Annotated in this window: 39 protein-coding genes and 1 pseudogene; 32 read left to right on the top strand and 8 right to left on the bottom strand. The window is 54.5% G+C overall.

Going from position 1 to position 48,173, the window contains the following annotated elements; translation table 11 throughout:
* Both EJQ19_RS26570 and EJQ19_RS26565 read left to right on the top strand, forming a co-directional pair.
* On the top strand, window positions 1-766 hold a 766-nt coding region (locus EJQ19_RS26570), incomplete at its 5' end, for an AraC family transcriptional regulator (RefSeq protein WP_126144255.1).
* Window positions 767-911: 145 nt separating this feature from the next.
* On the top strand, window positions 912-2,180 hold the full coding sequence (locus tag EJQ19_RS26565; RefSeq protein WP_126144254.1) for an FAD-dependent oxidoreductase: 1,269 nt from the start codon (window positions 912-914) through the stop codon (window positions 2,178-2,180).
* 148 nt (window positions 2,181-2,328) lie between these two features.
* Here the strand turns inward: EJQ19_RS26565 and EJQ19_RS26560 are convergent, their stop codons facing one another.
* Window positions 2,329-3,171, bottom strand: coding sequence for an SDR family oxidoreductase (locus tag EJQ19_RS26560; RefSeq protein WP_126144253.1), 843 nt, complete (start codon window positions 3,169-3,171; stop codon window positions 2,329-2,331).
* A 185-nt stretch (window positions 3,172-3,356) separates the two neighbouring features.
* On the opposite strand from EJQ19_RS26560, the gene rbsK reads away from it, so the two are divergent.
* From rbsK to EJQ19_RS32010, 12 genes are all read left to right on the top strand, one after another.
* On the top strand, window positions 3,357-4,277 hold the full coding sequence (gene rbsK / locus EJQ19_RS26555; RefSeq protein WP_126144252.1) for a ribokinase: 921 nt from the start codon (window positions 3,357-3,359) through the stop codon (window positions 4,275-4,277).
* 217 nt (window positions 4,278-4,494) lie between these two features.
* Complete coding sequence (locus tag EJQ19_RS26550) at window positions 4,495-5,949, top strand: esterase-like activity of phytase family protein (RefSeq protein WP_126144251.1); 1,455 nt, start codon at window positions 4,495-4,497, stop codon at window positions 5,947-5,949.
* Window positions 5,950-6,058: 109 nt separating this feature from the next.
* Window positions 6,059-6,274: a hypothetical protein gene (locus tag EJQ19_RS26545; protein WP_126144250.1), complete on the top strand. Its 216-nt coding sequence runs from the start codon at window positions 6,059-6,061 to the stop codon at window positions 6,272-6,274.
* Window positions 6,275-6,475: 201 nt separating this feature from the next.
* Window positions 6,476-8,545, top strand: coding sequence for a bifunctional aldolase/short-chain dehydrogenase (locus EJQ19_RS26540; protein WP_126144249.1), 2,070 nt, complete (start codon window positions 6,476-6,478; stop codon window positions 8,543-8,545).
* A 70-nt stretch (window positions 8,546-8,615) separates the two neighbouring features.
* Window positions 8,616-9,836: an L-rhamnose isomerase gene (rhaI, locus tag EJQ19_RS26535; protein ID WP_126144248.1), complete on the top strand. Its 1,221-nt coding sequence runs from the start codon at window positions 8,616-8,618 to the stop codon at window positions 9,834-9,836.
* On the top strand, window positions 9,833-11,305 hold the full coding sequence (locus EJQ19_RS26530) for a rhamnulokinase (RefSeq protein WP_126144247.1): 1,473 nt from the start codon (window positions 9,833-9,835) through the stop codon (window positions 11,303-11,305). Before rhaI ends, EJQ19_RS26530 begins: the two co-directional genes overlap by 4 nt.
* Window positions 11,306-11,320: 15 nt before the next feature.
* Window positions 11,321-12,082, top strand: coding sequence for a DeoR/GlpR family DNA-binding transcription regulator (locus EJQ19_RS26525; protein WP_126144246.1), 762 nt, complete (start codon window positions 11,321-11,323; stop codon window positions 12,080-12,082).
* Between the two features lie 87 nt (window positions 12,083-12,169).
* Window positions 12,170-12,898, top strand: coding sequence for a (Fe-S)-binding protein (locus EJQ19_RS26520; RefSeq protein ID WP_126144245.1), 729 nt, complete (start codon window positions 12,170-12,172; stop codon window positions 12,896-12,898).
* Window positions 12,895-14,412, top strand: coding sequence for a LutB/LldF family L-lactate oxidation iron-sulfur protein (locus EJQ19_RS26515; protein WP_126144244.1), 1,518 nt, complete (start codon window positions 12,895-12,897; stop codon window positions 14,410-14,412). The genes EJQ19_RS26520 and EJQ19_RS26515 overlap by 4 nt, the downstream gene beginning before the upstream one ends.
* Entirely contained in the window at window positions 14,405-15,139 is a 735-nt protein-coding gene (locus tag EJQ19_RS26510) for a LutC/YkgG family protein (RefSeq protein ID WP_126144243.1), read from the top strand. Before EJQ19_RS26515 ends, EJQ19_RS26510 begins: the two co-directional genes overlap by 8 nt.
* A 15-nt stretch (window positions 15,140-15,154) precedes the next feature.
* Window positions 15,155-15,871: a FadR/GntR family transcriptional regulator gene (locus tag EJQ19_RS26505; RefSeq protein ID WP_126144242.1), complete on the top strand. Its 717-nt coding sequence runs from the start codon at window positions 15,155-15,157 to the stop codon at window positions 15,869-15,871.
* A gap of 70 nt (window positions 15,872-15,941) precedes the next feature.
* Window positions 15,942-16,088, top strand: coding sequence for a hypothetical protein (locus EJQ19_RS32010; protein ID WP_164716724.1), 147 nt, complete (start codon window positions 15,942-15,944; stop codon window positions 16,086-16,088).
* Between the two features lie 174 nt (window positions 16,089-16,262).
* Here the strand turns inward: EJQ19_RS32010 and EJQ19_RS26500 are convergent, their stop codons facing one another.
* Window positions 16,263-16,931, bottom strand: coding sequence for a DUF559 domain-containing protein (locus EJQ19_RS26500; protein WP_126144241.1), 669 nt, complete (start codon window positions 16,929-16,931; stop codon window positions 16,263-16,265).
* 196 nt (window positions 16,932-17,127) lie between these two features.
* Here EJQ19_RS26500 and EJQ19_RS26495 point away from each other — a divergent pair, with 196 nt between their 5' ends.
* The gene (locus EJQ19_RS26495) at window positions 17,128-17,793 is read left to right on the top strand and encodes an ABC transporter ATP-binding protein (RefSeq protein WP_126144240.1); all 666 of its coding nucleotides are present in this window, start codon (window positions 17,128-17,130) and stop codon (window positions 17,791-17,793) included.
* 115 nt (window positions 17,794-17,908) lie between these two features.
* On the opposite strand, the gene EJQ19_RS26490 is transcribed toward EJQ19_RS26495, so the two are convergent.
* Window positions 17,909-18,718 carry a phytanoyl-CoA dioxygenase family protein gene (locus EJQ19_RS26490; RefSeq protein ID WP_126144239.1) on the bottom strand — a complete coding sequence of 270 codons (810 nt, stop codon included), beginning with the start codon at window positions 18,716-18,718 and terminating at the stop codon, window positions 17,909-17,911.
* 145 nt (window positions 18,719-18,863) lie between these two features.
* Here EJQ19_RS26490 and EJQ19_RS26485 point away from each other — a divergent pair, with 145 nt between their 5' ends.
* Window positions 18,864-19,688: a helix-turn-helix domain-containing protein gene (locus EJQ19_RS26485; protein ID WP_126144238.1), complete on the top strand. Its 825-nt coding sequence runs from the start codon at window positions 18,864-18,866 to the stop codon at window positions 19,686-19,688.
* Between the two features lie 158 nt (window positions 19,689-19,846).
* Here EJQ19_RS26485 and EJQ19_RS26480 read toward each other — a convergent pair whose 3' ends face one another.
* Complete coding sequence (locus EJQ19_RS26480; RefSeq protein ID WP_126144237.1) at window positions 19,847-20,683, bottom strand: sugar phosphate isomerase/epimerase family protein; 837 nt, start codon at window positions 20,681-20,683, stop codon at window positions 19,847-19,849.
* A 119-nt stretch (window positions 20,684-20,802) separates the two neighbouring features.
* The gene (locus EJQ19_RS26475; RefSeq protein ID WP_126144236.1) at window positions 20,803-21,525 is read right to left on the bottom strand and encodes a FadR/GntR family transcriptional regulator; all 723 of its coding nucleotides are present in this window, start codon (window positions 21,523-21,525) and stop codon (window positions 20,803-20,805) included.
* A 116-nt stretch (window positions 21,526-21,641) separates the two neighbouring features.
* Between EJQ19_RS26475 and EJQ19_RS26470 the strand changes: the two genes are divergently transcribed.
* The 9 genes from EJQ19_RS26470 (at window position 21,642) to EJQ19_RS26430 (ending at window position 32,720) form a co-directional block, all read left to right on the top strand.
* On the top strand, window positions 21,642-23,057 hold the full coding sequence (locus tag EJQ19_RS26470) for an FAD-binding oxidoreductase (RefSeq protein ID WP_126144235.1): 1,416 nt from the start codon (window positions 21,642-21,644) through the stop codon (window positions 23,055-23,057).
* Window positions 23,050-24,381 (top strand): (Fe-S)-binding protein, encoded by a 1,332-nt coding sequence (locus tag EJQ19_RS26465; protein WP_126144234.1) that lies wholly within the window; start codon window positions 23,050-23,052, stop codon window positions 24,379-24,381. The genes EJQ19_RS26470 and EJQ19_RS26465 overlap by 8 nt, the downstream gene beginning before the upstream one ends.
* A 184-nt stretch (window positions 24,382-24,565) precedes the next feature.
* On the top strand, window positions 24,566-26,320 hold the full coding sequence (locus EJQ19_RS26460; RefSeq protein ID WP_126144233.1) for a sensor histidine kinase: 1,755 nt from the start codon (window positions 24,566-24,568) through the stop codon (window positions 26,318-26,320).
* Window positions 26,317-27,882 (top strand): response regulator transcription factor, encoded by a 1,566-nt coding sequence (locus EJQ19_RS26455; protein ID WP_126144232.1) that lies wholly within the window; start codon window positions 26,317-26,319, stop codon window positions 27,880-27,882. Before EJQ19_RS26460 ends, EJQ19_RS26455 begins: the two co-directional genes overlap by 4 nt.
* A 103-nt stretch (window positions 27,883-27,985) precedes the next feature.
* Window positions 27,986-29,308: an ABC transporter substrate-binding protein gene (locus tag EJQ19_RS26450; protein WP_126144231.1), complete on the top strand. Its 1,323-nt coding sequence runs from the start codon at window positions 27,986-27,988 to the stop codon at window positions 29,306-29,308.
* A 212-nt stretch (window positions 29,309-29,520) separates the two neighbouring features.
* Entirely contained in the window at window positions 29,521-30,423 is a 903-nt protein-coding gene (locus EJQ19_RS26445; RefSeq protein ID WP_126144230.1) for a carbohydrate ABC transporter permease, read from the top strand.
* Window position 30,424: 1 nt separating this feature from the next.
* The gene (locus EJQ19_RS26440) at window positions 30,425-31,267 is read left to right on the top strand and encodes a carbohydrate ABC transporter permease (RefSeq protein WP_126144229.1); all 843 of its coding nucleotides are present in this window, start codon (window positions 30,425-30,427) and stop codon (window positions 31,265-31,267) included.
* Between the two features lie 27 nt (window positions 31,268-31,294).
* Window positions 31,295-32,338 (top strand): glycoside hydrolase family 88/105 protein, encoded by a 1,044-nt coding sequence (locus tag EJQ19_RS26435; protein WP_126144228.1) that lies wholly within the window; start codon window positions 31,295-31,297, stop codon window positions 32,336-32,338.
* Window positions 32,339-32,447: 109 nt separating this feature from the next.
* Window positions 32,448-32,720: a hypothetical protein gene (locus EJQ19_RS26430; protein ID WP_126144227.1), complete on the top strand. Its 273-nt coding sequence runs from the start codon at window positions 32,448-32,450 to the stop codon at window positions 32,718-32,720.
* A gap of 349 nt (window positions 32,721-33,069) precedes the next feature.
* Here the strand turns inward: EJQ19_RS26430 and EJQ19_RS26420 are convergent, their stop codons facing one another.
* Entirely contained in the window at window positions 33,070-33,732 is a 663-nt protein-coding gene (locus tag EJQ19_RS26420; protein WP_126144226.1) for a DUF2306 domain-containing protein, read from the bottom strand.
* Between the two features lie 209 nt (window positions 33,733-33,941).
* Here EJQ19_RS26420 and EJQ19_RS26415 point away from each other — a divergent pair, with 209 nt between their 5' ends.
* Complete coding sequence (locus EJQ19_RS26415) at window positions 33,942-35,084, top strand: zinc-dependent alcohol dehydrogenase (protein ID WP_126144225.1); 1,143 nt, start codon at window positions 33,942-33,944, stop codon at window positions 35,082-35,084.
* On the opposite strand, the pseudogene EJQ19_RS26410 reads toward EJQ19_RS26415, so the two are convergent.
* Both EJQ19_RS26410 and EJQ19_RS26405 read right to left on the bottom strand, forming a co-directional pair.
* Window positions 35,068-35,874 (bottom strand): annotated as a pseudogene (locus EJQ19_RS26410) (DUF2935 domain-containing protein). The gene EJQ19_RS26415 and the pseudogene EJQ19_RS26410 sit on opposite strands and share 17 nt — an antisense overlap.
* Before the next feature lie 131 nt (window positions 35,875-36,005).
* A complete protein-coding gene (locus tag EJQ19_RS26405) occupies window positions 36,006-37,988 on the bottom strand; it encodes a beta-galactosidase (RefSeq protein ID WP_126144224.1) in 1,983 nt (660 codons plus the stop codon).
* Window positions 37,989-38,279: 291 nt separating this feature from the next.
* Between EJQ19_RS26405 and EJQ19_RS26400 the strand changes: the two genes are divergently transcribed.
* From EJQ19_RS26400 to EJQ19_RS26375, 6 genes are all read left to right on the top strand, one after another.
* Window positions 38,280-39,251 (top strand): ABC transporter permease, encoded by a 972-nt coding sequence (locus EJQ19_RS26400; protein ID WP_126144223.1) that lies wholly within the window; start codon window positions 38,280-38,282, stop codon window positions 39,249-39,251.
* A gap of 27 nt (window positions 39,252-39,278) precedes the next feature.
* On the top strand, window positions 39,279-40,163 hold the full coding sequence (locus tag EJQ19_RS26395; protein WP_126144222.1) for a carbohydrate ABC transporter permease: 885 nt from the start codon (window positions 39,279-39,281) through the stop codon (window positions 40,161-40,163).
* Between the two features lie 47 nt (window positions 40,164-40,210).
* The gene (locus tag EJQ19_RS26390; protein WP_126144221.1) at window positions 40,211-41,791 is read left to right on the top strand and encodes an extracellular solute-binding protein; all 1,581 of its coding nucleotides are present in this window, start codon (window positions 40,211-40,213) and stop codon (window positions 41,789-41,791) included.
* Between the two features lie 201 nt (window positions 41,792-41,992).
* The gene (locus EJQ19_RS26385; protein WP_126144220.1) at window positions 41,993-44,332 is read left to right on the top strand and encodes a helix-turn-helix domain-containing protein; all 2,340 of its coding nucleotides are present in this window, start codon (window positions 41,993-41,995) and stop codon (window positions 44,330-44,332) included.
* Between the two features lie 128 nt (window positions 44,333-44,460).
* Window positions 44,461-47,055, top strand: a complete 2,595-nt coding sequence (locus tag EJQ19_RS26380; RefSeq protein WP_126144219.1) for an exo-rhamnogalacturonan lyase family protein — start codon at window positions 44,461-44,463, stop codon at window positions 47,053-47,055.
* The coding region (locus tag EJQ19_RS26375) for an FG-GAP-like repeat-containing protein (protein ID WP_126144218.1) at window positions 47,052-48,173 on the top strand (1,122 nt) is incomplete at its 3' end. The genes EJQ19_RS26380 and EJQ19_RS26375, both read left to right, overlap by 4 nt.

Here is a 48,173-nt window from a genome sequence, read left to right as displayed (position 1 = left end):
TTATATGCTGCTGCACGTGTTGGAGGGTGAATTCAGGCTGCAGGTGGAAGGCGGCGTGCACCGGGTCGGGGCTGGGCAGTTCGGTTTTGTCGGGCCTGGCGTTCCTCATCAGCTCGCGTCGGATGGACATATTCTGTTTTTGGCGCTGCATATGGACTGGTTTCCCTCTGACACAGATCCGAATGCGAGCATGATTGTGCCGCTGGATAGCAGGGAAGACGCCCAAGCGCCGGGTATGCAGCCGAGTTTGCACAGCTTCACCGACATCGCGATTCCCTACGTCCTGGAGACGGCAGGCTCGGAGTGGCTGGCGGGCACGCTGCGGAAGATCGTCACCCATTGGCAGGAGAAAAATGCGATTGATCAACTCCAGGCGCAACTGCACACTGCGGAAATTGTGCTGCATCTGCTCAAAACGTATGCATCGCACAACACCTCGGAGAGCAAACGCTCCACCTCGCTCCACTGGGTGCCGGCCTATCTGCAATATCGGCTGTCGGAGCCGCTGTCTGTGGAGGAAATGGCCCATAAGGCGCTGATGTCGCGCTCCTATTTCTCTGAGCATTTTCGCCAGCAGTTCGGCATGCCGCCGCATCAATATTTGCTGAAGCTGCGGCTTGACTACGCGACAGAGCTGCTGCGGAGCACGGTATTGCCGCTTCAGGCAATTGCGGATAGCTGCGGCTTCTCCAGTGTGCATCACTTTTCCAAAATGTACAGACAACGTTTCGGATACGCCCCGAGCAAAGTCAGGAATCCTAATTAAAAAGACGTTTTGATCAATCCTGCCGACGTTTTGACAAAGCCAGGCCGTCAGTCTCCGCTTATAATGAAGCCATGAAAGCGCTATGGATTTCAGGCAGCGGGGGATTTTGGGTCATTGGCCGCGCCCAAACAGGAGGAGAATGAGCATGACGGAACAACGCACCTACGATTTTCAACGACAAATTAAGACATACGAAAGGGCCGATGTTGTCGTCATCGGTGGAGGACCGGCGGGCACGGCGGCTGCAATCGCGGCGGCTCGCTGCGGGCGGAAGGTGATTCTGCTTGAGAAATCCGGCCAACTCGGCGGCATGGGAACGCTCGGGAACGTTAGCATTTTTATGCCAATTGGGAATGTGACGGGCATTTATCGGGAATTGATCGGCGAAGTGCTTGCGTCCTACTTGCCGGACGATCATGACACCTCGATCGCTCCGCAATATTCGCCGTTCGTGCTGCGTCAATATTTGAACGAGAAGATGAAAAAAGAAGGCGTCGAAGTCATCTATCATACCGAATTTATCGGGGTGGTCAAAGAAGGCGATCAACTTCAGGCCGTGGTCGCATCCACGCGGGAAGGGCTGAGAGCTTTTGAAGCGGCGCAGTTCATCGACTGTACGGGGGATGCCCGCGTGGCGATCGACAGCGGCGTGCCGCACACCTCGGGCCGGGAGCAAGACGGGCTGACACAGCCGATGACGCTCATGTTCATGATGCAGAACACCGGCAAACCGGTCAAGCCATTCCTGCCGGAAGGCTGCTACTACTATGAGAAGGTGTCCGACCTTCCGCAAGGACGTCACCTGTATTGGGAGCGGGGCGAGGACGGACAACTGCTTGTGAACATGACGCGGGTCAAGGGCAACGGCGCCACGATCAAAGATACGAATTACGCCGAGACCGAAGCCTTGCGCCAAGTGTTCTCGATCGTGCACTACTTGCAGCGCAACGGCTTCGAGACGTACACGCTCTCGCATGTGGCGAATCAGGTCGGCGTCCGGGAGACAAACCAGATTCGCGGCTTGTATACGCTGACGGAGCAGGATGTGGTTAGCGGCCGCCGGTTCGCAGATGTCGTCGCCCAGACAAACTACGAGATCGACATCCACAGCCCGGACGGCAGCAAGACGACAGACGAACGCCACGTCAGCGGCTACGACATTCCTTACCGCTGCATGGTGCCGGCCGAGGTGACGAACCTGCTTGTCGCCGGTCGTTCCATCTCGGCGACGCATGTGGCGATGTCGTCGATGCGCGTGCAGCCGACGTGCTATGCGCTCGGGCAGGCCGCCGGCATCGCGGCGTCCATCGCCATCGAGGACGCGTGTGACGTGCGCAGCGTCGCAATCGAGAAGCTGCATGCGCGGCTTCAGGCGAGCGATGTACGCTTATATAAACCGGCAGCGTATGTGTAAGCGATGGTAGGAAAAGACGGATGCGGCGTGTGCCGCATCCGTCTTTTCGATCATATCCGCAACTATATCCTCGAAGCGCTCTAAGACATTCCTGTATGCCTGTCGTTGATTGGTGAAGCTCCAAAGTGTGGCTGAGCCTACACCTGGTCTACAGCCCCAAATGCAGCTTCCGTGTATGCAGCATGCCATCGAGCCCGGAGGGATCCTGACGAACTTTATACTGGACGAATGCTTCCGCTGTGTCCGAGGTGCGAAGACGAAGCGGCTTCGGCTGCATGTTCACGACGAGCTCTACCATCACGTCGGCCACGGACTCTGGAGTTTGCGGAACGCTGGTGCGTTGCGAAAAGCGGTCGATATATTGCGTAAGCAGCGGCTTATAGTCATCCTCAAGGATGCCGCCGGTTTGCTGAACATGCTCAAGCACAGTCTGGTTAAAATTTGTCGCGATTGCACCGGGCTCAAGCAACGTCACTTCAATATTAAATGCAGGCTTATAGTAAGTAGCCAGGCTTTCCAGCAAGCCTTCCACGGCGAATTTGCTCGCACAGTAGATTTCGTTGAACGGTTGCCCGACGAGCCCGCCCACGCTGGTCGTGGCGATCAGGTGGCCGGCAGCTGATTTCTTGAGCAGTTCGATCCCCGACCGTATCGTATGCATAACGCCGAATACGTTCGTTTCGAATACACCGCGGATGTCGTCCATCGAGGCTTGTCCAAGCGCGCGCAGGAAGCCATAGCCTGCATTGCAAAAGAGAACGTCCAAACGTCCATGTTGTTCCGCAATCAGGCGAAAAGCGTTGTCCAGCGAGGTGGGCTGCGTAACTTCCATTTCAATAAAATGCAGGTTGGCATGATGGCCGTACAAGCCTTGATCCCGTTCGACGTGGCGTGTCCCCGCATAGACGGTCCACCCTAAATCGGCGAATTTGAGAGCAGTGGCTAGGCCGATGCCGGAAGAAGCTCCGGTGATCGCGATAATGTTGTGCATGGACGTACCTCCTCGTATGGTTAGTTCACTTCCATCATAGCGCTGTTGTAGAGCGGGGGTCAAATGCGCAAGGAACGATCGTTCGTTCGAAAATAGCAATTGCTGAGGCAAATGTGTACCACTTATAATAGGTAGCATGACAAACAGGCTTACTCGCACACAATGATGGAGAAATCGGAGGCGTTATGGCGCATATTGCGGTTATCGGCAGTTTAAACATGGATGTAGTATCCGAGGTACATCAATTCCCCAAACCGGGCGAAACGATTAAAAGTAACGGTACGACGTACGGATGCGGGGGAAAAGGGGCAAATCAAGCACTCGCTGCGGCGAAAGCCGGCGCGCAGGTTTCCATGGTTGGCGCGGTTGGCGACGATGCCTTCGGCAGCGTTCTCATCCATTCGCTTGCGGCTTATGGCGTGAACACGCAGCATATCGCGGTGAAGCCGGGTTCTTCCGGGTTAGCGACAATTACTGTGAATGGCGAAGGGGAAAATACGATTGTCCTGACAGGAGGGGCAAACGACAAGGTTGCCATCGACGAGGTGCAGGCAAGCTTGGAGCAGCTTGGGCACATCGATATGATTTTGCTGCAAAATGAGGTGCCGTGGGCGATCAATCGCTTCACGATGGAGTGGGCTCGGACGCATGGCATTGCCGTCTGCTTTAATCCGGCCCCGGCGATGGTAGTGCCGGACGACATGTATGCCTATCTGAACGTGCTCGTCCTGAATCAGACGGAAGCGGAGTGCGCAACCGGCATTGAAGTCAGCGGCGTAGACGCCGCCGGGCTTGCGGCGGACAAGCTCATTGCGCAAGGCGTGGAGGCGGTCATCCTTACGCTGGGCGAGGCTGGCGCCTATTATCGCAGTCGAGACGGTGAAGCTGTACTGTCGCCGGCGTTCCGTGTCGATGTCGTGGACACGACCGCAGCGGGCGACACGTTCATCGGCGCCTGGTCGGCGGCGCGTACCGAAGGCAAGGACGTGGCGTCCGCCTTGCGTTTCGCTTCGGCGGCCGCGGCGCTGGCCGTTTCGCAGGAAGGGGCCCAGCAGTCGATCCCGGCGCGGGACGAGATTGAGCAGATGCTCGGCGCATCGCGATAGCTCCCTATACGTATGTAAACAAGAAGAAAGGCATGCTGCTGCGGCGGCATGTCTTTCTGTGCGCTTACAATTCATTTCGATTTTAAATCGACATCCACGGGCGGGGAGGGGGATTTACAAAATCTTATCATAATAAGGCGCTTCCATTAACATTCGTTTGGTATAAGTAAATTGTTACCAAATAATTCGTCCTAATCGAAGGGAGTTTGTTAGACAGATGAAAAAATGGATCGCAAACACGTCAATGCTGCTCGCGCTGAGCGTCGCTGTTACAGGAACGGCTTTCGCAGCAACGAAAAGCGGAGAAACTTCCGAGCAAATTACATATGCCAATAATGGCAAGGCAGTTGTGCCAAGCACGCCGGCCGTCAATATCGATGGAAGCCTATATCTGCCTGTTCGTGCGCTGGCGGAAGCTACTGGCAAATATGTGGACTGGGACGAGTTTCGCGACAGTGTCGCTTTGACGGACAAGCCATCCTTAACCGGCAAATATGAGTTGAAAGCCCCGAACCTGGCTGACGGCATCAAAATGGGCGTAGGTTCTTCCTTGACACACCTTCCAGGAGATCCTGACAATGTGTTCTATACGACAGCGGATCGCGGACCGAACGGACAAATCGACGTTAACGGCAAAACCGTGCGCACGTTCCCGCTCCCGAATTATACGCCGACGATTTATAAAATCGAAGCGAGCGGCGGCGAGATTAAAATTTTGGACAAATGGCCGCTCAAGCTGACCGGCAACGATCCTGTTACAGGAACGAGCTTCATCACAGGTCTGCCGAACATTAAAGGCCGCGACGAAGCGCCCTTTGATGCGAAAGGCGAGAAAGAATTGGCGTATGATCCATACGGTTTGGATATTGAAGGATTGGCTTACAATTCCAAAGACGATACGTTCTGGATCTCCGACGAGTACGGTCCCTCCATCGTTCACGTGAAGCGTGACGGCACGATCATCGAGCGCATTGTGCCGCAAGGCTGGTCGGCGCAAGCTGCGACCCCGCTCGTTCCTGCGCGTGAGACGCTGCCAGCCGTCTACAACAAGCTTCGCCAAAACCGCGGAGCCGAAGCAGTCGGCATTACGCCGGACGGCAAATACATGTTCATGGCGATGCAAAACGCATTGCGCAATCCGGACAAAGCGATGGACAACTCCCGTCAGGTCCGCATCCTGAAGTTCGATTTGGCGACGCTGAAGCCGGTGGCTGAGTTCACCTATCTGCTGGAAGATTCCAAGCAGTTCAAGGACTTGGTGCAAGGCGACATCGTGATTTCTGACCTGATCGCTGTGAACGAGAACACGCTGCTGATCGACGAGCGCGATAAATTCTCGGGAGACAAGGCCCAGCTGAAACGCATTTATCAAGTGGATTTGTCGACAGCGACGAACGTTCTTGGCAAGTACGACAGTGCGGATACGGCTGGCAAGACGTTGGAGCAAATGAGCGTGCAGGATCTGAAAACAAACGGCATTCTGCCTGTGAAAAAATGGACGGTGCTGGACGCGGTAGGTTTCAAGTTCCCGTATGAGAAAATCGAAGGCATTTCGCTTGTGAACGGCGATACGCTGGTGCTTACAAACGATAACGACTTCGGCATTGACAGCAAGACGCCTGAAAACGGGACGCTGCTGTGGACCTTCAAGCTCCCTTACAAAATTCAATAATTTGACGAGAAACCCGAAGCTGTTCTTTTGAACGGTTTTGGGTTTCTTTTTGCTTAAATGGGGAAAGTATAACGAGGGTAAAGATGTATAAGCAATGGAGGTTTCAAGTGTGAACTGGACAAAAAGAAGATGGATTGGATTGGCCGTCCTGTCGGCGCTGCTGGTGGTCAATGTGCCGCAAGTTGCCATGGCTTCCGGCAAGCCGGTAAGCGGCAGCGAAAGCAGCATCACGTCGCCTGGCGGAAGCAAGAGCGACAAACCTGTGCCTAACGGCAGTGACAGCCACCATTACGAAAGTGAAGAAGAAGAGGCTGAGGAAAACTAGAAGTGGGAGAGAGCATGCTGCTGTTGCGGCATGCTTTTGTTTTGTTTGGACTTCAAACCCTAATCGCGTCGGATACCTCCTTGAAATTCTGTAAATGTTTTTGTTTTTCTTTTTTTATATATACAAATCTGCGTTTGGATGCTAATATAAACACATAAAAATAAAAACAAAAATAAATGCAAATAAACGGAGGTTATTTTCATGGTACAAAGTTTGTGGGACAACCAAGAAGCGTCCAAGCTGCAAAGCGGTCTGGATCAACTCGTGTATCGTTCGAATATTATCGGCGCTGATCGTCGCGTGTGTAACTGGGGCGGTGGCAACACGTCCTCCAAAACGATCGTGAAAGACTTCCGCGGCCGCGATGTTGAAGTGATGTTCGTGAAAGGCAGCGGCTCCGACCTTGCAACGATGAAAGCGGGCAACTTTACGGGCCTGCGCATGGAGGATATTCGCCCTCTTTTCGAGAAAGAAGAAATGCCGGACGCGGAAATGGTTGCTTACCTTGCAAACTGCATGATCGACGCGAAGCACCCGCGCGCTTCCATTGAAACGCTGCTGCACGCGTTCCTGCCGTTCAAGCACGTCGATCACACGCATCCGGACGCGATCATCTCCCTCTGCTGCGCAGACAACGGCAAAGAGATCGCAAAAGAAATTTTTGGCGACCGTTTCGTTTGGGTACCTTATGTACGTCCTGGCTTCACGCTCTCCAAAATGATCGCGGAAGGCGTACTGGCTAACCCGAAAGCTGAGCTTGTTCTGATGGAGAAGCACGGCCTGGTCACTTGGGGCGAAACGTCCGATGCGTGCTATGCCCAAACCATCAAAATCATCTCCGAAGCAGAAGCTTACATCGAAGCTCGCGTAAACGAAGCCAAACTGTTCGGCGGGGCAAAATACGAAGCACTGGCACCTGAAGTTAGACGCGCCGTAGCGGCTGGGGTAATGCCGACGATCCGCGGCGCAGTCAGCGACGTGAAGAAAATGATCCTGACGTTCGACGACGAAGCGGACGTACTGGGCTTTGCAAGCTCCCAAGACGCAGCGACATTGTCCCAAGTCGGCGCCGCTTGCCCGGACCACCTCGTACACACGAAGGTCGTTCCACTTTATATCAACTGGGAGCCAAACGCAGATGACGTGGAAGGCCTGAAAGCGAAGCTGCAAGAAGGCATCGCGGCATATAAAGAGCAGTACCAAGCTTATTTTGAAAGAAACAAAAACGAAGGCGACGTCATGTTCGAAGCAGCGCCTCGCGTGATCCTGATCCCGGGTGTAGGGATGATCAACACAGGCAAGAACTGGGCAAATGCACAAGTTAGCGGCGCTTTGTACCACCGTGCTGTTGCCGTTATGCGCGGCGCAACAGCGCTGGGCAACTTCGTTTCCTTGAGCGAAAACGAGTCCTACAACGTGGAGTACTGGCCGCTTGAGCTGTACAAATTGAGCCTTGCGCCGGCAGAAGCGGAATTCTCCCGCAAAGTCGCGTTCATTACAGGCGGTGCCGGCGGGATCGGCAGCGAAACGGCACGCCGGCTCGTCTCCGAAGGCGCACACGTGGTGCTGGCTGATCTTAACCTGGAAGGCGCACAAAAGGTTGCTGCGGAAATCAACGAGAAGTGGGGCGAAAACCGCGCAATCGCGGTAAAAGTTGACGTCACCAGCGAAGAATTGGTTGCAGCGGCTTATGCAGAAACAGCGCTGGCTTACGGCGGTGTGGACATCATCGTGAACAACGCAGGTCTTGCGACGTCCAGTCCTTTTGATCAAACGTCTCTGAAAGAGTGGAACCTGAACATGAACGTTCTGGGTACAGGTTACTTCTTGGTTGCTCGCGAAGCGTTCAAATTGATGAAAACACAAGGCATCGGCGGCAACATGGTCTTCATCGGCTCCAAAAACTCCGTCTACGCCGGTAAAAACGCGACAGCCTACAGCGCGGCGAAAGCACTCGAAGCCCATCTTGCGCGTTGTATCGCAGCAGAAGGCGGCGAGTTCGGCATTCGTGTGAATACGATTCTGCCGGATGCGATTCTCCAAGGCTCCGCGATCTGGAACGGCTCCTGGAGAAACGAACGTGCGGCGGCATACGGCATCGAGCCGGATCAATTGGAAGAGTACTACCGTAAACGTACGACATTGCTCGTTAACATTTTCCCGAAAGATATTGCAGAGGGCATCGCGTTCTTCGCATCCTCCAAATCCGATAAAACAACAGGCTGCATGCTGACCATCGACGGCGGCGTACCTGCGGCATTTACACGATAAGACAACTTACAGGAGCGTCGGTTCAGTTCGGCGCTTCCTTTTATATCTACTATTGAAAGGGTGTTCATACATGACAGATCGTGCTTATTCATTATTTGAAGAACAACAAAAAGCAAGAGGCATCAACCTTGAGGAAGTAAAAGCGCAGCTGAAAGCGCTCAAAATCGAAACACCGTCCTGGGGCTACGGCGACTCCGGTACTCGTTTTAAAGTGTTCCAAAAAGAAGGCGTGCCGCGCAATCCGTTCGAAAAATTCGAGGATGCGGCGCAAGTGCACGGTTTGACAGGTCTTTGCCCGTCCGTTGCGATCCACATTCCATGGGATAAAGTCGAAGACTACGGCAAGCTTCGCAACCATGCGGAAGGTCTGGGTCTCAAAATCGGCGCGGTGAACCCGAACCTTTTCCAAGAAGACGATTACATGCTGGGCAGCGTAACGAATGCGGATGCGGCGATTCGCCGCAAAGCGATCAATCACCTGCTGGAGTGCGTGGACATTGCCAAAGAAACCGGTTCCCGCGATCTGAGCCTTTGGTTTGCTGACGGGACGAACTATCCGGGCCAAGGCGACATCCGCAAACGGAAAAACTGGATGCTGGAAGCGCTCGGTGAAATGTACAAAGCGATGACACCCGAAATGCGCATGTTGATCGAATACAAATGCTTCGAGCCTGCGTTCTACCACACCGACATTGCCGATTGGGGCATGGCGTTCAACTACGCGCTGAAGCTCGGTCCTCAAGCAGAAGTGTTGGTTGATACGGGACACCACTTGCCGGGTGCTAACATTGAGCACATCGTAGCTTACCTGCTGGATGAAAAACGTCTCGGCGGCTTCCACTTCAACTCCCGCAAATATGCGGACGATGATTTGATTGTCGGCACAACGAATCCGTATGAATTGTTCCTGATTTTCTATCAAATCTTGAATGCAGCGAAAGATCTAGATGCTGGCGTTCGCGACAACGTAGCCAACATTGCGTACATGATCGACCAATCGCACAACATCGAGAAAAAAATCCCTGCGATGCTTCGTTCCGTCCTGAACGTGCAAACGCAATTCGCCAAAGCGCTGCTGATCAACCACGCGGAGATCGAAGAAGCGCAAGTGAATGGCGACGTGCTGGGCGCGGAAGACGCGGTGCGCAGAGCGTTTGAATTCGACGTGACGCCGCTGCTGCACGCGATCCGCGAAGAGCAAGGCTTGCCGCTCGATCCGATGAAAGCGTACCTGTCCAGCGCGTATGGCAAGGATATTTTGGCGAGAGGCAAGGGCGGTGCTTCCTGGTGAGCATCCTTGCCTACGATTTAGGGGCGAGCAGCGGCAGAGCGCTGCTCGGCCGCTTGACCGATCGGCGCATCGTAACCGAGGAGCTGCACCGTTTTTCCAATGATCCGGTTTCCATAGGGGACCGGCTTCATTGGGATATTTTGCGCCTGTATCATGAGATCAAGGCGGGGCTGCTCAAGGCGAAGCAAGGCGGCCTCGATGTGCAAAGCATCGGCATCGACTCCTGGGCCGTCGACTTCGGCCTTATCGGCCAGAACGGTGAGCTGCTCGGCAACCCGTATCATTACCGCGATCCGCACACCGATGGCGTGATGGAGAAGCTGATGGCGGAGCTGACGCCGTCACACATTTTCGGGAAAACCGGCATTCAGTTTCTGCCGTTCAATACGATTTATCAGCTGGCGGCTTTGAAATCGGCGAACTCGCCGGTCTTGCAAGCCACAGATAAATTTTTGATGATTCCTGACTTGCTCCGGTATTTCTTAACTGGCGAGATGTTCAACGAGTTCTCGAATGCGACGACGACACAGTTCTATAATCCGCTCACGATGAGCTGGGACCGTGACTTGCTTGCTGCAATTGGCGTGCCGGAGTCGTTCTTCGGCACGGTTGTTCAGCCGGGGGCAAGCGTCGGCAAGATTCGCCTCGCGGTGCAGAGTGAGCTGGGCATCGGAGCCATTCCGGTGATCGCAGTCGCCGAGCACGATACAGGCTCAGCGGTGGCGGCGGTGCCGGCGCTTGAGAAATCTTTTGCGTACTTAAGCTGCGGCACTTGGTCCCTGATGGGCACGGAAGTGGATGCGCCGGTGATCAACGAAATTTCCCAGAGGCTGAACTTCACGAACGAAGGCGGCGTAGGCGGGACGTTCCGACTGCTGAAGAACATTATGGGCCTCTGGATTCTCCAGGAGACCAAACGTGAATGGGATCGCGCCGGGCAGAACTATTCCTTCCCTGAGCTCGTGCAGCTTGCCGAGCAGGCGCCGAATTTCGGGTCTTGGATCGATCCGGACGATGTGCTGTTCCTGCATGCGGGGGATATGACGCCGCGCATCCGCCAGTACTGTCAGCAAACCGGTCAGCGTGTGCCGGAGAGCCCTGGTGAAGTTGTCCGTTGTATCCTGGAGAGTCTCGCGTTAAAATATCGGTATGTGTTTGGAATGACGGAAGAAGTTTCCGCTCAGCGTTTTAACGGCCTTCATATGGTAGGTGGCGGCATCAATAATGAATTGCTCTGCCAGTGGACGTCGAATGCCATCGGCAAACCGGTATGGGCAGGACCTGCGGAAGGCAGCGCTATCGGCAACTTGGCGGTTCAATGGATCGCTCGCGGTGAGTTCGCGGATATTTGGGAAGCGCGCAAGGTGATTCGAGAGTCGTTCCCTGTGAAGGTGTATGAGCCGGCGCAGCGGGACGCTTGGGAGGACGCTTACGGGCGTTTCGTGAAAGTAACAGGGATTAGGGCGTAGAAAAGAGGGTTACGTATGTTGGTAGCAGAGCGATATGAGAAAATTGTGCAGGTGGTGAACGAACGCGGCAGCATTCGGGTGTCTGAGCTTAGTGAACTGTGCCAGGTAACTGAGGAGACGATCCGCCGTGACTTGGACCGGTTGGAGCAGGACGGCCGTCTGCGCAGATCCCACGGGGGCGCGGTGTCCATTAAGGAGAATCAGACGAGCGAGATCCCGTTTCTTGAAAGAGAAACGATGTTCTCCGAAGAAAAGAAGCGGATTGCCAGGGAAGCGATTCAGTTGATACAGCCGCATGACCGCATCATTCTGGATGCCTCGACAACCGCTTGGTATATGGCGTCCCTTCTGCCGGACATCCCGCTCACCGTGCTCACCAACTCGATCAAAGTCGCGATGGAGCTGGCCGGCAAGGAGAAAGTGAAAGTCATTTCCACCGGCGGCCAGCTCGCCAAGCGCTCACTATCATACGTCGGCCCTTTGGCGGAGCGGTCGCTCGATCATTATCACGTTGACAAGTTGTTTCTTTCCTGCAAAGGTGTGCATGCGACGCGCGGCATCAGCGAATCCGACGAGCTCCAGGCCGGCGTGAAGCAGAAAATGATCGAGCTGGCCGATCAAGTCATTCTCATCGCGGATGCGAGCAAAATCGGCGTACGCGCCTTTACGCAGGTCGGCGTGTTGACGGACGTTGACGTCCTCATTACGGACGACAGGGTGACGGACGACCTGCGGGAACAAATTGAGGAGATTGGCATTTCAGTCAAAATCGTTTAATATAAAGAGAACCTGATTGTAAGGGTTCTTCTTTTTACATCAACTTGTCTGACAACCTGACAATCTTACACTTATTGAGGTGGAACTATGAAAGTGTCCTTATTTATCACATGTTTATCGGACGCGATTTACCCCCGAGTCGGGGAGGCGATGGTGCGGATTTTAGCCAAGTATGGGGTGAAACTTGATTTTCCTCCCATTCAAACGTGCTGCGGCCAGCCGGCTTACAATAGCGGATATTGGGACGAAGCGCGCGCTACGGCAAAAACGATTGTGGAAGCGTTTGAAGACAGCGATTTTGTCATTGCGCCTTCCGGTTCTTGCACGTACATGATTCATCACTACGGCCATTTGTTCAAGGATGACCCCGTCATGCTGGCCAAGGCGGAGAGGCTGCAGCAGAAGACGTATGAATTCACGCAGTTTTTGGTGCAGGTGCTGAATGTGACCGATTTGGGCGCGAAATTCCCGCATAAAGTGACGTATCATCCTTCCTGCCACGGCAGCCGACTGCTGGGCGTGAAAGACGAACCGATGGAGCTGCTGGAGAACGTGAAGGGCTTGGAGTTCGTGCCGCTGCCTTTTGCGGAGGATTGCTGTGGTTTCGGGGGAACCTTTGCGGTGAAAATGGCGGATATTTCAGGCGCGATGGTGACGGAAAAGGTAGACCACGTGAAAGAGACAGAAGCCGAGGTGCTCGTTGGTCTCGATATGGCTTGCCTTATGAATATTGCCGGCAATTTGCGCTACCGCAATGAGCCGGTAAGAGTCATGCATTTGGCGGAACTGCTGTACGAAGGGGTGAAACAGGCATGAGTGGACACAACGGAACGCCTGGAACGGTAAAAGAACGCGCGGAACTGGCGCTGAACGACGAATTTCTGCGCAACGCGGTGAAATTTACGACCGAACGTCTGCGCGGCGGCAAGAAGAAGGCGTCTGCGGAGCACGGCAACTGGGATGAATGGCGCGAAAGAGGGCGTCAAATCCGGCTGCATACGATTGCGCATCTCGACTATTATTTGAACCTGTTCGCGGATAACGCGCGCGCCAACGGCGTGAACGTGCATTTCGCCGAAACGTCTGCGGATGCGGTGAAGATTGCGCTGGAAATTGCGCAGCGTAAGCAAGCGAAAACCGTCGTCAAATCCAAGTCGATGGTAACGGAAGAACTGCATCTCAACCATGCGCTGGAAGAGATCGGCGTCGAGGCGATCGAGACGGATCTCGGCGAGTACATTATTCAACTGGCGGGCGAGACGCCTTCGCATATCATCATTCCGGCAATTCACAAAAACCGCTATCAAATCGCAGATTTGCTCTCCAAGGATGCCGGCGAGACGCTGGCGCCGGATACATCGATTCTCGCAAGCTTCGTCCGCAAAAAGCTGAGGGAGAAGTTCCTGGAAGCGGACATCGGCATGACCGGCTGTAATTTTGCCATTGCCGAGACAGGGTCGATGGTGTTGTTTGAAAATGAAGGCAACGCCCGCATGGTCACGACCGTGCCCAAAACGCAAATTACGCTCATGGGCATGGAGCGCATCATCCCGTCCTGGACGGACCTTGAGGTCATGGCGACCTTGCTGCCGCGTTCCGCAACCGGCCAGAAGCTGACCGTGTATATGTCCGGCATCACAGGCCCGCGTCGCGATGTCGACGGCGACGGCCCGGAAGAGATGCACATTATCATTGTGGATAATGGGCGTTCCTTGCAGCTCGGCGATCCGGAGTTCCAGGAGCTGCTCAACTGCATCCGCTGCGGCGCGTGTCTCAACGCCTGCCCGGTGTACCGCCATATCGGCGGCCACGCTTACGGCGGCACGTACAGCGGCCCGATCGGCGCGGTGCTGACGCCGGCGCTGCAGAAGAACGTCGCGGAGTGGGACGACATTGCGAATGCGTCAAGCCTGTGCGGCGCCTGCTATGAAGCCTGCCCGGTCAAAATCCCGCTGCACGACATGCTCGTCTCGCTGCGCCGCCGCAAGGTGGAGAGCGGCCACGGAAATGCCATCGAAGCGATCGGAATGAAGGGATTCGCTGCGGTGATGGGCGGTTCCGGGCGCATGAAAGGGATTTTGAAGCTCGGCAAGCTTGGGCAGAAGCTCGTCGTCCGCGGCGGCGAAATCCGAACGAAGCTCGGCCCGCTTAAGGGCTGGAACTCGTATCGTGTGACGCCGAGTCTGCCGAAACAGACGTTCCGGGAGGGCTGGAAGACGCTGGAAGAGGAGCTGCGGCATGGTATTCAGGAGCTTGACCCTGCAGTCCAGCAGCGAATGGAAGCGATTGTGAAGGCGAGAAAAAACGGAGGAGGACATGGTCATGGCTGATACACAGGACGCGCATAAGGCGTGGTTAAAGCAGATGGAGGAGGCGTCCCGCGCGAAGCAGGCGTCGTTCATGAACGGCATCGCAGCGAAGCTCGGGCGCGCGCGCGTCACGGAGAAGCCGGCTCATCCTTTCCGGGGGGCGCCGGACTTCTGGCAGGCGTTTGAGTGGCCGGTGGAGGAGCGCGTGGAGCGCTTTACGGAGAATTTTAAGGCCGCTGGGGGCCATGTGGTGCGCGTTGCGTCCATGGAGGAGGCGAAAGGCTTCATCGTCGGCAAAGCCGGTGAGATGAAGGCAAAGTACCTGATTCGCCAAAATCAGGCGGAGCTGGACGCGCTAGGGCTGGAGGCAGAGCTGCCAGAGGCGAAGGTTAGCGTGTGGAACAGCGATCCCGAGGAGAATTGGAAAGCCCGCGCCGCCGAGGCGGATTTTGGCGTCGTGATCGCCGATTATGCGGCGGCGTACACGGGCTCGATGACGGTGCTGTCGTCGAAGGACAAGGGCCGTTCGGTGTCGCTGCTGCCGACGGTGCTCATGGCGATCATCCCGATCGAGCGAATGAAAACTCGCCTGGGCGAAGCGCTGGTGAACTTCGATCTGGCGGGCAGAGAGAACTTGCCGGCAGGGATTCATTTTATCTCAGGTCCGAGCCGCTCTGCGGATATTGAGAACGATTTGACGATCGGGGTACATGGTCCCGGCATCGTGCATGCAATTATTGTTGGCTAAGAGGAATGGTGCCAAGTGGACGTAACGAAATTGACGAAGCGCAATCACTATGAGGAAATTACCGAGCAGCTCAAGGGGCTGATCCTGCAGGGGCAGCTCAAAGTCGGCGATAAGCTCCCTTCGACGAAGGAGCTGTCCGAGAAGTTCGGCGTCGGCCGCTCGACGACGCGCGAGGCGCTGAGCGCTCTGCGCGCGATGGGACTCATCGAGATTCGCCAGGGCGGGGGCTGCACGGTGATCTCGGCTGCGCCTGCTGAGCTCGACATGCCGAACTTGCCGGAGCTGGAGTCGCTGCGTGTCAACCGGACGAAGCTGTTCGAGCTGCTGGAAGCGCGGCATGCGCTGGAGGTGTCGAATGCGTCCATCGCCGCCGAGAAGCGGACCGAGGAGGATCTGGCACAGCTCGGCAGCCTCATGCAGGAGATGAAGGCGTCCATCGGCCGCGAGGCGGAGGGGGAGCGGACGGATCTGCTCTTTCATTTGTCGTTGGCGAAAGCGACGCACAACACCATCATGGTGCACCTTTTCGAGTCGATCATGACGCCGATTGAGGCGGCCATTCGCGAGACGCGGCGCGTGGAGATTTATGCCAACAGCCAGGTCGCAGAGCAGCTGTATGAGGAGCACTTTCAGATCGTGCAGGCGGTGGCAGAGCAGGATAAGCAGCTGGCCGCTGCGAAGATGCGTGCCCATCTGGAGCACGTAGAGAGCATTATTAAGCGGTACGTGTAAGGCAGGCAGGCGGGCGGTAGGTAGTTGGGCGGGCAGGCAGCAGGCATGGTTGGGCCCCACGGGGGCCATCGTGGCGACCGCGAAAGAGATGAACTGGAGAGCCTCCAGTTCATGGAGAGGCGGTGCCGCTGCCGGTGGCCCGGGTAGCGCGCGGGTGGATGATGAACTGGAAATCCTCCAGTTCATTTTTGCTTTTTCCGCCGAATCGGGCGTGTGAACTGGAATTCCTCCAGTTCGGGAGCGCCAATCGGCGCCTAAAACCCGGAACCTCCCGAAATGAGCGGGAGGTTTTCCAGTCCAGCGGCAGCAAAGCCGCTCTTTTGGTGAAATGGACTGGAGGTTTTCCAGTTCATGGAGAGGTGCTGCTGCCTTTCTGCGCAAGAGCAAGCGATCACAAACTTCGCAGCGCCTCCTGCGTCAAGATGTACTGCATAATGCGACTTGTTTTGCCGCGCTCTTTGGGCAGTAGAAGTCCCTTGGCGCTTAGTTTCTTCAACATGCCGACCGCCGTCCTGTGATCGATGCCAAAATGGCGCGAAACATCAACGGGCCGAATGCAAGAAGCTTGTTGAACCGCTAAGCGGAGCAGTTCTTTCTCCGCCATAACGGGTCGGCTGGTAGCTGAACTGTTGGGCTGATAGCGGCTGAGCACCATACGCAGCAAAGATTGGCATAGCTCCGGCCGCTGCTCGACGTCGTCGTAGGCGAAAGAAATGACGGGATAGCCCATGGCATGCAAAAAAGTTTCCCGATTCAGCTCATGGCAATATTTGCTTCGGTCCATGTCTCGTACGTGGGCTGCATAACCCTTAATTTCGATGATGAGCTGAGCGCCTGGCGGTTTCCACATGAAATCGGCAAAATAGGATCTGCCCCGCCAATCCATCACTTCATACTCCGGATGCAGATCTTCCAAATGTCCGCAAACCGGCCACCACACATCACGTAAAAACGCCGTTTCTCCATGGAGATGGCCTCTTTCCAGCCTTCCACGTCGCTCACCGGATCTGCTGGTTTTATGGCGAGTTAACCAAGCTTCATGATCGTTTCTAAAAGACATAAGCACACACTCCTTTTCATCGGCAAAAAAGCAAAACGTCCCGTCGCATGCATGCGCATGAAACGGGACGTTCTTCGTCTTAGCACCAGTATAAGCCGATTGCCGCTTTTCTGACAAGCTTCGAACATTTTCAGCTTACCTCCTGCGGGGCGGGAATAGACTGTATAAAGTCATTCTTACAGGAGGGCGACGCCGGATGACGATCATTCATATTGACAAGGTAAGCAAGTTCTACAAAATGGGCGGAGAAATCATTACAGCGCTTGATCAAGTCTCGCTTGACATTGAGCAAGGAGAGTTTGTCGCGATTATGGGGCCGTCAGGCTCTGGTAAATCTACGTTCATGAACATTGTCGGCTGCCTGGATATGGCGGATCAGGGCCTCTACGCGCTCGACGGCACAGCGATTCATCGCCTGAAGGATGCACAGCTTGCTGAAATTCGCAACAAGAAAATCGGGTTCGTGTTTCAAAACTTTAATTTGCTGCCCAGGCTTACGGCTTATGAAAATGTAGAGCTTCCCTTGATTTACCGCAATATCCCGCGAAAAGAGCGCGAGCCGATGGTGCGGCAGGCGCTGGCTTCCGTTGACATGCTGGACCGCCAGGAGCACTGGCCGGCCATGCTGTCCGGCGGTCAGCAGCAGCGGGTGGCGATTGCACGGTCGTTGGCAGGCGATCCTGCCATCCTGTTGGCGGATGAGCCGACAGGAGCGCTGGACTCGAAGACGGGCAAAGAGATTTTGGATATTTTCAAAAGATTACATGAACACGGTCGCACGGTCGTCCTGATTACGCATGACGAATGGGTGGGGGCGCAGGCGAAACGGATCATCCGCTTTAAGGATGGTCGGTTGCTATGAACAGCACAACGGAGCTCTTCAGCTGAGAGCTCCGTTTTTTCATGCAGAGATAACGCGGTTGTGGGGCGGTCACCTGCTTTTTATATGCAGTCGTGTGTGGCTGTGTTGGCTCAAATTAATGGTACGTAAACTCGCCGATTTCGATTCCGCACGGCCCGCCGTCCGGGTTCGCTTCCAGCACGATTGCCGTACCGTCCGCTTTGTATAGCGGATTGTAGTGGTGGTTAATGCTCATGGCGGATGCGTTCGCGTAGTGGCAAATGAAAGCTCGCCGGAATTGATCTTTCGTTTTATTGCGGTAAGAGCCGTGGATCAGATTGCCGCCAAAAAAAAGCACATCGCCTTTGTTCATACGGACCGGGATCACGACACCGTCTTTTGGCGGTTTGACGTAGTGCGTCGTGAAGGATTCGTTCGCATCCGCTTGGTCGGGGCATACGATCTCATGCTCCTGCGTCTTCGGCACGACAAGCAGGCAGCCGTTCTCCTCATCCGTCGCATCGACGGCTGTCCAGGCGGCAATGCAGTTGCCAGGAGCTACTTTTAGATAAAAGTTGTCTTGGTGCAGCGCTTGCCCCTTGGAGCCCGGCGGCTTGTAATAAAACATGCTTTGAGCCGCATACGCCTCTTCGCCGTACAGATCGCCGAGCACTTCGAGTACGGGCTGGTGCAGCATGTAAGCTTTGGCGGTCTCGTTAAAACGGTGCGGGTGCATGACACGTGGATACCGCTTGAGCGGGTCTTCCGAATGGCCGTCGAGTTTTGGCTCGAAATGGCCGGGAATCGTTTGCGTACTGATGGCTTCGAAGGTTGTCTCGATATCAGAGAGATGTTCGGGTGAAAATAAACCTGGGATAATCAGATACCCTTCAGTATCAAAATGGGCTTTTTGCTCCGGGGTCAATCGTTGCAGGGTGACTGTCATGGATGGTTCCTCCTTGGCATTTGGTATTGAACTTGTAGCTTTAGTGTATCGTACGGGGAGGATAGACTGAAGTAAGAAAGTAGCTGAAAACTATATCAATCCTGCTATAATATAAAAAAACGATGACGCTCATGAGGGGATGCCGATGAAACCAACGAAGCAGGATGTGCCTTCGATTATTCGGGAAAAAGGAGAAATCTCGGTCATTGCAGGGCATTATCACGAGGATGAGAGCTACTCCACGCGCAGACTTCAGGGGATGAGCGATTGGTTGATGACTTTTACACTTGAGGGCAGCGGCTATTTTCTCATTGGCGGAGAGGAACGATTCTGTCATGCCGGCGATGTCACGCTGATGCGGCCCGGTGTCTCGCACGAATATGGGACGAGGAAGAATGGGGGGAGCGGGGAGTGGCATTTTTTGTGGGTGCATTTTACCGATCGGGTGGCCGAAACGAGCTTGCTGCCAGAGACGGAGCTGCTGATTCATGCGGTGGAGCATGCCTCCTTGCGGGCGCGCATCCAGCGAGCGTTCACGAGCATTGTCTCCGATTCCGTGGAGCGGGCGCCTTATTGGCAGGAACTCTGCGAAAATGCGCTGCGTGAAGTCATTTTGCTGCTGGCTCAGGGAATTACGACGCAGAGCGACCCGCGTATTGAAGAAGTGAAGCATCTGCTGGCTTTGCGGATGCGGGAGCAGATCAGCGTGGAGGAGCTTGCGCGGGCCGTCGGTTTATCCGCTTCCCGACTAGCGCATGTGTACAAGGCGTCGACGGGTATGTCCATCATCGATTCGCTGAACGAGATGCGGATTCGGCAGGCGGCAATCCTGCTCGCACATACAGACCGGCTGGCCTCGGAAGTTGCCGTGGATGTCGGGTTTCAGAACTACAATCATTTTGCGGCGCAGTTTAAAAGGCGGTACGGGATTTCTCCAAGGGCGTATAAGGATTCGGGCGCTCCAAATTAGAAAAAGCCTGCACGTTGGCAGGCTTTGATTGGATCCCCGCTAGTAAGCGGGAGCGATGGAGTATGGTTTGCGATGCCGGAGGGCATCCCGAAGGCATAGCTCCGCGCTGAAGCCACTCCGAGCCAGACGCCACACGCGGGATCCTCGCGTAGCGACGCTTACGCCTCGGCCCAGGCCTGCTCGCCGAGCCGCTTTAACACCAAGGCCTGCTTCCAGCGGTCGCTGGCCTCTTCGAGGCTCACGCCGTGTGTGATGGCATAGGCCGGAGGCCCAAGCTCGCACACGAACGGGAACACGTCGCCCGCTGTCGCCGTGCGGCGCCAGTTCGCCATGCCGCTCCGCCACCAGCGGAGGAACGGCTGTACAGCCGGATGGCTCGCGTCTTCGCCGACATCCACTTGCACCTGATGCCCGTTGGAGATCCGGGCATGGATGGACGACGCTCGCATGAGCAGCGTCTGCAGATAGCCCTCGGCCGTCTCGTCCGCGACGGCCCGGTCCATGCCTTCTCCAACAACGTAGTGGGAGAAGTCGATGGTGAGGCGCAGCTGCGGCAGCGCCTCGACGAGCTGCGCGGTGCGCCGCAGATCCTGCGTGATGCGCCCGCGGTGCGTCTCCACAAAGAACGGCAGGCCGGCTTCTGCGGCTTGCCGAATAAAGCCGGCGACGAAGTCGGCCGCCGGTTGACCTTCCAGATACGGATGCAGGATCTGCGCATTCACGTACTGGACGCCAAACGCCTTCGCTCGCGCGAAGTAAGGCGTAAGGTCGTCGCCAAGCTTCGGAAACGGAAATGCTTGCACGCCAAATGAAAAGCCATAGTCGTCCAGCAGACGGCGCCATGTATCCGCTTCCGCAGGCGCGGGAAGCTGCCCTAAAATGCCGGAAAAACCAGCTTCTGCGATGTTTTCGAATTTTTCCTTCAGCGTCCATTCTCTGCTGCCATTGCCAAGTCCCGTCATAGCCCACCAGGATTGATGAATTTCAAGCTTCATATTCCTGCCCCCAATCGTTGCGGCAACGTGCCGGATGGTCGTCTAACCGTTAACGTCAATCATTATAAAGCAATCTTGCATGGACTGAAAGCGTTTAATTCGAGGGACTCTAGCACCGCCTACAGGTCTGCACCCTCCTCCGCCAGCGTCCGGATGACGCGGTCGACCTTCTGGATATGCTGCGCCATCGCCATCGCCGCGCCGGCCTCGTCACGCACGGCGATGGCGTCGACGATCGCGCGGTGCTCTGCGAGCAGCCCTTCGGCGGACGCCCGCTCGGCGAAAAACCACAAGCGGCGCGACGACTTCATGCCGCTCTGCAGGCGCTCCGTCAGTGATTCCATCATGCCGATGAGCAGGGAGTTGTGCGACGCTTGCGCGATCGCTTGATGGAAACGGATGTCCGCAAGCTCGCTCGCTTCCTCATCGCCGAGGGCGGCTTCCATCTCGCCCAGGATGCGCCGCAGCGCAGCGACCTCCGTCTCACTCGCCCTCGCCGCCGCAAGCGAGACGCAGCCGGTCTCGATGAAGCGCCGCACCTCCTGCAGCTCGCGGAGCGAACGGCTCTGCTCAAACGAAAAGCCGCTGTCCGCAGGCTGCTCATTCGGCAGCGTCATGCGGACGTACGTGCCGCCGCCGTGGCGAATGTCGACCCAGCCCATCGCCTTAAGCCCGCTTAGCGCTTCCCGAATCGTGGAGCGCCCGACCTGAAAAGCGGCGGCAAGGTCGACAACGGTCGGCAGTTTGGTGCCTTTCGGATAAAAGCCGGATTCGATGCGGCCGCGCAATTGCTCTAACACGATGTCCGATCCTTTTTGCGGTTTTACTTGCTGAAATTCCATGCGACATCCCCCGTAAAATGATCTTTACCTGCATTGTATAATACGCTACAATAAGTGAAAAGTCATCAGATCACATGATGAATTTACGTGAATCATAGATTGGGGGAGCGAGTCGCATGCTCGATACACAGATCATTCAGAAGCTGCAGGCCATTGTGGGCCCGGCTTATTTTAAAACGGACCAGGAAACGCTGGTCACGCATTCCTACGACGGCACGCCGATGCTGCAAAGCTTGCCAGACGGCGTCATTTATCCGGCGACGACGGCGGAAGTGTCAGCCATTATGAAAGTGCTCTCGGAGTACCGTATTCCGCTCGTGAGCCGCGGCTCCGGAACGAACCTGTGCGGGGGAACCGTTCCGCTGCAAGGTGGCATCGTCATGGTTATGCACCGCATGAACCAGATTCTTGAAATCGACCGCCAGAACTTGACGGCGACGGTTCAGCCTGGGCTGATTACGAAGCAATTCATCGAGCAAATTGAAGCGATCGGCTTATTTTATCCGCCGGACCCGAGCTCTATGGCGATTTCGACCATCGGCGGCAACATTGCCGAATGCTCGGGCGGCTTGCGCGGTCTCAAATACGGCACGACCAAAGATTACGTCATCGGGCTGGAGGCGGTACTGGCGAACGGCGAAATCTTGCGCACGGGCGGCAAGCTGATGAAGGACGTGGCCGGCTACGACTTGACGAAGCTGCTGATCGGCTCGGAGGGTACGCTTGCGGTCATTACAGAGGCTACGCTTAAGCTGATTCCGCCTCCGGTTTATAAGAAGACGATGCTGGCGATGTACAAGGACATCCAAGGCGCAGCAAGCACCGTGTCCAAAATCATTGAAAACCGCATTATCCCCGCAACGCTGGAAATTATGGACAATCCGACGATTCGCGTCGTGAACGACTTTGCGAAGCTGGGACTGCCGCTCGATATGGCGGCGATCCTTCTGATCGAGCAGGACGGCGATCAGGAAGCCGTCGAGCGCGACATTGCGCGCATCAGCGATATTTGCGAATCGGAAGGCGCAGCGTCCGTTTCCATCGCGAGCACACAGGAAGAAGCGCTCAAGCTGCTTACAGCGCGACGCAGCGCGCTGACTGCGCTCGCGCGGCTGCGTCCGACGACGATTCTGGAAGACGCGACAGTGCCGCGCTCTCGCATCGCGGATATGGTCATGGCCATCAACCGCATTGCGGAGAAGTACAACGTCACAATCTGCACGTTCGGCCATGCCGGAGACGGCAATTTGCATCCGACTGCGACGACGGATGCGCGCGATCACGAAGAAATCGAACGGGTCGAGAAGGCGTTCGAGGAAATTTTTGAAGCGGCGATCTCTTTTGGCGGCACGATTACCGGGGAGCATGGAGTCGGCGTTGTGAAAGCGCCGTTCCTGGAGTGGAAAGTCGGATCCGCAGGCATCCAGCTGATGAAAGGCATCAAGGATGCGTTCGATCCGCATCATATCTTGAACCCAGGCAAGCTGTTCGCCAAAGAATCCAGACGCAGGGTGGTGGTTCAACATGGCTAGTGCAGCACAACTGCAAGAATCCTTGCGGCTCAAGCTGGATTACGAAGAGCTGACGAACTGTATGCGCTGCGGTTTCTGTCTACCGCACTGTCCGACGTTCAAGGAGACCGGCGTGGAAGCCGAGTCTCCGCGGGGTCGTCTTGCGCTGATGAAAGCGGCGGTGGACGGCGTCCTTGAGCCGGGGGCAGGCTTTGAAGACCAGATGTACCACTGTCTCGGCTGCCGCGCCTGTGAGCCTGCTTGTCCAGCGGACGTCAAATACGGACATCTCATCGAACAGACGCGGGACGCGATCGAGGAGCATACGACGCAGCACCGCTGGTGGATCAAGCCGATCCGCAGCCTCGTCTTCAAGCAGTTGTTCCCATCGCAGAAGCGTATGAAGCTACTGGGCTACAGTCTGCGCTTTTACCAGCAATCCGGCTTGCAAAAGCTGGCGCAAGGAACAGGCCTCATGAAAATGTTCCCAGCCCATATGGCCGAGATGGAAGCGATTTTGCCGGAAGCTTCAGGCAAAGGTGTCATTGAGCGCCTGGGCTCGTTTGTACCGGCAAAAGGCGCGAAAGTCGGCACCGTCGGCATGTTTCGCGGTTGCCTGATGGATGTTTTGTTCACGCAGACGAACGTGCACACGGTGGAACTGCTCTCCGAAGCCGGCTTTGATGTCGTCATTCCGGAGGCGCAAAATTGCTGCGGCGCACTGCACGCGCACAGCGGCGAGACGTCGCAGGCGAAAGAACTCGCGAAGCGCAACATCGAGGCGTTCCAAGCGGCGGGCGTCGATTACATCGTCTCGAACGCCGGCGGTTGCGGCGCGATTCTGATGGAGTACGATCATCTGCTGCATGATGAACCAGCATGGAAAGAATCATCCGCTTGGTTCGCGAAGCGGGTCAAAGATTTAAGCGCGATCCTCGTGGAGCGCGGTCATAAGCTTCCATTTGCCGAAGCTGGTTCGCAGCCGGAAGTCAGCGTCACGTACCAGGATTCCTGCCATCTGCGCAACGTTATGAAGGGGGGCTCGGCACCGCGGCAGCTCCTCAACTCGGCAAGCTCTTGCTCCTTCATCGAAATGAAAGACGCGGGCTCCTGCTGCGGCTCGGCGGGCATTTACAACCTCACGCAGCCGGAAATGGCCGGTCAACTGCTCGAGAAGAAAATGACGAATGCCAATGCCACGAACGCCCGTTATCTCGTAACGAGCAACCCGGGCTGCCTGCTGCAAATGAAGCTGGGCATCGCCAAGCACGGGCAGCAGGGCAAGATGGAAGCCGTGCACATCGCGGATTTCCTGCATGAACGGTTGGCCCAGAGCACACACTAAACTGCGTAGAATCTTCCAAGCCTCGCGAGTACATGCGCGAGGCTCTTTCTTGTGTTGATGCAGAGGCCTCCCAATGAAAAGACGTTGACCGCCGACCGCGGCGGGTGCATAATAGTGAATCAAAACAATTGCACCGACTGACAGATCGGGGCCACACCTATCGATAGCAGGGAGAGCGCGCACGATGAGGCTACGAACTCTTTTTCAGACATTTCTTCACATGAGAATTCGGACAAAGCTTTCTATTTTGATCACGTTGATTATCGCCGTTTCGCTGTCCTTTACGATTGCGCTCCAGCAATATGCGTTCTCGATCTATGACGGACAAATTTATGACAAATCGTCCCGCGTCTTGAATTTGTCCTCCAAGGCGATTGAAACGGAGCTAAAGCGCATTCAGCAATTGTCTTTCCGACTGATGAGCGAAGATCAAGTACAGAATTGGCTTAACGCGCTCAAGGCAAATCCATCCGATTACGACAAGCATTTGCTTAGTCAATTGTTGACCGACAAGTTGATTTCTTACGCGGGTGAAGAGCCGCATCTCTACTCGATCCAACTGATTGATGCCTTTGGCAGCGAGTACGCCGGCGGCAATATGATCAGCCAAGACCCGAATAAACGCAAGAGCATTCTTGACAAGGCGGCGGAGGGAACGGGCGAAAGCAGATGGATGTTTCCGGACGCCGTGGACGCTGCGCTCATTTTGACGCGAGAAATTCGGTCTTTCCACAGCTCGAACTTTGATCTTTCTTATCTGGGGACACTGGAAATCCGTATCAATATCGAGAAAATTATTCAGGACCTCGCTCCTGCGGAGGGCGATCTGATCATCGCGTCGGGCAACAGCATCATTTTCCCGCGTGCCCAGCCTTTCTCCCTTAGCGAGATTGAAGCTGCGTTTACCGACGGAAAAGGATACACCAATAAGGAAATAAACGGCGAAGAATATTTTATTACCCGCATTCAATCGGCGAACAGCGGATGGACGTACATTAACGTCACGCCGTTCAAGCAAATTTTTGATCGCATTCTGTTTATAAAAGAATTAGTCGTTTTTGTGTTTATCGGCATTTTCATCGTCGTATTTGCGATTGGCATCCGCTTCTCTTACAGTCTCACGAAGCCGATCGAAGAGCTGATGGCCCGCATGAAGCTGGCGGAAAAAGGGAACTTCGAGGAAGCGAATCTGCTTGCGTCCGGCGGGCAGGTCAGCATGAATGAAATCGGACTGCTGCAGCGCAGCTTCCGTTTTATGATTGAGCGCATCAACACGCTGATTCAGGAGAACTACACTAATCGCCTGTTGATCAAAGAAACGGAATTCAAGGCGCTGCAATCGCAGATTAATCCACATTTTCTGTATAACACGCTGGAATCGATCAACTGGATGGCGAAAGTGAACAAGCAGTCGGAAATTTCCGCTATGGTGGAAGCGCTTGCTCATCTGCTCCGCAATTCTATTGATCTGAAAGAACCGATTATTCCGCTGCGCGAAGAGCTGGACATCGTCCAAAGCTACGTGACGATTCAGAAAATGCGTTTCGAGGACCGCTTGCAGTTTGAGCTGGAGGTGCCCGAGGCAATGCTCGCTTGCCCGATTCCCAAATTGACGCTGCAGCCGCTGATGGAAAATGCAATTCATTATGCGTTGGAGACGATTATCGATCCTTGCCGGATTACGATTCGCGGCTGGAGGACGGAAGGGAATGTGTTCCTCTCGGTGGAGGATACGGGGCCGGGGATGCCGCCGGGCATTCTGGATAGGCTGCGCAACGGCGAGATTCGCACCAAAGGCAAAGGAATCGGTCTGCTCAATATCGATGACCGCATCAAGCTCGCTTTTGGCGATATGTACGGCATACAGATAGACGACAATAGAACGGAAGGCGCAATCATCGTTTTGCGACTGCCTGGTGAAGGGGAGGCAATTTCATGATTAAAGTGATGCTGGTAGACGACGAGCGCATTATTTTGGACGGCATTTCACGGTTGGTCGATTGGGCAGCGCTGGGGACGGAATTGGTCGGAACGGCACGCAACGGCGTGGAAGCTTACGAGAAGATCCAGGAGTTGGCGCCGCACATTGTGATCAGCGACATTCGCATGCCGGGGATGGACGGGCTGGAACTGGTTGCCCGCGTGAGCGGGTCGCATCCGCATATTCGTTTTGTGCTGCTGTCGGGCTTCGGGGAGTTCGATTACGCAAGCAAGGCGATGCAGTACGGCGTCCGTCATTACTTGCTGAAACCGACGAATGAAGCCAAGATTGAGGAAGCGCTCCGCGAGATTATGGAGGAGCTGGCGCAGACGGCGAAGGAAGAATCGTTTGTGCAAAATATGAAAGCGGAGTTGGCCAAAGTCATGCCGCATGTGAAGGAGCAGTTCCTCAAAGAATTCGTGACGAACAAAACGTATGGCGAGCAGGACTGGGAATATTTTCGCAGCCTGTTCCGGTTGGACCCGGATTACCGCATTCGGCTGCTGCTGTTTCAACTCGAGGGCAAATACGAGTATGAGCATTTATTCGCGATTCGAAACATTGCCCAGGAAATGCTCGACAATCCGCTGCTCGGCACAACGATCGGCAATCACGTGCTGATTGTGCTGGAAGATACAGGGCAGCCCGAGGAACTGCAGGAGCGCATCTATGCGACACGGGACATTTTTCAAAAATATTACAAAATGGACGCCACGATCTCGTTAAGTGAGCCCGGGCATATTACGAAAGCGAGAACGCTGTATAAAGAAGCGCTGCAGTTGCTGAACTATCGCTTTTATTTGGGCGAAGGCAGCTTGATTACCCGCAAGGACACGGATCTGTCACTGGTTGGCGGGCAGGTGAAGGAGCTTGTGTTCGACGAGGAACGGCTCAATATGAGCGTTAAATCCGGGAATCGCGAGCAGGCGGAGGAAGCTTTAGCCGATCTGATCTGCTCTCTGAAGGAGGCGCAGCTCACGATCGAGGTGTCCAAGTCGTACGTCATTCAGCAATACGTGTCGCTGGTGCGGCAGTGTGCGCCGGATGAGATGAACCACTACGTGGCCAAAATTCCGCTTATCGTCGAAATGAACTCGCTGCAGGCAATCCAGTCATTCCTCGAAACGGTCGTCCATGCGATGGTTGAAAAGTCTTATGCGCAAAATAAAGTCAAAATCAGCGCGATTGTCCGCAAAGTCATCGATATTATTCACGATCAACTGGGCAATTCCGAGCTCTCCCTGAACTGGGTGGCAGGCGAGATGCTGTACATGAACGCCGATTACCTGGGGAAATTATTTAAAAAAGAAACAGGCGAGAAGTTTTCCAATTACGTTATGAAAGCGCGAATCGACAAGGCAACGGAACTCATCATGCAAGAAGACGACATCAAAATATTCGAGCTGGCGGAGCGGCTCGGCTTCGGGGATAATCCGCAGTACTTTAGTCAAGTATTTAAAAAATATCGCGGTTCAACCCCGTCCGAATTCATGAAATCTTCAGATACCTCTGGAAATTAAACAATCACGTCTGTATTTTGGATTCTCCTTTTGTCCTTTCCCCGCGATAATAAGGATAAGCAAGACAACAGCAGATGATCACCATTAAGGGGAGGATACACAGATGAAAAAAGCGATGTTCACTGTTCTATCGGCTGCACTACTGTTAGCGGGATGTTCTTCAGGAGGAAATAAAGACACGGGTTCCACGACTGCGCCAAGCGCGTCCGCGGCAGCTACGGCTGCAGCGTCCAATAAACCGGTAACCCTGCGAGTCGCATGGTGGGGCGGACAAGCACGTCACGATTACACCTTGAAATTGATCGAGCTGTACCAACAAAAAAATCCGAATGTGAAAATCGAATCCGAGTATGCGGCGTTTGACGACTACTGGAAAAAGCTCGCTCCGCAAGCTGCGGCGAACGGACTGCCTGACGTGTTCCAGATGGATATTTCTTATTTGACACAATACGGCTCTAAAGGTCAACTGGAAGATTTGACACCGTTTACAACAAGCGGCGTACTGAATGTGAAAGATATTTCCGAGAACAGTCTGTCCGGTGGTAAAGTAGACGGCAAACTCGTTGCGATGAACGCAGGCTCCAATGCTTTGGCGGCAACGGTTGACCCGCAAATGTTGAAAGATGCTGGCATTACGCCTAAGCAAGATTGGACATTTGCAGATTGGGATGCGATTGGCGCGACGCTGAAATCCAAAGGCAAGATGCTGACAGGCAGTCTTCGAGATGATGTATACTTCCCATTCTATCTGAGAGGCGTCGGTCAGAAGTTCTACGCAGCGGACGGCACACAACTGGGTTACTCTGATGACAAGCCGTTTATCGACTACTACACGATGTACAAAAAATGGTATGATGCGGGCTATTTGCTGCCGCTGGACAAAGCGGCTCAGAAGAAAGGCACCCCGGAAGACGACGATACGGTGCTCGGCGCTGCAATGTCCACCAACGGTTGGTCCAACCAGTTCATTGCATTAAATGCTGCAGCTAAACGTTCGCTTGACCTTCTTCCAGTTCCTAACTGGAGCCAAAACAAAGCGTTGTTCCTGAAACCAAGTATGTTCTGGTCTGTGTCCAAGAACTCCAAAAACAAAGAAGAAGCAGCAAAATTCGTGAACTTCTTGATCAACGACATCGACGCCAACAAAATCATCATGGGCGAGCGCGGCGTACCGGTCTCCTCCAAAGTCAAAGAAGCTTTGATGCCGCTGCTCACTCCTGAACAAAAGAAAGTATTTGAGTACGTGGCATGGGCTGAGAAAAACGCTTCCCCAATGGATCCTCCGAGCCCAATCGGTTCCGTGGAAGTAGAGAAATTGCTCAAAGATACGGTTGAGCAAATTCTGTACAAAAAGCTGACGGTTGAAGAAGCAGCGGCTAAATTCCGCAAAGATGCGAATGCTATTTTGGCTAAAAACAAAAAATAAGTGAAGTTGGAGCCCTCGCGACATTTCGTTGCGGGGGCTTTTTCATGCGAAAAAACCGCGCTGCAGTGGCGTTTCAGACCTCTGTTATTTATACAAACACAACGGTTTTTTTCCTTCTGGCCGCTAGGCAACTCTTTTATAATAAAAACATAGAGAAGAGAGGAAGCGCAGCTTCGTCCTTCAGACATTCCATTGTAAGGGGTTGAGCACCAATGAACAAGCTGCGTTATAACGACAACCTGGTGGGGTACGTATTTGCTTCCCCTTTCATTCTGGGTTTTCTGATTTTTACGCTGTATCCCATTATTTCATCGCTCTTCTATTCGTTTACGGACTACAACCTGTTTGATGCTCCGAATTTTATCGGCTTTGACAACTATCACAAAATGTTTACCGGGGACGATAAGTACTGGAAATCCGTTAGTGTCACGTTCACCTATGTATTTGCCAGCGTGCCGCTCAGACTTGCTTTCGCGCTGATGGTTGCGATGCTGCTGAATAAAGCTGTTTCCGGCATTGGCGTCTATCGCTCCTCGTTTTACCTGCCTTCCCTCATCGGGGGGAGCGTAGCGGTTTCCATCATGTGGACGCAAGTGTTCGGCGACAAAGGCTTGCTGAACTCCGCGCTCGCAGTCATCGGGATTCACACCGATACGTCCTGGATCGGCAACCCGTCGACGGCGCTTTGGACGCTCATCGCGTTGTCTGTTTGGCAGTTCGGTTCTTCGATGCTTATTTTCCTGGCGGGTCTGAAAAACATTCCAGCTTCGTACTATGAAGCCGCAAGCGTTGACGGCGCAGGTAAGGTTCGCCAGTTCTTCAAAATTACGCTTCCACTGCTCAGCCCAATTATCCTGTTCAACTTGATCATGCAAACGATCTCCGCGTTCATGACTTTTACGCCAGCGTACATCATTTCTCGCGGCGAGGGCGGACCGCTGGATAATACATTGCTCTACTCACTTTACCTGTACCGCAGAGCGTTCCAATTCTACGAAATGGGTTATGCTTCCGCGATGGCGTGGGTGATGCTCATTATGGTCGGCGTGATCGCACTGGTTATTTTCCAAACGTCGAAATACTGGGTTTACTACGAAAATAAAGGAGAGAAATAACATGGCCTACTCCAATAACTACAAACGCTTTGGTTATCATCTCCTTTTAATCGTGCTATCGATTGTGATGATGTATCCGATTATTTGGCTCCTTGTCAGCTCGCTCAAGCCGAATAATGAGATCTTTTCAACGGCGTACAGCTTGATTCCAAGCCGGATTGCGTGGGAGAATTTTCAAACGGGCTGGAGAGGCTTCGCTGGCAATTCGTTCGGCAAATTCTTTCTGAACTCCTTCTACATTGTGATCCTGTCCACGATCGGTGCCGTCACCAGTTCGGCTCTCGTCGCTTATGCGTTCGGGCGCATCCCGTTTTTCGGAAGCAAATTCTGGTTTGGCTGCATGATGCTCACGATGATGCTGCCGCATGATGTCACGATTATTCCGCAATACGTCCTGTTCACCAAGTTGGGCTGGGTAGGTTCATTTCTACCGATTATCGTGCCACAGTTTTTCTCGATTCCGTTCTTTATCTTCCTCATTATGCAGTTTATTCGGACGATCCCGATTGAACTGGATGAAGCGGCGAAGATGGACGGCTGCAGCAAGTACAGCATTTTTTTCCGGATCCTGGTTCCGCTGATCGTACCGGCGCTCATTACTTCAACGATTTTCTCCTTCTACTGGAGATGGGAAGACTTTATTAACCCGCTGCTTTACTTGAATAAACCGAGTCTGTACCCTGTATCGCTGGCGTTGAAATTGTTCCTCGACGGCGAGTCCGTGAACAACTGGGGCGGCATGTTCGCCATGGCATCTGCATCGCTTGTTCCGATCGTTGTCGTGTTCTTCATTTTCCAACGGTATATCGTGGAAGGTATCAGCACAAGCGGCTTGAAAGGATAAGGTAACATGGAGGAGGAAAACGAAGATATGCCAAAGTTAGTATTTGATGAAAACAATTTGCGCGCGGTGATCGACCGTGTTGTTGAACGCACGTTTCAAATGGATTTCAGCTGGGACTGGCCGGGCGGCGTTGCGTTCTACGGTGTGTGTGAGGCGTACGCTGCTACAGGCAACATGGAATATTTAACGAAGCTGCAAGCGTGGGTGGATGAAAACATTGAGGACGGCTTGCCGAAATTGTCCGTCAATGCGGTGTCCATCGGGCATGCGTTGATTACGCTCTATGAAGTGACGAAGGACGAGAAGTACCTGAGCATCGTGAAGGAGATGGCTGAGTTTCTGACTCATGAAGCAGAGCGCTTCGGAGATGGCATTCTCCAGCATACCGTCAATTCCGAATCTTACAACTTCCCGGAGCAGGCATGGGTAGACACGATGTTTATGGCTGGCTACTTCCTGCTCCGTGTCGGCAAACTGACAGGCAATGATGCGTATTTCGCAGACGGCTTAAGGCAATACCACGGTCATGAAAATGTGCTGCAAAATCCGGTGACCAATCTATACTATCATGGTTGGGATAACATCAAAGGACACAACATGTCCTCGATCTACTGGGCTCGCGGCAACTCGTGGGCAGCGCTCACGATGGCGAGAGCGCTTGTGCTCATCCCGGTGACGCACCCGTCCTTTATGATCATCGACGGATCGCTCCGCGATCAACTGAGCACACTCGTCCGCTTGCAGGACGAGTCCGGCCTGTGGCACACGGTGCTGGACGATCCATCCGCTCCGCTGGAAACGTCAGGCTCCGCCGGTATCGCCGCGGCGCTGCTCACCAGAGGACGCCTGTACAACAAGTACACGCAAAAAGCGATCGACGGTATCCTGGCGAAGATCACGCCGGAAGGTTTTGTGACCGGCGTATCGGCCGGCACAGCGGTCATGGACGACGCCGCCGGCTACAAAGGCGTGCCGGACAAGCGCATCCAGGGCTGGGGCCAAGGGCTGGCGCTCACGTTCTTGGCAGAAGTGCTGAACTCGCGGAAAAACCTGTTCGGCAACGGTTGTTAAATAGAAGCTCCACTCGGATTTCGGCTGAGTGGGGCTTCTTTTTTGTTTGGCGAGTCGAGGGGAGAAGTGGTGCACAGCGGCATGGTTGGCTGCGGAGGTACTTGCCGAAGTGATCAGGAAATTTCAGGATCTTTCCTGCAAAAAGGCAGGCTTTTTCCACGAAAATGGCGTTTATCGCCAAATGCCTGCAAAAAGACAGTTTTTTCGGCCAAACTGGCTCAACAACGGGGGGCTCATCCGAAATGCCTGCGCTTTTGCAGGAATTTCAGCGAAACAGGGAGGGAAAGGGGATAATTCCTGCTTTTTTGCAGGCTTGATGCTTCGTCCGAAGATTTTGGCGATTCCGTATCAATATCTTCAACAGCTGCAGGTGTATATTTGATCTTATTCTTTTGCGGCATTAATCTTCCTCCGCATTCTCTCCATGACTTGATCATGGTCAAGTAATTCGGCACCTTCAGCAATCTGTTTTTCTGCGACTAGAAGTTTAGATTGCAGTTTGACGCGAGCCTCCATTCGTCGGTACGCCTCATAACTCATAACTCATAACGACCAAATCAGCTTCCCCGTTTCGAGTTAGAACCACTGGCTCATCAAGCTCATGGAAAAATTTTGAAAAGCCATTGTAATCCTGGCGTATTGTTGTAGAGGGTCTAATATGCATACTGTACAACCCCTTTCTAAATGACATTATTCTAACCATATTATATCATTATGACTAACAGAAGTGACTACTTCCCGTCTGACTTCCTATCGTAGATATCCCCGGATCGATGCACGAACCCCCACTCCACAATAATCACGTTAATCAACAGCCCCAGCCAGATATTCACGTTTAAAATCTCCGCAACCATGCGCTCTCTTCCGCCTTCCGGCAAGTGGAAGCCGTGGAAGATCAGGTAGAACAAGATACACAACGGTACGACTAGCCGTGCGGTGATCGCGACGAGCGTTATCGCGTAGCTGCGCACCATCCAACGGCGATGCTGTACGAGATTGCCCCGCACCGCGTAGCGGTAGCCTTGCCAGGTTGTCCACAGCCACAGCAGGCTGAGTGCCAGAAAGGCGAGCGCCTTGGTATAGGTTTCGGCATAAAAGGCGAGTACCAATCCGAGCAATCCGCTGATGAAAATGCTGATGACATAGACACGGCCCAGCACGCGATGCCGCTTCGGGTATTTGGCACGATAGTGCGCACTTAATTGCACTAATCCGCTTAGCAGCGCCAGAAGCGCTGTCGCAATATGAAGCACTAGCAGGGGATAATGCAGGGGGAAGTTCGGCGTGAGCGAAGTCCGGCTGCTGTCGGGATTCAGCGACAAATAAGGAAAGATGGCGACAGCTGCGACGGCGAGGATGATACAGACAGCGGTAAGGGTAAGTTTTCTATTCATAGAGCCTCCGTCAATTTGAGCGTAGAGGAGCAGCAAGCGGCGTGACACTTCGTTCCTCTGTCAGCAATAGCTAACATTGCCATTGTACATGCCGATTCTCAACGGGATCTCAACGATTTCTTAAATCTTTCTAAAATCGCGCAAGCCAGAATAGGCGGCAGGGGCGTAGGACAAATTAGACATGCTAGCCAGATTAGGAGTGTGAAGATATGAAAGCCGTTACTTACCAAGGCATCCGAAATGTAAAAGTCAAGGATATGCCGGACGCCCGAATTGAAAAGCCCGATGATATTGTTATTCGAGTGACAAGCACGACGATCTGCGGTTCTGATTTGCACCTGTTCAATGGAGAAATTCCTAACATGCCGGATAATTTTATTATCGGCCATGAACCGATGGGCATTGTCGAGGAGGTCGGCAAAGACGTAACCAAGGTGAAAAAAGGAGATCGTGTCATTGTCCCCTTCAATGTCGCCTGCGGCCAATGCTGGTACTGTGCGCATCAATTAGAGAGCCAATGCGACAATGCGAACGACTATCTGCATGGCGATACCGGAGGTTATTTAGGCTACTCCGAAACGTACGGCGGTTACGCCGGCGGGCAGGCCGAACTGCTGCGCGTGCCGTATGGCAACTTTGTTCCTTTCAAGGTGCCGGAGGATGCGGAGCTGGAGGATGAGAAGATCCTGTTTTTGTCTGATATTGTACCGACCGCATACTGGAGCATCGATAATGCCGGGGTGAAAGCCGGCGACACGGTGATCATCCTCGGATGTGGGCCAGTCGGTCTACTCGCGCAAAAATTTGCCTGGCTCAAGGGTGCCAAGCGCGTCATCGCCATCGATCATATCGAGTACCGTTTGGAGCATGCGAAGCGGACGAACAAGGTGGAGACGTTCAATTTTAAAAAGCAGGACGATCTCTTGGGGCATCTTGCCGAACTGACCGGCGGCGGGGCGGATGTTGTGATTGACGCGGTGGGGCTGGATTCGGAGAAAACGCTGTTGGAAAAAGTAGAGACGATGCTCAAGCTGCAGGGCGGCGGTCTCGGGGCGTTCCGCATGGCGACGAAGCTCGTGCGCAAAGGCGGCACGATCCAAGTAACCGGGGTGTATGGCATGAATTATAACGCCTTCCCGTTCGGCGATTTATTTGCACGGAATATTACCGTGAAGCTGGGCCAAGCGCCGGTCATCCATTATATGCCGGACTTGTACCGCCAGATCAAGGAAGGCGTCTTCGACCCGACGGACATCATTTCGCACCGCGTTCGCTTGGACGAGGCGGAGCATGCCTATCAGATTTTCAATAAAAAGGAAGACGATGCGCTCAAAATCATTTTGAAGCCGTAGTGCTGCCGGTCAGGCTGGCCTCAAACATATCAATCAGGCACAGGAAGCGTTCCGCCTCCCGGAAAACATGGTCCGCCAGCAGCGGATGAATGATGCTTTTGATCTTGCACGCTTCGATGAGGTCGCGGGCAGTTTTTTTAAAATCCCGCAGCGAAGCGACGGATACCCGGTTCTGGTCGAGGAATTGATCGAGCAGCGGCCCAGTTTGGGATTGCGGGCGCATGCTGCTCAAATCGAGCGCTTGATACAGCAATTGATCGAAATCATGGCTGAAATTGCGCGCTTGCTCCACTAATTGCCGCTCCGAAGGATCAAGCAAATGGCCGATGAATTTGGCGTGGTCCGCCATAATGCGCAGGAAAAACACGTTCTCATCGATGATCGCATCGTGCAGCGGCTCCAGCTTCCCGGCATTCAATTCTTCCAGCCTGTTGCGGAAGTAGTTGGCCTCACGGCTCGTATGGTCGACCAGCAGCGGAAAGTTGTTGGCGCCTGGCAGTTGGCAAGAGATGATGAGACCGAGCACCTTGCGTTTGAAAGCCCATATGTGTACCGCCGCATGGTGGGCTTCGATATTCATTCTGCGGATGGTTTCAGGATCCGTTGCTTGCGTATAGGCTTATGCCCGTGCCTCGATCCCTTCGAATATATGGTAGTACTGATTCGCCTCCTGAATGAGCTGGGTATCCTCGCAGCGAAAACCCAGCTTTAGAAACAGGGAATGCTCTTTCATAATTCGCGACCAGAATCGCACCTCATCCAAAGACCGCGCAACAAATTCAGTTGTCAAGGCAGACACACTCCTCACCCAGATATCGTTCGTAATCAGTATAATAAGTCGGGTGACGATATATGTTAGCAAGCGCGGCCTTAATGCAGAAAAAACAATAAAAGGGTGTCCTTCACAGGACACCCTTCGTCTTATTTCTCAAAGCGAATCACTTTGTATGCATATCGTGCCACTTTCAGCACGCCCGCGGCTACCGCTTCGCCAGTCACCGCGTCGCGCCCGGCTGCGGGCAAGGTCACACGGCCGCCGGCGCCGTCCATGTTGACGACGACCCACACGTCGCCGTCCTCACCCGTGCGCGGCGCGACGATTGTGCCCTTCGTGACGTCCGTGCGGACCGTCACGCCCGCCTCATCGGCATAGTGCACGATGAGGGCTGACAAAAGCTGCTCGCCCGCCGGCATGGCGCCGAGCAGCACGATTTTGCCTTGACCGTGTGTCTTCTCGGTCAAGAACGCCAACCCCGGCGTCAGCCCGCCCTCGACGGTGCCGACCGCCACGGCGCCGTCCTGCGGCGCGAAGACGGCGCTCCACAGCGAGAGCGGCTCCGCTGCGCCGAAGGCGCGGCCGATCGAGCCCGTTCCGTCCATCGGGAACGTGTACACGGTCTCGGCGCCTGCGAGCTGCTCCAGGCGGCCGAGGGCCGCATCCGTGTGCAGCGTATGCTCTTCCGTGCGGCCGCCGGACAGCGGGCCCACGACCCATACGCCGCCGCGTTCGACGAAGGCGATGGCCCGCTCCAGAAATTCCGCGGAAATGTGCGGAAGGAACGGGGTGAGCAGCAGCTTGTAGCCGTCAAGCGATGAGCCTTCCGGGAGCACATCGCGGTGTAGGCCGGTGTGCAGGATACGCTCGTAGAAATCGGTCACCAACGCGCGGTGATTAAGCTTCTGGTGCGGCTCCGTCTTGAGGAACGCCTTCGCGCGATCCGAGTACGTCATCGCCACTTCGGCCTGCCGCGGGCGCGTGGACAGCATGGCAGGCTCGATGGCCGCCCGGGCTTCGGCCACTTCCAGCACGTTCGCGAAGCCGACCGTCGGCTTGCCCCACGTAGAGAGCACGGAGCCGTGCGGCTGCTCGCAACCGGCGCGCTGCTGGCGCCACAGCCAGTAGCAGAACGCTTCTGCGCCAAGCGCGTAGGCGGCGACAGCTTCGGCGCGCAGATAGCCGTTCGGATGCGGCTTGGCGTAGCTTTCCAGCGAAGCGGCATGAGAAGGGCTTGTCTCCATAATCCAGAAGTCGCGGCCTTGTTTGAAATTCCGCCACAGGTCGTTATTTAATAGGTAGTTCGGATAGTTATCCCACGTGGCATACGTATCGAACGAGGCGAAGTCGAGATCGCGGAACAAGCGCTCGTTATCCACATGAAACGCGACAGAGCTATTGTGGGTAATTGGCGCATCGGAATATTTACGGATAATCTTCGCCTGCTCGTCGCAGAACTCGGCGATTTTCTCATAAGAGAACAACTGATACATCGTGCTGAGCGACGAATTGTGCAGGAACGGCGCCGGATTCGGCTGCGGCACCTGGTCAAAGCTGAGGTAGCGCTCACTCCAAATGTCTGCGCCCCACGCTTCATTGAGCTTGTCCACTGTGCCATAGCGCTCTGCCAGCCATTCATGCCAGAGATGCAGACACGTCTGACAGCGGCATTCCGCAACATGGGCCTTGAACTCGTTGTCGATCTGCCAGCCGATGACGCTCGCCAAAGGCCCGATCGCTTTAGCGATCGCTTCGGTGATGATCGCCGCTTTCTCGCGAAACACCGCATTGTTCGTGCAGGCATGCTGCCTGGAGCCGTGACCCATTACTTGCATCTGTTCGTTCACATACATCCGCTCCGGATGGCCGTGCGTGAACCAGATCGGCGGCGTCGGGGTCGGCGTGCACATGACGGTTTCGATACCGCTCGCGCTCAATTGCTGAATCACGTTAACAAAAAAGTCCAAAGAAATAGCGCCTTCCGTCGGCTCCATCGCCGACCAGGCGAATTCGCCGATACGGACAACGTTGATGCCCGCTTGCTTCATCTGTTCAATATCCTGCTCCAGTACGGCTGGTTCCCAAAGTTCAGGATACCAGGCCGCGCCATGGTAAAGCTTGTTTCCCATTGTAGTCACTCACTTTTCTTCAATTTATAAAGGAATTGTCTATATGTTTTCTACTATAGGAGTATTTGCTCCCCGGGACAATAATACTTTTTTGCCGCAGAATGAAGGCGGTTTCAACTCTTTTAGCGAGTTTGCACTTTTTTGAAAAGCTTGTCCGACCTCGATTTGGAAGGGGTTTCAAAAATGTCTGATAGGCGGCAAATTGCTGTCCGTGCATAATAAGGCTATACCCGCTCCCTCAAGAGCGAATGCTATACGAAAATGCTATAAGAAAAGGTGGAGGTGACACGCATGAAAGAGGCAGCGGCTTCTCGTAAAGGGGAATTCATTCAGACGTCACGGGCACAAGGCGCACGCAAATCCGCCATCTGGGGCAGGCTGAGAAAAGACAAATGGCTTTATGTACTTTTGACGCCGGGGCTTCTGTACTTCCTTATCTTCAAATATGTGCCCATGTGGGGGGTGCTGCTGGCCTTTAAGAACTATCAGCCCTTTCTAGGCTTTTGGAAAAGCGATTGGGTCGGCTTCGAGCACTTTCGTGTGTTTTTTGACAATCCCGAATTTTTCATGCTGCTGCGCAATACGCTTTTGCTTTCGTTCTACAATCTGATCTTTTATTTTCCGGCGCCGATCCTTCTCGCGCTGCTGCTCAATGAAATTCGGGTTAGCTTCTATAAAAGAACGATTCAAACGCTCATCTATGTGCCGCATTTTATCTCGCTTGTCATCGTGGCCAGCTTGACGTATGTCTTCCTGACGACCGAAGGCGGGCTGATCAACGAGATGCTTCAAAAGTACATCGGCCATAAAATCGATTTTCTGGCCAGTCCCGACTGGTTCCGCCCGATGATTATTCTGCAGACGATGTGGAAAGAGTGCGGCTTCGGCACGATCATCTTCCTGGCGGCGCTGGCCGGCGTCGATTCTCAGCAGTATGAGGCGGCCATTATGGACGGAGCGAATCGCTTTCGCCAGCTCTGGCACATTACGCTGCCTTCTATTCGCAGCACGATTATCATTTTGCTTATTTTACGCATGGGCGACGTGCTGGATAACGGATTCGAACAAATCTTCCTCATGCGCAATCCGCTGAATCGCGAGGTCGCCGAAGTTTTCGACACTTACGTTTATATGATGGGGATTACACAAGGGGCGTTCAGTTACAGTACGGCAGTCGGGCTATTCAAAGCCGTTGTCGGCGTTATTCTCGTGCTCGGTGCCAACTGGACGGCCAAACGCTTCGGACAATCAGGGATCTATTAATTTCAACAAGGAGAGGAGGCGAGGCACATGGGGAGGCACTATCGAACAATCCCTGGTACGATTTTTGATATCTTGAATTATCTCATCTTGGGTATTATCGGCGTGGTAGCGGTTTTGCCGTTTATCTACGTGGTGGCAGGCTCCTTCGCCTCGGATGCGGAGCTGACGCAGCGGGCGGTGTTTTTAATCCCGGAGACGTTTACCTTAGCCGCGTATAAATTTATTTTTTCGACGGATACGATTATCCATAGTATCGGCGTATCGCTGTACGTGATGATTGTCGGCACGCTCGTCAACTTGTTTTTTACGGTTACGATGGCGTATGCGTTGTCCAAACGTACCCTGATGGGGCGCAATACGGTGCTGAATCTGATTATTTTCTCCATGCTGTTCGGCGGCGGTCTGATTCCGACCTATCTGGTCATTCGTTCGCTTCATATGCTGGACACGTACTGGGCGCTCATGATTCCAGGCGCAATTTCAGCTTTCAATCTGATCATTGTGAAGAACTTTTTCCAGGAACTCCCACCGGAGCTGGAGGAAGCGGCCAAAATGGACGGCTGTACGGAGCTCGGTCTTTTGTGGCGTATCGTACTTCCGCTATCTATGCCGGTGCTCGCGACATTCACCTTATTTTACGCAGTCGGTCATTGGAACAACTTCTTCTCTGCGCTTCTCTACATTAACGATCCTTCGAAATGGCCGCTGCAAGTGCTGCTCAGGCAGATTGTCCTGCTCTCGCAATCCGCAGCGGGCGACATCAATTCGATGGACCCGAACTTCGTTCAGCCGCCGGAGCAGTCGATTAAAATGGCCGTGATCGTGGTCGGCACCATTCCGATTTTGCTGGTCTATCCGTTCCTGCAAAAGCATTTTGCCAAAGGGGTTTTGATCGGTTCCGTGAAAGGCTGACGGTTTCTGATAAAGCGTAGTATATTTTACTGGGGAGGCATGAACATATGAAAAAGAATTCGAAAAAATGGGTAGCCGCAGCAGCCGTAGGCACGGTCGTCCTTACTACCGTAACGGGGTGCGGGAGCGACAAAGAATCATCCGCTTCGCCTGGCGCAGCGGCAACCGGCCAAGCGACGGCGACGGCCGCAGCGCAGAACCTGGCACCGCTTGATCTCAGCATCATGCTGCCGATTTTCAAAACGAACTATCCGAAAGACGACGGCCCTGTCACCACCGAAATCGATAAAAAGACAAATACGAAAATTCATCTGGAATGGGTGCCGAACTCTTCCTACACCGATAAATTCAATATTACGCTGGCTTCCGGCAAGCTGCCATCCATCATCTACGTCGGCGACGTGAAAAATCCGAGCTTTGTCAATGCCGCCAAATCCGGTGCGTTCTGGGAAGTAGGTCCGTACCTCAAGGACTATCCGAACCTGAGCAAAGCGAACCCGGTTATCATGAACAACTCCTCCATCGACGGCAAAAACTATGGGGTATACCGCGGCCGTGCACTCGGCCGGAACGGCATCAACTACCGCAAAGATTGGCTGGATGCGGTCGGCATGCAGCCGCCGAAAACGATCGACGATTTCTACAACATGTTGAAAGCGTTTAAAGAGAAAGATCCGGACAAAAACGGTAAAGACGATACGTATGGTATGGTATTGGTCAAATGGACAGGGCAATGGGCGAGCGGCTTCGACATTATCAAGCTGTGGTTCGGCGCACCGAACAAATGGGGCGTAGTTGACGGCAAGCTGGTGCCGGAACATCAAACAGCCGAGTACATGGAAGCGCTCAAGTTCATGAAGAAACTGTATGACGAGAAACTGATTAACCAGGACTTCGCCGTATTCGACTCCGCCAAATGGAACGATCCGGTCGTTAACAACCAGGCTGGCGTGATCGTAGACGTTACGGATAATGCAGCTCGACTGGATGACAAGATTCATGCTGCGCTCGCCAAAGACGGCAAAGATAATCCCAACATACACTATGTGGATAACTTAATCGGGGTTACGGGCAAAAACGGCATGAAAGCACTGCCGACTTCGGGCTTCGCTGGTATTTTGGCAATTTCCAAGTCCACCGTGAAAACGGAAGCCGAGCTGAAGCGCGTCCTTAAGTTCCTGGATCAAATGAATGAGCCCGATCTGACGACGCTTGCCGGCTACGGTATTGAAGGCAAGCACTACACGAAAGATGGCGACGCCGTTGTGCCAAGCAAAGACACCGCGCTGCTGGAGTCCGAAGTGGAAGGGCTGAACCAAATGCTGCCTTTCATTCCGGAAGATACAGGCCTTAAAGTCAAACAAACGCCATTGCGTCTGCAAACGACGAAAATCCAGAAAGAAGCGGAGCAATATGTTGTGGCAAATCCGGCTGAGCCATTCATTTCCACGGTTTATTCGCAAAAAGGCCAACAACTGGATAACATTATCAACGATGCCCGCATTAAATTCATTGTCGGTCAAACGGATGAAGCCGGCTTGAAAGCCGCCTTCGACACATGGAAAAAATCCGGTGGCGACGACCTGGTGAAAGAAATGAACGACCTGTATGCTGCAGTTAAAAAGTAATCAACGTAGAGCCGCGCCCTGATCGCGGCTCTTTTCCTCATCCGGCGCGGGAAAAGTCGGAAAAGTAGCAGAAATGCTCGGTATATTCACTTCACGCCAGGGATGATCCGGTATACGCTCAAAGGTGAGGGGATGTCTGAATGCTCCGGACACGCCCTAGGGGCTACGCTTGTACAATATTTTCGAATGGTTGGTGAGCGCATGCTGAATGCAGTAAGACAAGGACTTGTCAAACGATTGGGCCGATTGATCGGAGCACAGGGCCGCTTTTATCGCAAAAGCTTAATCACGATTTTTATCGTTTCCGGGATTCCGGGGCTGATCATGGGCGCTACGGTATATTGGATCGCCGGTGGACGTGTGGAAAGCGAGCTGCTGCAGCTGCATAATCGTCAAATCGAGCAGCGCTCCGAACAAGTCGACGATCAATTGGGCAATCTGGAGCTGCTGCTTTCGCATTGGGCGTTTGACACCAAGTTTGATTACAGTTTGGGCAGTCTTGATTTTATTAGAAATTTTGAACGCACGCAGGATATTACGCGCACGCTGATCGCCATGCAAGGCTCCAACGCGATGGTTAAGCGAGCAGAACTGTATGTCGGCGGAACGCAGTCGGTACTGTTCAATCCGGAATTCAACTCGATCGATGCCAAGCTCGCGACAGCCCTGTATGAGCCGCTCATTCGGGATAAAAATACGACCTACTGGACGCAGTGGTCTTTCGACACTGCGCATCCGGAAAATAAGGAATTGGCACTCGTTCACCAGGTACCTGGCGGCAGCTTGAAACCGTTCGGCGTGCTGGTGTTTCGATTTGACAGCCAGAAGGTGGCCAGCCTGCTGAGTATGCTGACACCTTACGATGAAGGGGAAACGTTCCTCATCCAAGGGAACGGCGAATTGTTTGTCTCGTCCAGCGGCAATGCGCTGAATTCACCGTTTGTCCATGCGCTGCGGGAGAAGCTTGCTTCGCTGCACAAGCCGAAAGCTTCGTTTGTTATCGAATGGAAAAATGTGACGTACACGGTATCGTACGGCAGTCTGTCGCGGATTGCCGAAGATTGGACCTACGTCTCCGCTTCCCCGATTTCGAATATTACGTCGCCGGTCGTGTTTATTTCGAAATTGATTATTACGATTTCCCTGATTATTCTGCTTCTTGCCGCAGCGCTGGCCTGGCTGGCATCCCGACGCATTTACTTGCCTGTAAAACGGCTTGTCAATCTGCTCGGCGGCCCTGCGGTGGTCAGTGGTCAAGGCGACGAGTTCTCCTTGATCGAAACGCAATGGCGACATCTGCATAACGAAAGCCTCGAGCTCAATACGAAGCTGATCGAGCAGCTGCCGCATGTGAAGGAAAGCTTCCTGCATCAGCTGATGCTGGGCTACTTGAATTCCTACTCCGAAGAGGATCTGCACCGGCGGATGGAGCAATTCAAATGGGAGGTCAAAGAAAAACAGTTCGTCGTCATTTATGTGCAGCTTATCGGGATTGCCAGCGAGGAAGTGAATTTTCGCAGCGGCGAAGAAGGGCTCGTCACGTTCGCAGCGGTGAATATGATCGGGGAGCTGGCTTCTCAATACTTTGAGCAGAGTGACATTTTGAACTTTCATGATTTGACCGCGGCTGTTTTGCTGGTATTGCCCCAGCAGCAATCGGTTCAGGAGGCTTGTCAGGCGTTTAGCGAAGAGGTGAAGCAATCGATCAACTCGATTCTGAAACTGCGGGTGACGATGGCGATTTCCCGTCCTGCGACGCGCATCGGCGAGATTCCGCTCGCGTTTGAGCGGGCGAAGCAGGCGGTGTCGTACCGCAATTTTGAAAATAGCAATCAAATTATCGATTTGGAAACGGATCTTGCCCAGGGCGAAGATGCAGGCGAGTTTCAATACCCTTTTGCCATTGAAAGAGAATTGATTCAGGCTTTGCGAACCGGAAGGGAGGGCGAAGCGAGTGCGTCGTTGCTTGCTTTCCTCGATGCCTTATCGTGCCATGGCGCCAAAGAGATTGACGTGCAGCAAGGGATGCTGCAGCTGTTAGGCAACGTTCAGCAAGCGATTATGGTGTCGGGCATCAACCCGAGCCGCTTGTTTAAAGGAGCGAACCTGTACGAGCAGCTTTCCCAGATCAGAGAGGGGACGAGAATGGTGAGCTGGTTTCAGCAGAAGGTCGTGACGCCGTTTTTGACAGAGCTATCCGGGCGTTCGGACGCGCATGTGAAGCGCATTATTGAACAGACGATGATCTACTTGCAGCAAAATTACAGAACCGATATATCGCTGGATAATTGCGCGGATCATACGGGCACGTCGCCGTTTTTCCTCAGCAAAGCGTTCAAGCAGGTGACGGGCAAAAACTTTATCGATTATTTGACGGAGCTGCGCATGGATAAGGCGAAGGAGCTGTTGCGCGAATCCGAAATGAAAATTAACGATGTCGCGGATCATGTGGGTTATCAGCATACGTATTTTAATCGCATTTTTAAAAAACTGGAGGGCATGACGCCGTCCCGTTACCGTGAGCTAAGCCGGACGAACTGATTTCGGAAAAGTATAAATGGGGCTAAAAAGTGCAAATGCCGCCAGCGGCGCGCGCAAGAATGTCCCCTTGCCGGTAAAGCGGCGACTCCCTACAATGAGGCTAAACTTTGCAGGGAGATGATGGCTGAATGCGGGGAACAGATGTGCAACTGCGTTGGTTGAATGAAAAGGCGGCACGGCCCGTAGGTCTTACTTGGGGCGTACCTTGGCGCGAAGGGGAAGTCATGCGTGAGGAGACATTTCGTTTGACAGGTGGTCCGGCTGGGATGGAGGACATCCCGGTGCAAAGCTGGCCGACGGCCTTTTGGCCGGACGGCAGTGTAAAATGGTCCGCGCATGCGGCGGTTGTGCCGCAGGGACCGGATGGTTTGACGCTGGCGGCAGGAGGCGCAACGGGCAGCACGGATGGTATTGCCGTGCAAGAATCCGAGGATGCGATTACACTCGATACCGGGGCTATTATGCTCGTCATTGGCAAGCGGGGCAAACAAGTGATCCGCGCGGTGATGCGTAATGGCGTAGACATGTGCAGCGGCGGCGAGCTCGTTTGCCTGCAAGAGGAGGCCAGCGAAGCGTTCGGCGTTCGGATGGTGAGGGAAGCGGCTTATGAAAGCCGCATTGTGCGAGCGGTCGTTGAACAGCGCGGACCGGTGCGGGCGACGGTTAAAGTCGACGGCCGGCTGCGGGCTGTGAGCAGCTCGCGGGAATGGCTTCCTTTTACGCTGCGGCTGTATGTGTATGCAGGTCTGGATACGATTCGTCTGGTGCACACCTTCTTCTATGACGGTAATCCGCATACGGATTTTATTCGCGGGCTGGGGCTACGCTTCACGGTGCCGATGCGCGGGCCGCACTTCAATCGCCACGTCCGTTTTGCCGGGGACGAAGGCATGTTCAGCGAATCGCCGAAGACGCTGCATACACGCCGGACGAAAGGGAAGTATCGCGAGTTGTTTGAGCGGCAGACGCAGGGTGAGGGTGTGGCGTTTGATCCTACGGAAGATGCCTACTTCCTGTCCTTGCTGGATGATTCGGCGACGTGGGACAGCTTCAAACTGGTGCAAGGCTCCTCCGAGCACTATCTGGTGCAAAAGCGCACCAAACCCGGCTGTTCCTGGGTCAAAGCGGCGGAAGGCCGTCGTGCAGGGGGGCTCGGCTATGTTGGCGGCGAAGGCGGGGGACTAGCCGTCGGTCTGCGTAATTTCTGGCAGAAGCATCCTGCAGGCTTCGAGGTGCACGGCACGTCGAGTCCGGAGGCGTCGTTCACGGTGTGGCTGTGGTCGCCGGACGGCGCGCCGATGGACTTGCGGCATTACGATACGGAGACGCACGTGGAGTCTTCCTATGAAGGCGCCGAGGAGCTGCGCGCGACGCCTTACGGCATCGGCAACACCTCCGAGCTGTTGCTGTGGGCGACGGATTGTACGCCGGACAGTGAGGCGCTAAGGCATATGTGCGCGGAGACGGAGTCCCCATCGCTGCTCGTATGCGAGCCGTCCTATTATCATGATGCCGGCGCGTTCGGCATCTGGAGCTTGCCGGATCGCAGCACGCCGGCAAAGGCGCTGCTGGAGGAGCGGCTCGACGGCATCATCGGTTTTTATTTGGCGGAGGTCGAGCAGCGGCGTTGGTACGGCTTCTGGGATTATGGCGATTTCATGCACAGCTACGATCCCGTGCGGCATGTGTGGAACTATGATCTGGGAGGCTGCGCTTGGCAGAATACGGAATTGGCGCCGAACATGTGGTTATGGGTGATGTTCCTGCGCTCGGGGCGCGGCGATATCTTCCGTTTGGCGGAAGCGATGACGCGGCATACGAGTGAAGTGGATGTCTACCACTTCGGCGAATACGCGGGGCTCGGATCCCGCCACAACGTCATGCATTGGGGCTGCGGCTGCAAGGAAGCGCGCATCGGCATGGCGGGGCTTCATCGGTATTTTTACTATTTAACGGCGGATGAGCGAATCGGCGATATAATGGACGAAGTAAAGGATTCCGATTATGCGACGGTCAATCTCGATCCGATGCGCGCCTACTTTCCGAAGGATGAGCATCCGACGCATATTCGGGTGGGTCCGGACTGGGCGGCGTTCTCCTCCAACTGGATGACGCGCTGGGAGCGCTACGAGGATACGCAGTATCGGGATAAAATCCTAACCGGCCTCGCCTGCATCAAAGGGGCGAATTTTCGTTTAATTTCCGGGCCGACGTACGGCTACGATCCGAAGACCGGTGTACTGACGCCGATGGGCGACGATAACTGGGGCCGCCATCTGGCGATTTGCATGGGCGGGCCGCAGGTGTGGTTTGAACTGGCGGGCATGCTGAAGGACCCCGAGTGGGAAGACATGCTTGCCGAATTCGGCGTGTACTACAACCAGCCGCAGGAGAAGAAAGACGAGCTTACGCGCGGTCTGGTTTCGACGAAACGCTTCGAGCATCCGGTGCTGAGTGCGGCGATTACCGCGTATGGTGCCTATTACCTGCAGGATGCGGAGACGGCGCGGCTGTGTTGGGATATTCTTTGGGATAATCCGTTTGCGAAAGTGGACCTGATGAAGGAGGCTGCAGACGTGATGTATGTCGAGCCTTTGCGTGAATTCGATTGGATGAATACGAACGAGGCTGCGCAGTGGTCGCTGAATACGGTAATTGCGCTTGAACTGATCGCGGACAGCTTGCCGAATAGGGCGGAGCTTCAGGAGGAAGTGGTGAAATGAGACAAGAACCGTATTGCTTAGGAGCTATCGATATTTCTGGCGCTGGGCCGCGCTGCAAGGTGCTGCTTGGCGACATCAATGGCGACGGCCGCATGGAAGTCGTGCTCGTGCAGCCGGACGATCGGCAGGATGTGCGGTACATTCCGCACTTTGTCCAGTGCGTGACGGCGTATGATTTGGATGGGCGCCAATTGTGGCAGACCGGCAAGCCGAGTCTTGCGGCGGGGAAACCCGGCTCGGACTATCCGGCGCAAATCGCGGATATGGACGGCGATGGGCAGTTGGAGGTCGTTTGCGTGATGGACGGGCGGTTGGTGGTTTTGAATGGTGCGAATGGTGAAGTCAAAGTGTCGCACGCGCTGCCGCACGAACATGCGCATGACTGCATCATCGTCGCGAAGCTGACGGGGACGGATTATGCGGGCGATTTGATTTTGAAAGACCGCTATCATAAGCTGTGGGCGTTCGACCGCAGTTTCAACCTGCTGTGGACGCATGAAGGTAACCCTGGGCATTACCCCTGGGTGTATGACTATGACGGCGACGGCTACGACGAAGTCATGGCCGGCTACGACATGCTTGACCAGGACGGCACGAAGCTGTGGAGCTGCCGCGATCTGGACGATCACGCCGACTGCATCTGGGTCGGCGACGTGAACGGCGACGGCGAAGCCGAGCTCGTCATCGGGGGCAGCGTGACCGTCATGTACGACTGCCGCGGGAACGAGCTGTGGCGGTACGCCGGCTCGATCGAGTCCCAGCATATCGCGCTGGGACGGTTCTTGCCAGGGCAGCCGGGCTTGCAAGTCGCCGGGCTCGACCGGCTCGTCCGCGAGGACGACGGCAAGGGCCTTAAGGGCAAGGACGCGCTCTTCCTGCTCGATAGCGAGGGGCGCGAGCTATGGAAAGAAGACCGTCAGACCGACGGCTGGCTGACGATTATTGAGCCGCTGCGCGGCTGGGCGGAAGGGGCGCCCGACCTGATCCTCGCCTATCGGCGCGGCGGCGGCGTGCTGCCGACGCTGTATGACGGCGAGGGTCAGCCGGTCGTGAGCTTCCCGCACGAGGGCTACGCCGTGCATGCCGACCTCGTCGGCAGCGGGCTCGAGCAGGTGCTC

It is taken from the genome of Paenibacillus whitsoniae (genome assembly GCF_003955665.1).
Classification (GTDB): domain Bacteria; phylum Bacillota; class Bacilli; order Paenibacillales; family NBRC-103111; genus Paenibacillus_E; species Paenibacillus_E whitsoniae.
Note: the sequence above shows the minus strand (reverse complement) of the source record. Positions and strands in the feature narration are given on the sequence as shown.

What these genes read in the sequence shown, in the direction of transcription:
- EJQ19_RS26565 (WP_126144254.1), top strand. Translation starts at nt 912, where the DNA reads ATGACGGAACAACGCACCTACGATTTTCAACGACAAATTAAGACATAC.
- EJQ19_RS26560 (WP_126144253.1), bottom strand. Translation starts at nt 3,171, where the DNA reads ATGCACAACATTATCGCGATCACCGGAGCTTCTTCCGGCATCGGCCTA.
- rbsK (WP_126144252.1), top strand. Translation starts at nt 3,357, where the DNA reads ATGGCGCATATTGCGGTTATCGGCAGTTTAAACATGGATGTAGTATCC.
- EJQ19_RS26550 (WP_126144251.1), top strand. Translation starts at nt 4,495, where the DNA reads ATGAAAAAATGGATCGCAAACACGTCAATGCTGCTCGCGCTGAGCGTC.
- EJQ19_RS26540 (WP_126144249.1), top strand. Translation starts at nt 6,476, where the DNA reads ATGGTACAAAGTTTGTGGGACAACCAAGAAGCGTCCAAGCTGCAAAGC.
- rhaI (WP_126144248.1), top strand. Translation starts at nt 8,616, where the DNA reads ATGACAGATCGTGCTTATTCATTATTTGAAGAACAACAAAAAGCAAGA.
- EJQ19_RS26525 (WP_126144246.1), top strand. Translation starts at nt 11,321, where the DNA reads ATGTTGGTAGCAGAGCGATATGAGAAAATTGTGCAGGTGGTGAACGAA.
- EJQ19_RS26520 (WP_126144245.1), top strand. Translation starts at nt 12,170, where the DNA reads ATGAAAGTGTCCTTATTTATCACATGTTTATCGGACGCGATTTACCCC.
- EJQ19_RS26515 (WP_126144244.1), top strand. Translation starts at nt 12,895, where the DNA reads ATGAGTGGACACAACGGAACGCCTGGAACGGTAAAAGAACGCGCGGAA.
- EJQ19_RS26510 (WP_126144243.1), top strand. Translation starts at nt 14,405, where the DNA reads ATGGCTGATACACAGGACGCGCATAAGGCGTGGTTAAAGCAGATGGAG.
- EJQ19_RS26500 (WP_126144241.1), bottom strand. Translation starts at nt 16,931, where the DNA reads ATGTCTTTTAGAAACGATCATGAAGCTTGGTTAACTCGCCATAAAACC.
- EJQ19_RS26495 (WP_126144240.1), top strand. Translation starts at nt 17,128, where the DNA reads ATGACGATCATTCATATTGACAAGGTAAGCAAGTTCTACAAAATGGGC.
- EJQ19_RS26490 (WP_126144239.1), bottom strand. Translation starts at nt 18,718, where the DNA reads ATGACAGTCACCCTGCAACGATTGACCCCGGAGCAAAAAGCCCATTTT.
- EJQ19_RS26485 (WP_126144238.1), top strand. Translation starts at nt 18,864, where the DNA reads ATGAAACCAACGAAGCAGGATGTGCCTTCGATTATTCGGGAAAAAGGA.
- EJQ19_RS26480 (WP_126144237.1), bottom strand. Translation starts at nt 20,683, where the DNA reads ATGAAGCTTGAAATTCATCAATCCTGGTGGGCTATGACGGGACTTGGC.
- EJQ19_RS26475 (WP_126144236.1), bottom strand. Translation starts at nt 21,525, where the DNA reads ATGGAATTTCAGCAAGTAAAACCGCAAAAAGGATCGGACATCGTGTTA.
- EJQ19_RS26470 (WP_126144235.1), top strand. Translation starts at nt 21,642, where the DNA reads ATGCTCGATACACAGATCATTCAGAAGCTGCAGGCCATTGTGGGCCCG.
- EJQ19_RS26465 (WP_126144234.1), top strand. Translation starts at nt 23,050, where the DNA reads ATGGCTAGTGCAGCACAACTGCAAGAATCCTTGCGGCTCAAGCTGGAT.
- EJQ19_RS26460 (WP_126144233.1), top strand. Translation starts at nt 24,566, where the DNA reads ATGAGGCTACGAACTCTTTTTCAGACATTTCTTCACATGAGAATTCGG.
- EJQ19_RS26455 (WP_126144232.1), top strand. Translation starts at nt 26,317, where the DNA reads ATGATTAAAGTGATGCTGGTAGACGACGAGCGCATTATTTTGGACGGC.
- EJQ19_RS26450 (WP_126144231.1), top strand. Translation starts at nt 27,986, where the DNA reads ATGAAAAAAGCGATGTTCACTGTTCTATCGGCTGCACTACTGTTAGCG.
- EJQ19_RS26445 (WP_126144230.1), top strand. Translation starts at nt 29,521, where the DNA reads ATGAACAAGCTGCGTTATAACGACAACCTGGTGGGGTACGTATTTGCT.
- EJQ19_RS26440 (WP_126144229.1), top strand. Translation starts at nt 30,425, where the DNA reads ATGGCCTACTCCAATAACTACAAACGCTTTGGTTATCATCTCCTTTTA.
- EJQ19_RS26435 (WP_126144228.1), top strand. Translation starts at nt 31,295, where the DNA reads ATGCCAAAGTTAGTATTTGATGAAAACAATTTGCGCGCGGTGATCGAC.
- EJQ19_RS26420 (WP_126144226.1), bottom strand. Translation starts at nt 33,732, where the DNA reads ATGAATAGAAAACTTACCCTTACCGCTGTCTGTATCATCCTCGCCGTC.
- EJQ19_RS26415 (WP_126144225.1), top strand. Translation starts at nt 33,942, where the DNA reads ATGAAAGCCGTTACTTACCAAGGCATCCGAAATGTAAAAGTCAAGGAT.
- EJQ19_RS26405 (WP_126144224.1), bottom strand. Translation starts at nt 37,988, where the DNA reads ATGGGAAACAAGCTTTACCATGGCGCGGCCTGGTATCCTGAACTTTGG.
- EJQ19_RS26400 (WP_126144223.1), top strand. Translation starts at nt 38,280, where the DNA reads ATGAAAGAGGCAGCGGCTTCTCGTAAAGGGGAATTCATTCAGACGTCA.
- EJQ19_RS26395 (WP_126144222.1), top strand. Translation starts at nt 39,279, where the DNA reads ATGGGGAGGCACTATCGAACAATCCCTGGTACGATTTTTGATATCTTG.
- EJQ19_RS26390 (WP_126144221.1), top strand. Translation starts at nt 40,211, where the DNA reads ATGAAAAAGAATTCGAAAAAATGGGTAGCCGCAGCAGCCGTAGGCACG.
- EJQ19_RS26385 (WP_126144220.1), top strand. Translation starts at nt 41,993, where the DNA reads ATGCTGAATGCAGTAAGACAAGGACTTGTCAAACGATTGGGCCGATTG.
- EJQ19_RS26380 (WP_126144219.1), top strand. Translation starts at nt 44,461, where the DNA reads ATGCGGGGAACAGATGTGCAACTGCGTTGGTTGAATGAAAAGGCGGCA.